The sequence below is a fragment of the Bacteroides sp. OM05-10AA genome (assembly GCF_003439055.1).
GTDB lineage: Bacteria > Bacteroidota > Bacteroidia > Bacteroidales > Bacteroidaceae > Bacteroides > Bacteroides intestinigallinarum.
Genome location: NZ_QSUR01000006.1, coordinates 115,343 through 173,013, shown reverse-complemented (window position 1 = coordinate 173,013; position 57,671 = coordinate 115,343). Strand labels below are relative to the sequence as shown.

The following is a 57,671-nucleotide window of genomic DNA, read 5'->3' as shown; positions in this document are numbered from 1 at the left end:
CTTCTAGAGTAGTTTTGTTAATAACAGGTTCTCCGGTCAGATTGGATTCGTTCACTTGCAGAGAGATAGCTTCCAGCAACTCTCCATCAGCGGGAATTTCTTCACCTGTTTCCAGAATGACGATATCACCTACCACTATGTCTTTACGAGGGATTTCCTGTACGCGTCCGTTCCGGACCACTTTTACCAGGGTTTCTTCATTGACCGCATTCAGCAGATCGAACTTCTTACTGGCATCATATTCGAAGAAGAAACCGATTCCGGTAGCCAATAAGATAGCGGCTATAATTCCGATTGTTTCGGCATATTCGTTTTCGATGATGGAGATGATTAACGAGAAAGCGGCTGCTACTAATAGTACACGGACAACCGGGTCTTCAAATTTTTCCAGATAAAGTTTCCAGAGAGAAGGGCGCTTGGGGGGCGTTAACAGGTTAATACCATTTTTCTCCCTGCTTTGTAGGACTTCGTCATCAGTAAGTCCTAAATGATAATAGTCATTTTTATTTGTACTCATGCAGATACATGCGTTTAGTTTGAACCGCAAAAATACAACATAAAATTGTGATAGAATGTTTAATTAAAACTTTTTATGAAGTCGAATTTGTTAGCGTGGTTTACCACATGACCGGTAAGGAATTGTAAACCAGAATGTAGAGCCTTCACCTTCTACGGAATCCGCCCCGATTTGACCGCCAAGTTTGGCGACAATAGTTTGAGATATGGAAAGTCCCAGTCCGGCTCCTTTTTTATCTTTATTCAGTTTCACAAAGCGCTCGAATACATCCGGTAATTTCTCTGCTGGAATTCCGGCTCCGGTATCCTTGACATAAAAGTAAAGCTCGGTGTCCCTAGCTTCATAGCCGAGGCGGATGCTACCTTCATGGGTGAACTTAATGGCGTTGCCGGCAAAGTTTGAAAGCACTTGTGCCACCCGGTTCCGATCTGTTTGAATCATGCAGGAAGAACAGGATGGTTCCGCTATAATTTGTATCTTTCCTCCGGCGTCATCGACTCTCATTTGAAAAAGTTGTTGTAAATCTGAAAGTAACTGGTTGACGTCAACCGTTGTCTGTACAAATTCCAATGTTCCGGCTTCGATTTTTGATATATCGAGAATGTCGTTGACCAGTTGCATCAGGAGGTCGGCATTCATTTTTATGATTTCTTGATATTGAGCCTTTTCCTCTTCTGTTGTTGCGCTGCCTAATACCTCTGCAAATCCGGTAATAGCATTGAGAGGGGTACGGATTTCATGGCTCATGTTGGCTAAAAAGGCAGATTTTGAAATATCGGCTTTTTCTGCTTTTTCTTTGGCTAGTTGTAGTTCCTTTTCAGCTTGTTTTCGGCGGGTAACATCATGTACGGTGATTACCATGTTCTCTTCTTCATTCAGAAGGAAGTAAGAACCGGATATGACTGCATCACATTCCACGGTAGTATTATCAGACGTAACTACGGATAAAGTGGCTTCAAGATCGGTGAAGTTTCGTCTCTGTTCGAAAGCCTGGCGTATGGCGGCACGTATCGGACAAGAGCCGCAGAAACTATGCGTGCCGCAACCTCCTTCGGCTGCCAAAGCATTGCGACATTGCAACAGGTCGCCTACTCTTTTCTCTTCTGTTCCTTTTTTAGTTCCGGTTTTTTGATAATAGTTGGTTTTTAGTACCTTGAAATCATTGTCTATTAATAGGATAAAAGCATGTACATTCTTTAAGATGGCACCGGCGATATGGCTGGTACGTTCCAACTTTCTGGATTCACGGAACAATCGTTGTTGCATCCGCAGGCATTTCCTACGTTCCCATAAAAAACTGATTAGTAGGATTGCGCATAAAATTATTAAGGTAGACAATAGTGCTATAAGCATAGTATAATATTGTTGTTTTAGCTTGATAATATGACTACAAAGATAGTTTTTTTCTTTAGTTTAAAAATAGTGTTGAACAAATATCTTGCTATTTGTGTTATATTATTTAGGAAACCAATTAAAAATACGAACGTTATGAAAAAGTACATTTGCACGGTCTGTGAATATATTTACGACCCCGAACAAGGAGATCCGGAAAGTGGAATCGAACCAGGAACAGCATTTGAAGATATTCCTGATGATTGGACTTGTCCATTATGTGGAGTCGGAAAAGAAGACTTTGAACCGTACGAAGGATAAAACCAAGAGAGAGAATTATTAAGAGGAGAATGACTGGGTGTATAAATATATACCCGGTCATTTTTTATTTTTATGGTAGGAAATTATTCTGCTGATTATAAATGTAATATCTTTGATGCAAAAATCGGAAGTTATGTATAATAGAGCAACTGTCATGACCGATCTAAGGTATCTATCATACCCTGTAATCTTTGTATTATTGATATTCAGTCTTCTGATGGCTGGTTGTAGCGACGATGAGAATGAAGAACAACCTCCTGCTCCGGATGTTCCGGATTATAGCACGATTGTAGTAAAAGATATACAGAATATACCTGCGGACTTCACATTTGACCGGGTTGAGGTGAAAATGACGGGTGTTGATTGGCAAGTGATTGAGACTCTTAGCTTTCCTTATGAGAACGGGCAGATAATAATGGCACTTCCCACTAGCTTTTCTTCGGAAAAGCTCCAGATAGTAGATCGGCGTAATGGTATGAGTGGTTATTGGACCGGAACTTCAGATGATGCGGATGCTCTTGTGGCGACATTAGGAGATTTCTTTGTTTTTAATGGAGATAAAAGAGTGGGGCGAATTGCTATTTCCAACTGGTCTGGTAAAGGGGCTTCTGCCGGGAAAGCTACACTGGTGAGTTATCAGTATGCCGACCGTCCTTTTACATTGACAGGCAGTGATAAATCATATTATTATAGTAACTGTTCTTTTAATAAGGGGTGGAATATTTTTGCCAATATAAATCCGGACTCGGAAGGCGGGACTGCAAAAGTGCTTCGTACAACTACTGTTCCGGAATCTACCTTATTCTGGCGTTTAGCTGAATCATACGTATATAATTGATTTTATAAAAGAGATTATTAGATATGAAAAGGAGAATCAGCTATGTATTGACACTACTGATCCTCCTTTTTTTATTCTTTATTTTATCTGTTAAGAAGCTCTTTTCTCTTTCACATCACTGCTGGCTTCCACTACATTCACTACATAGTCACCAAGTTTCTCGCATTCGGCGATAATATCCATGTAGTAAACTCCCATCTGATAATCATATTCTTTGTTGTTCACATCCAGAATATTCTGATTCTTCAGTTGGTTACGATAATTATTGATTTCGTTTTCGATGTTGAAGGACTTGTTGACATCAATGCTTTGATGCTCCGGCTTTTCTACTACTATAATCATTTGGGCAAGTGCATCGTTAGTCAGCTTCATCATGAAATGAATATGCTCATATTGTTTTTCGGTAAAGTCTTGATTAGTCTGACGTTTCCGGTTGATGGTACGTGCCAGATTATAGCAGCTGTCGCCAATGCTTTCAATTTCTGTCACTTCACGCAACATACCACGTATTTGTAATTTACTTTCAGAACTCAAACGGCCTTCGGATACCTGATTCAGGTAGTTGGCTATTTCAAGTTCCATATTGTCGCTGATATTTTCATATTTTTCTATCCGGCTGAACAGTTTATTGAAATCGTCATCCTTTTCCGTATGCAACAGATCCTGCACCATGCCGAACATCCGGTGCGTACGTTCTGCGAAAAGATGGATTTCCTTACGTGCCTGAAGGATAGAAAGTTCAGCAGTGGAAAGCATACCACCAGTGATAAACCGCAGGCGAGGTTCTTCGTCTTCTTCTTTCGGATGAATTAAAGCGCATACGGTACGCTCAATCAGTTTCACACCCCATATCAGGATACATACGTTGCAGATGTTGAAGATAGAGTGGAAAGCAGACAGCTTGTAAGAAATGGCAACTTCAGGGTTGTTTGTCTGGAAGAATGTATCTACTACCCAGTTCACAAACTCCATGAAAGGGTGGAAGATAACCAATACCCAGATGACACCGAACACATTAAAAACAAAATGGGCCAATGCTGCCCGCTTAGCCTGTGTGTTGGCTGTAAGTGCGGCAAGATTGGCCGTGATCGTAGTTCCGATGTTCTCTCCTAATACAAGTGCTGCTCCTAGTTCCAGACTAATCCAACCGTTGGCACACATAATTAATGTGATTGCCATGGTGGCTGCAGAGGCTTGCACAATCATGGTCAGTATAGTACCGATGAGCAAGAACAGAATAATGGAGAAGAATCCCATATCTGTGTAGTTCTGTACGAAGGCGAGCATTTCCGGGTTGGCATTCAGGTCGGGGGCGTTTGCTTTCAGATAAGAGAGCCCCATGAAAAGGAAAGAAAAACCGAAAATGAATTCACCGATGGACTTGCGGTTGCTTTTACCGGAGAAGATGAGCGGAAGAGCGATGGCTAGAAGTGGAAGAGCAAAGGCAGCCATGTCGACCTTAAATCCGAAAATTGAAATGATCCAGGCAGTTACAGTAGTACCGATATTGGCACCCATAATAACGCTGATGGATTCGGCAAGTGTAAGTAACCCGGCGTTCACGAAACTAACGACCATCACCGTCGTTGCTGAAGAAGACTGGATAAGGGCTGTAATCAACACTCCTGTTAGAACTCCCGTTACCCGATTGGTAGTCATTGCCGTTAGAATACTTCGCAATCTATCACCCGCGACCTTTTGTAAGCCCTCGCTCATGATTTTCATTCCGTAGAGGAAGAGTCCCAATGAGCCTATGAGCTTTAAAAAATCATAAAAAGAATATTCCATCTATAATATTTTTAATGGTTATTTGTTCTCAATCTGATTATAAGTATATTAGTCCCAAATTATTCACCTTTTAACGAACTCGATGAAACAGATGTTACAAATATGTTGCAAAAATAACAATAATTCCAAAGAATTCCCTATCGGAAGCTCACTTTTGGATATTTATTACGGTTTTAATCTTAATTTTCCTTATCAAGTAGTGAGTGCCAAGGTCAATAATCGCTCCGAGGGACTTAATTTCAGAGTATATAATAATAAGGATGTAGAGTTTCTGGATGTGAGAGATCAGTCCGGTATGCGTACTTATGTCCGTTCGCTTTGTTTTGTCTTGTTTAAGGCTGTCACGGAACTCTTTCCCGAGGGAAAATTGTTTGTGGAACATCCTGTTTCAAAAGGTTATTTCTGCAATTTGCGGATTGGACGCCCCATTGAACTCGAAGATGTGACGCGTATTAAGCAACGGATGCAGGAGATCATTGCGGAAAATATTCCTTATCACCGCATTGAATGTCATACGGCGGAAGCGGTACGGGTTTTCAGCGAGCGGGGGATGAATGATAAAGTGAGGTTACTTGAAACTTCCGGTTCTCTTTATACCTATTATTATACGTTGGGTGATACTATTGATTATTATTATGGTAATCTGCTGCCCAGCACCGGATATCTTAAATTGTTCGATATTGTGAAGTATTATGACGGGTTGCTACTCCGGATTCCGAGCCGGGAAAACCCGAATATGCTCGAAGAGGTCGTGAAGCAGGAAAAAATGCTGGATGTCTTTAAAGAATATCTGAACTGGAGTTATATCATGGGGCTTAATAATGCCGGAGATTTTAATCTTGCCTGTGAAGAAGGGCATGCCACTGACTTGATTAATGTGGCGGAAGCATTGCAGGAGAAAAAGATAGCGCAGATAGCCGACACTATCTTCCATCGTGGTGAAAACGGCAACCGGGTAAAACTGGTATTGATTGCCGGACCGTCTTCTTCGGGAAAGACAACATTCAGCAAACGGCTTTCTATTCAGCTGATGACAAATGGCTTGAAGCCATTCCCCATCTCTTTGGATAATTATTTCGTAGACCGTGAGGAAACCCCTTTGGATGAAAACGGAAACTATGATTATGAATCACTTTATGCGCTCGATCTGGAATTGTTTAATCAACAGCTGCAGGCGCTTCTTCGTGGAGAGGAGGTGGAATTGCCCCGTTTTAATTTCTCTCTTGGCAAAAAGGAATATAAAGGTGATAAACTGAAAATAGAAGATAATACCATTCTGATTCTGGAAGGTATTCATGCCTTAAATCCGGAACTGACACCGCATATACCAGCCGAACGGAAATTCAAGATTTACGTTTCAGCATTGACCACTATTTCGTTGGATGACCATAACTGGATTCCAACTACCGACAACCGTTTGTTGCGCCGTATCATCCGCGACTTTAATTATCGGGGATATTCTGCACGTGAAACCATATCACGCTGGCCTAGTGTACGTGCCGGTGAAGACAAATGGATATTCCCTTATCAGGAGAATGCTGATGTCATGTTTAATTCAGCGCTGCTTTTTGAGTTTGCCGTGCTTCGATTGCACGCCGAGCCTATTTTGATGGGTGTTCCGCGTAACTGTCCTGAATATTGTGAAGCCTACCGGTTGTTGAAGTTTATTAAATATTTTGTTCCGGTACAGGATAAGGAAATTCCGCCTACTTCTTTGTTGCGTGAATTTTTAGGAGGAAGCAGCTTTAAATATTAAGCAGAAAAATTAGGATATATTCGTGAATTGTGTTTCCTTTGCAGAAAATACAAATAAACCTTTTGTTGTAGTGAAGCAAGGGAACACAAAAATAAACAATATTTGAGTGATATTTAGGGAAAGAATGTTATGGTTGTTATGCAAAACTTTAAAATATTGAACCTTTGATTACTTTTGCTGTTAAGAAGGGACTACATGCAACAAAAAAAATGTGAATATGATTTTTTATAATAGTCTTTTAGCAAAGTGGTTCTTAGGAAAAGGGAAGAAACACTATTTTATGTTAGGCTGGTTTTTCTTTACCCGCTATAAATATCTGGAAGTCTGGGAAGATATGGAACTCCGAATTCATGCCAGACAGTATTGGGAATGTTTTTCTTTAACCCTGATACCAGCACTTATTTTATCATTACTTTTTTCATGGTGGTGGATGGTGCTGCCATTCGTGACTTATCACATACTTTATTGGTTTGAAAAGATCATCTGTCACCATTCTATCTTTAATTGGGAGGCAATGAAACATTGTGGCGATACGCTTTATCTCAGGAAGAGAAAAGCGTATGCCTGGAAAAAAGGTTATGGGAAAAAAGAATTGCCCGCATCCAGATGGAATGATTAAAACCTCACTTTAAATGCTTCTTTATCCAAAGCAGATGTCCATACTCGGTATCGTTGGAAGTCCAATGCTCATTAATGGGAGTAATCAGTGCTTCTTTCGGACAGTTTAGTACATTGTATACGATGTAGCTGGTTGTCGGAGGACATACATCATCGTTGAATCCCCATGTCATATAGGTATCTGCTTTGATTAATTTCGCAAAGTTCACAACATCATAATAGGCCATTGTCTTTATTTTTTCAGGAGTATCCATATCTACCGAATTCCTGAAGAAATGAGGATATCCGCCGGCACGTCCGGCTTTATAACCTGCCATGTCACTTAATGCAGGATGATTGGCGACACAGGCTGTCACCCGTTGATCCAGTCCCGCAGTGATTAATGCCAAGGCTCCTCCCTGGCTACCTCCTTGTGCTATTACATTTTTACCATCCCACTCCGGTAGGGAAGTCAGGAAATCAATAGCGCGTACACAGGCCAGATATACTCGTTTCATATAATAATTGTCGCGGCTATCGAGTCCATTGGTTAAGTAGCCGTTCTCTCTGCCATTAAAAGCATTGCTGATTTCTTTGAATGCTTCGTCACTCATTTCCGGATGAAGGCCGTGTATCTCGATCTCAAAACGGATGCAGCCTTGCTCTGCATAATATTTGTGTCGCAGTGGTTCTTTGATTGTTTTGATTCCTGCTCCCGGAGGGCATAATACAACGGGAAATTTACCCTCTTTCTTTGGATAGAACAAATATCCGTAGACGCATTGCCCACGTTTGTTCAATTGCAGCTTTACGAGATAACAATCTATTTTATCGGTTGAGTACTTTTCTACATGTTCTTTGGTGTACGTTAGAGGAAATTCTTTTTGTTCCGCTTTCGCTTTTTCCCAGAATTCTTTGAAGTCGGAAGGCATGGTAGTGTACGGAAGAAGCTTTTCCGGTGAAAAACCAACTTTAACATGATGTGAATAAGTCTTTCCATCTACGGTGGCTTTCAGTCGACAATCACGGAAGCCGGGTTCTTTCATTGTGCCGAGAGAAATTACGGCTTTGCCGTTTTTCAAAGTTACACTTCCCTTGGTGTCAGCGGTAGGCATCATATCTCCTCCTATTTCATAGGTGACGGTTACGTTATCCCTGGGAATACCATATTTATAGAATTGTACTTCCACAGTTGCTTTTTCTCCCGTTTTATAGAGCCAGTCGGCATGGTTGGGAACTGTGACCCAAAGTACATCACTTTTATAAGGGTAGTTTTCGGCTACGGCGGATAATAAAGTTAGTGACAATAGCCATACGGATAAAAGTAGTCTCTTCATGGTGTTATTCATTGTTTTTATCTTAAAGCTTCCACTTCTTCCGGTGTCAAAGGAATCTTCTTGCCTAATCGGCGGGCACCGGTTTCTGTAATCAGATAATCTTCTTCATTGCGGATACCGCCGAAGTTCTTATAAGTTTCCACTACATCATAGTTGATGAAATCAGTGAATTTCTTTTCTGCTTTCCACATATCGATCAGTTCCGGAATAAAGTAAATACCCGGTTCTACCGTATGTACGAATCCCGGTTCCAATGGGATGGCGAGGCGTTGCGATTTGCGACCGAACTGTGTGCTTTTCGGCTGGCCGTTGTAACCTACCCATATCTCTCCCAGATTCTCCATATCATGTACATCCAATCCCATCATGTGACCTAATCCGTGCGGATAAAACAACGCATGGGCTCCTTCGCGTACAGCATCCTCGGTATTCCCTTTCATCAATCCGAGCGCCTTCATGCCGTCCACCATGACGCGGGCCGACAGCTCATATACGTCCATATAAGGAATACCCGGACGGAGAGCCTTTACGGATTCCAGGTGCATGGCGTTCTGAATCTCGTATACTTCACGCTGACGGGTGGTGAACTTCTTATCGGCGGGAATGGTAGACGACATATCACCCGCATAACCTGATTCTACTTCTGCACCGGCATCGATTAAGAACAAATCACCCGGTTTCACTTTATTTCCGTGATAATGATTGTGCAGAGTCTGTCCGTTGATAGTGGCAATTGTAGCGAATGAGAGCTGGCAGTTATTAGATTCGGCCACCCGGTTCATTTCAGCTACCACTTCATATTCGTACATACCCGGACGAAGTACCTTCATGGCTGTAATATGCATATCGGCAGTAACATCGCAAGCCTTTTCTATTTCTACGATTTCTTCTGCAGATTTATAGTTGCGTTGAGCAATCACGGCACGGATGAATGGAACAGAACCTTCCTGATGTGCGGGAGGGATACCCAGCCAGTCCATCAGTTTCAGTTTATGTTCGGGGCGGTAAGGAGGCAGATAGTGAACTGCTTTCCCTTTCTGTACACACTGATGGAGATAGCTTACAATGTCAGCAGACGGCATCAGATTTTTTACGCCTACACGTTCGCATTTTTCGTGTAATGTCGGCTGTGATCCCATCCATACGATTGCGTCGATAGACAACTCATCACCAAAGATAATTTCTTTGTCTTCATCTATATCGATAATAGCCGAAAGTCCGGCACATGAAAGTCCGAAATAATAAAGGAAAGTGGAATCCTGACGATAACGGAATGTGTTATCTTCGTAATTCAGTCCGCACTCGTCATTTCCGAGAAATAACAACACTCCGGAGCCTAAGTTCTTTTTTAGCAGGGCTCTCCGCTGCATATACGTTTCTTTGGCAAACATATTGTCCTAGTTTTTAAGTTCGTGCAACAAAGATAACGAATTTTGTGTTATAGGATTAAAAATTATCTCCCTAATCTGTGTAATCTCTCGTTAAAAAGTTACTTTTGTAGCGAGAAACAGTAGAAAGCAAAAACGAATATGGCACAAGGTTCCCGTCAAATACAATCTCAGGCGCAACAGCAGGTACAAACGCTCTCGCCCCAGCAGATTCTGGTCGTGAAACTGTTGGAGCTTCCCGCAGTAGAGTTGGAAGACCGTATCCATGCTGAACTGCTTGAAAATCCGGCACTTGAAGAAGGTAAGGAAGAGAATGCTGCGGATGATGAATATTCTGATACCGACAATGCAGAAGATGGCATGGATAGCGATGCCAATGACTATGATTCTTTAAGTGACTATCTGACAGAAGACGATATCCCTGATTATAAATTGCAAGAGAACAACCGTTCGAAAGATGAACAGGCGGAGGATATTCCATTTTCCGACTCCACCTCTTTTTATGAAATCCTGAAAGAACAGTTGCGTGAACGCAACCTGACAGAGCACCAGTGTGACTTGGTGGAATACCTGATCGGTTCATTGGATGATGACGGATTGCTTCGCAAATCTTTGGAAAGTATCTGCGACGAACTGGCGATTTATGCCGGTATCGAATCGACCGAGGAGGAACTGGAAGAAGCATTGAGCATCTTACAGGACTTCGATCCGGCAGGTATCGGTGCGCGTAGTCTTCAGGAATGTTTGTTGATACAGATTTGCCGGAAAAAAGAAGAAGAGAAAACTCCCAGTCCTATCTTGAATCTGGAAGAACGGATTATCAGGGAATGTTACGAAGAATTCACCCGTAAACATTGGGAGAAGATTATAAAGAAACTGGATATTGATGAAGAGACTTTCCAGGAAACCATTACTGAAATAACCAAACTGAATCCACGTCCGGGTGCTTCTTTAGGAGAAGCAATCGGCAGGAATCTCCAGCAAATAGTTCCCGACTTTATGGTGGAAACGTATGATGACGGAACCATTAATGTAAGCCTCAATAACCGCAATGTTCCCGAACTCCGTATGAGTCGTGACTTCACGGAAATGGTGGAGGAGCATACAAAAAACAGGGCTAACCAGTCTAAGGAATCTAAAGAAGCGATGATGTTTCTGAAACAGAAAATGGATGCGGCACAAGGATTTATCGATGCTGTCCGTCAGCGTCAGAATACCTTGATGACTACCATGCAGGCGATTATCGACCTGCAACGTCCTTTCTTCCTGGAAGGAGATGAATCGCTATTGAAACCGATGATTCTGAAAGATGTAGCCGAACGTACTGGATTGGATATTTCGACAATCTCCCGTGTGAGTAACAGTAAATATGTACAGACGAATTATGGTATCTATCCGCTCAAATACTTTTTCAGCGACGGATATACTACAGAGGATGGCGAAGAGATGTCTGTCCGTGAGATTCGTAAGATCCTGAAAGAGTGTATTGAGGGCGAGGACAAGAAGAAACCTCTGACCGATGATGAATTGGCGGATATATTAAAGGAGAAAGGTTATCCCATTGCCCGCAGGACAGTAGCCAAATACCGTCAACAACTGAATATCCCCGTGGCGAGACTACGGAAATGAGAGTATAAAGTATTAAGTATAAAGTATTAAGTATTAGTGCTGATGGACAGAGAGAGAGAACATATCATAGCGGATAAGACGATGTTGCAGGTGGCGAGAGTCACTTCGATGGTCTTTACTCCATTTTCTATTCCGTTTTTATCGTTTCTGGTGTTATTCCTGTTTTCTTATCTTCGTATCATGCCGATACAATATAAGTTGATAGTGTTGGGAATCGTTTACTGTTTCACCATACTGACACCTACTATTACCATTTTCCTGTTTCGTAAAATCAATGGATTTGCCCGTCAGGAGTTGAGTGAACGTAAGAAACGTTATGTGCCTATTCTACTGACCATCATCTCGTATGTGTTCTGTCTGCTGATGATGCGTAAGCTGAATATCCCGTGGTATATGACTGGTATCATTCTTGCTTCTCTGGTAGTGTCTATCATTTGCATTGCAGTAAACCTCAAATGGAAGTTGAGCGAGCACATGGCAGGAATGGGCGGGGTGATCGGAGGCTTGATTTCTTTCAGCGCCTTGTTCGGTTACAATCCGGTCGTATGGCTATGCCTGTTTATTTTGATTGCCGGTATATTGGGCTCTGCACGCATTGTTCTGGGGCATCACACGCTGGGTGAGGTGCTTTCCGGTTTTGCTGTCGGTCTGATATGTGCCCTTTTGGTACTTCATCCGGTGAGTAACATCTTATTTCGAGTATTTTTATTTTAAAACAGTATAAATCCTAAAAACTAATCATTATGAACTTTCCACAGAATTTAAAGTACACGAACGAACACGAATGGATTCGCGTTGAAGGAGACATTGCATACGTTGGTATCACCGATTATGCACAGGAACAATTGGGCGATATTGTGTTCGTCGATATCCCGACTGTTGGTGAAACGTTGGAAGCCGGTGAAACTTTCGGAACGATTGAAGTAGTGAAAACTATTTCCGATCTTTTCCTGCCGATAGCAGGTGAGGTGCTCGAACAAAATGAAGCATTGGAAGAAAACCCGGAACTGGTTAATAAAGATCCCTATGGCGAAGGTTGGTTGATTAAAGTGAAGCCGGCTGATGTGAAAGCGGTAGAAGATCTGCTGGATGCCGAAGCCTATAAAGCCGTGGTAAACGGATAGTGCAAACAGAAATATAACTAATATAAGTTGAATGTAGCTGAACCCCCTCTCTTCGTGAAAGGGCTGTGAAGAGGCTTTTAATTTTTATTCTATGACTCCAATTGTAAGTATTATCATGGGCAGCACGTCCGACCTTCCTGTTATGGAGAAGGCTGCACAGCTGCTGAATGATATGCATGTACCGTTCGAAATGAACGCTCTTTCTGCTCACCGCACGCCCGAAGCTGTGGAAGAGTTTGCGAAGAATGCCCGCAACCGTGGCATTAAAGTAATTATCGCTGCTGCCGGAATGGCTGCCGCCCTTCCCGGTGTAATTGCGGCTAACACTACATTGCCGGTAATCGGAGTACCTGTAAAAGGTTCCGTGCTCGATGGTGTGGACGCACTTTATTCTATCATTCAGATGCCTCCGGGCATTCCTGTAGCAACGGTTGCCATCAACGGAGCGATGAATGCCGCTATCCTTGCCATCCAGATGCTGGCATTGAGCGATGAGAAACTGGCAGAAGCTTTTGCTGCTTACAAGGAAGGACTGAAAAAGAAAATCGTAAAAGCAAACGAAGAACTGAAAGAAGTGAAGTTTGAATATAAAACGAACTAATGGATCTATTCAATTATTTTCGAAGAGAAACCACAGAAGTAAATATTGGGGCTGTGCCGTTGGGCGGCCCCAATTCTATTCGTGTCCAGTCGATGACAAACACGTCTACGCAGGATACACAGGCTTGTGTGGAACAGGCGAAACGTATTGTTGATGCAGGTGGAGAGTATGTCCGCCTCACAACCCAGGGCATCAAAGAAGCTGAAAACCTGATGAACATTAATATCGGACTACGTAGCCAGGGATATATGGTTCCGTTGGTTGCCGATGTGCATTTCAATCCGAAAGTGGCAGACGTGGCTGCTCAATACGCCGAAAAGGTGCGAATCAATCCGGGAAATTATGTAGATGCTGCGCGTACTTTTAAAAAACTGGAATATACAGACGAGGAGTATGCGCAGGAAATACAGAAAATCCATGACCGGTTTGTCCCGTTCCTGAATATCTGTAAAGAGAATCACACGGCTATCCGGATTGGAGTAAATCATGGCTCTCTGTCCGATCGTATCATGTCCCGTTATGGTGATACGCCCGCAGGGATGGTAGAGTCCTGTATGGAGTTTCTCCGTATCTGTGTAGAGGAAAACTTCACAGATGTGGTGATTTCCATCAAAGCCTCCAATACGGTGGTTATGGTAAAAACCGTCCGCTTGTTGGTAGACGTCATGGAGAAAGAAGGGATGGCTTTCCCATTACACCTCGGGGTGACAGAAGCCGGAGATGGAGAAGACGGACGTATCAAGTCCGCCCTTGGCATCGGTGCGCTGTTGAGTGACGGATTGGGAGATACCATTCGAGTATCTTTGAGCGAAGCTCCTGAAGCTGAAATCCCGGTGGCCCGTAAACTGGTGGATTATGTTCTGTTGAGGCAGGATCATCCTTATATCCCGGGATTGGAAGCACCGGAATTCAATTATCTGTCTCCCGAACGTCGCAAGACAAAAGCCGTCCGTAATATCGGAGGTGAACATGTACCTGTGGTTATTGCCGACCGCATGGACGGGAAGACAGAGGTAAATCCGCAATTCACACCGGACTATATTTATGCCGGAAGAACCTTGCCCGATCAACGGGAAGACGGAGTAGAATATATTCTTGATGCGGATATATGGCAGGGAGAAGACGGAACCTGGCCTGCATTCAATCATGCACAGCTGCCTTTAATGGGAGAATGTAATGCAGAACTTAAATTTCTGTTTATGCCCTACATGGCACAAACAGACGAAGTGATAGCCTGCCTGAAGCATCATCCGGAAGTAGTGATTGTTTCCCAAAGCAATCATCCGAACCGTTTGGGTGAGCACCGTGCACTGGTACATCAACTAATGACGGAAGGCTTACAAAATCCGGTTGTCTTCTTCCAGCATTATTCGGAAGATGATGCGGAGAATTTGCAGATAAAGTCCGCAGCCGATATGGGAGCCTTGATTTTTGACGGTCTTTGTGATGGCATTTTCCTGTTCAATCAGGGTAACTTGAGCCATGCCGTCGTTGATGCTACTGCTTTCGGAATCTTGCAGGCCGGACGTACCCGCACCTCCAAAACAGAGTATATATCTTGTCCTGGTTGCGGCCGTACACTTTACGACTTGGAAAAGACCATTGCCCGTATCAAGGCAGCCACTTCGCATTTGAAAGGGCTGAAGATCGGCATCATGGGATGCATCGTGAATGGTCCCGGTGAGATGGCAGATGCAGACTACGGCTATGTAGGAGCAGGACGGGGGAAAATCAGTCTCTATAAAGGCAAGGTGTGCGTAGAGAAAAATATTCCTGAAGAAGAAGCGGTAGAACGACTTCTGGAGTTTATCCGGACAGACCGGGAAGAAAACCAACAATGATATTGATTAGATATGGATTACACGGATGAATACGGATTTAGTTAAAATCAGGAGTAGGAATCCGCATAGTCCATATCTAAATAAAAGCCATTTTAGAAGGTAATATTTATATCTTTCCCATTCTCTGTGTGATATGTTTTCACGGGCTTTCCATTACGTAACACACAGGTCTTTATTTTATTTCCTTGTCGTTCAACGATAATATCAAACGGCGAAAATGCAAATGCCGAAACATTATTCAATCTCATCGAATTCCATTTATCAGGTAGTTGTGGACAGAGTGAGAATGAATTGGATCCTGTCGGACGAATACCAAAAATACCTTCGGTTACTATACGGCAATACAAAGCACTTTCGGCTGACAAATGCCGTTGGTTTCCTTCGGGCCAGGCCTCGATAGGATATGGAACATGTTCCCCAAGCAGGCGTTGCTGTGAGTAATATGCCATGTGTTCCATTGCCCTTTCCCTTGCTCCTGCGCTATACACTCCTCGTAGAGCGTAAAGAGTAGACCTGTCCCAGAAAGTATCTGTTCCGGCTTGCGTCAATAAGCCGTCTTTGCTCCACAAACGGGGAGAAAACAATGCTTCGACGGTTCCTGTCTTCTTTTCAAAGATCCCGACTGTCAGAGGGATAGCTATCCATGAACGTAAAATATCATTGCCTTCATAATAGCGGTAACTGTCGAAACCTTCTATATGGCTACCAAAATAATTGTTTATATTATTTCTTAATACTTTCGCCTGCCGGGCATATTCTTTTGAAACAGAAGACTGCTTGCCAAGTTCTTTGGCAAGATAGTTTGCCGATACCAGAGCGTCATAATACAAACTTGATGTACAAAGGTTTGCGTTACCTGCAGGAAAGCGTCCTTCAAGTTCATCAGCATCTGAAGTCACAACTCCGGAAGCATTTATTTTTCTTTTGCAGTATTCCAGACACCACTCAATCAAGGGCCATAACTCTTGTGCTTCCTTTTTATCTGCTTTGGCTAGTGCATAACGGGCGGCCCCATAAGCTATCATCGCTGCATCGCCACGATCGCCAGCCCCGTTCCAGATGTCCTTCCCTTCGGCAATGATAGAGCTGGGTATGGGTTTGTAATCAGGATTCATGAAGCGGGCAAACAGCCTGAATGAGTTTAATGCGGACGCGTTTCCGGTATCATAACCCAGAAAGGGAAAGAAAGGATTGGCATACTCCGCTTGGTCATTCGCCCAAACAGCTGCATAATATGATTCTCCTCCGGGGCTGTGCATAAATCCTCCTCCGGTAGCAAAAATACTCTCTGCTGCTCTTACTTTAGCAAAAGCAAATGCAGTATTTACTACCGGATCAGGGGAGACAAAGCTAAGATTGTTCCATATCTTGTCGACAAAAGCCATTCGTTTATGTTCTTCGTCTGCTATATCGACTATCAATTCTTTCTCTCCTTTTTTATAAGCCTGAACAGAAGCATCGAAAGTCAATGATTCTTTAGGAGCAATAGTATATAAACAGTCTTCCTTATTTTGTATAGACGTAACTATAGTGTATGATCCATCCACTCCTTTTGCAGAATCGGTTTTGTAAACGGCTTTTTGAAAAGGTACAATGACAGAAATCGGTTTCGATGAGATATTCTTGACCGTATAACGTTCACAAAGCATCGGTTTGTCTGTTGAAGGAAAGAATGATCTCGTAAGTTCGACTACAGGTACTGGCTCTCTACTGCGTGCCGTACCTGTATTCTGGTATCCAATAGCGAAAAGGCTTACTACCGTGAGTCGTCCGTCGATACATATCGATTTCACTTTTTCATTGTTGAGAGCCATACCATTAACCAACAACAAAGAGGCGTAATCAATTGCAAATCGTTGCATCAGGCTTGCATGTGTATTGTTGGGTATCGTCCGCAACATAGGCCATATCATTGAACGTTCCATCACAAATTGCCCATCGCCGTTTACGCCATAACGTAATACTGCTGAAACCTTTAAACCGCTCATTTCAATATGGTCATAATGGGGGAGCCGACTGTCTATCTGCCATTCTATCGCCCCACTATCCAGGATACGCCAGCGGGGTGTAGCATTAGCATAATCTGCAAGGCAGAACAATACAAAAAGCAATAAAACGATTTTCATCTTTGGGGTAAACATACTATTAGTCTATTTCTATATAATCGAGATAAAACTGTCCGTTATCACCAGCGTCCCGTTGAAAGGCTATTTGATTTATGCCGGCTGCCAACGATACCTGAACCATTTTTTCGCTCCAGTTGGATTGTTCCTGAAATCCTAGTTGAGATTGTTTTTGACCGTTGACATATAAGCTACACGTAGCTGTCCCTTTGGAATAGTTGTAGCCCATGACATGCAATGTATATGTACCGGCGGCATCAACCTCTACATCAAACTCAACACGTGCATTTACGTTTTCAAGTCCTTTGACATAAAAGCCTTCGACTTTAACATTCTGGTTGTTATCGTCTTCTGTCTCACCCTCATTGCTACAACCTGTGCAAACCAGTAATAGGGCGAGAACTACAAACCATAAATATTGAGGGTATCTTTTCATAATCATTATCTATTTATAACTGCACCATTTCTAAGTGAGGCAACAGCCGCTTTGTATCTCTTTGAATTGGTTTTAATACGTAAAACCTTACATGAATGTGGTTCAAGTCTCACAGAGTACCGACCCGACATTGCACCTAAATCCTGATGCAGCCACAAATCACGTACATTCTTCACCTTTCCACCTTTAATTCCCAGTTCTTTTTCAAAATCAATACCATATTCAAGTGCTGTTGCTTCTCTATTAAACAGTCCGACAATCCAATCTCCATCAGGAAGTTGTCCTATCCATCTCGAACTGTTTTGTTTATCCCATATACTGGTACTAAGTGGCTTACCTACAAAACCGACTTTATTTAATTCCAGCATCTCTGTGTTTTTGTAGAATTTGGCGCAATCACCAATCGTATTATACTGATCGGTGATACCAATTGGAGAACCGCTAACCAGCAACATTGAGATATGAAACTCTCTTTCGGCATCGCTTGCCAATGTGTTGAGTTGAACAAAATCGGGATCCATTATAGTTTGTCCTTTCACCCCGATAATATCAGCCCATCCGATTAATCCATCAAAAGCACTCCGGTATTTATCACCTTGTCCGCTTTCGTTAACCTGTCCGCGCTCTTTGTCGCTGATAAACCACCATCCGCCACCGTCACAGTCAGTACTTATGCGAATCATATCCGCATAAATAATCTCGTTGCGGGCATCGTTGCGACAATTAGGAACAGAGTAACTAAGCAACATTTCATCTCCGGCTTCTTCAGCCATCCATTTCAATGCCTTGATGTATCTATTGGTTCCGTAATCCCGTTCATAGTAACCAAGAAAGTCTATCTTCAGCAACTCTATTCCCTGATCTATCATTGTTCTGATACAGCCTTTCACCCACTGTTCCGCTCCTGGTTTGTCAGTATCTATCCAGTACAGATGATCTTCAAACTTTGTAGTGCCCACCACATCAGTTATCGGAATGGAAGTTCCTTTGATATTATTATTCTGCACATAGGCAGCTTTAGGTACCCATAATGGGTTGAAATAGAATCCGAATCTCATGCCTTTACTTTTGAGATAATCGCCCCAATACTTCAGTCCGTATGTCCACGAACTGTCATATTTGGTCAGATAACCATATTGATCTATAGAATTGAGGTTAAATAACCAACCGTCAGTAGCTGCCATATCATATCCATAAGGTAAAAACTCCTCGGCAAGCCAGTCGATATTCTTTTTCCAAACATCTTCAGGCATTGATGTTCCATACCGGAAATTGTATTGGTACATATTCCAAAACAATGGTCCGCTGCCTCGCTTCGTAAATTTGCTTTCTCTGGCAAAGATACCTGCTGGTATTGTAAGCAATACCAGCAAAAGTGTTAAAAATTTAAATCTGTGTTTCATCTTATTGAATTATTTTTCCAATCATTGTAGAAAGTTGTTTTACTTGCAATTCGGCCATACCGACAACGATGTAATCCACACCGTTGAGGCCATAGGGAGCGTTGTATGCACTGGAAATTACAATTTTCAGGAATCGTCCCTTTTGTGGCGTTATCGTCTCACTGTCACCGAACCAGATGGTTTCATTCTGTCGTGGAGTGTTCTCTTTAGAAAATAGAAGCGTCCAGTTATTCAGTGCCACAGCCGAGTAATCAGCAGATGTTCCTCCATCGGCAATCGTTTTGAATAAAAATTGAGGATCGTCCGAAACATAGAAATCTATCTTCTTAATGTTCGCGTTATCTCTTCGTTGAGTCAGTCCGATATCGCTTACTTCTATTGAATTCTTCATATCTATGACAATTGTGATAGGTGTTCTCATTCCATCAAAACAATGATAATCAGTGAAGCCATAGTGATAGTCGTCTTTATTATTGAATCCATTGACATCTTTTCCCCAATAACTCGAATGCCAGTGATTGTCGAAAATTCCATCTATGATGGCTCCGGCCCCGATATTATCCCCATCCGTTGATGATGGGTTCTCCATCTTCTGGTCGCTGTTACATAGCAATATCTTCCATTCCCTGTTGTCGGGAATAACTTGCGGATCAGCAGGTACCACAACAGTCAGGTAATAAATCTCGTCCGATACCTCTATTTGTGGGGACGAGGGGGCTGCAAACTTCAACGGAAGAAGATATTGTTTATCTTTTTGCAATGTTGAACTTGCTACTGTCAATGTCGTTGTCGCATCATCATTGCCATTTGCAAAAGAAAAATCATTCACATGGTAGGCACCTGCGGGAAGTGCTTCATAATTGGTTGAATGAAAATCATTATATGCAGACACCAGTTGCGCGTTTTGTGAGAAATCGAGTCCGCAAGAGAAATTGGATATATTATCTGCAATTTCGGCTTTGAGTTTTACACTCATTGAACTATATGTCGCACTTTCAATCTGTATATCCTTTTTTCCCCATTCCACTTGCTGCCCGTTTATATCAAAAACATATAAGACCCGGTTCATTTCAACATTCACAATACCCTCTTCTGTACTTTCCAACTGGAGTGCCAAAACAAGTTTGGATTCAGGTGCCGATTTGATTAACTGATATATTTTAGCTACATCAAAATTCAGATAAAGATATTTCGACGTCTCGTTAGTTGCAAATGTTAGTTCGTGAACTCCATCTTTAAATGAATATGCATCAGGCGTTATTGTCTTGTAACTTTGATTTTCGGGCTGGCTATAATTTTCATCGATTTCCTGCTGCGTCAATGCACGGACGTTAACCGTTGCAGTCAAAGACGGGTCACTTCCTGCCTTAATGACCAGAAGAGGCTCTTCGACCGTATTTTCAGAAGCCTGCCAACTAAAAATATGCTTGCCCTCGTTCTTGAAATACAATATTTTGTGATATTCTTCAGGGAATAACTTATCATTCGAATATTCGTTGCTACATGAATATACAATCTGACATACACCAAGTATTAAAATTAATTTCAATAATATCGTTTTCATAATTCTGGTAATTCTAAATTAATATTCGGGCGACTGTACTAGTTGGGGATTGCTGTATATCTCCGAGTCATTGATCGGAAGAAGATACATTTTGTTGGTCCACATAAAAGGTTGGTCTACCTTTACTCTTTGGTTAAACTCACGGAACGATGGATCTTTTTTGGCGATGGCATTAAGACCTTCACGGACACCGGCTTTGAATACCTCCGGAGCAATTGTCCAACGCCGGGCATCAAAATAGCGGTGTCCTTCAAACCATAGTTCGGCATAACGTTCACTGCGCACCCAATCCATTAAACTCATATCAGAGTTTATGTCAGATAATTCTAAATCGGGAATACCTGCACGATTACGAACAATGTTCAGGTTGTCCAAGACATCTTGTTTGCTGTTCAATGCAGCATGACATTCCGCCAGATTGAGGTATAATTCCGCCAAACGTATGACTGCCAGTGGAGTATGAGCATAATTATTGCCATTATCTTGAGAACGCCATTGGAAGTTAGGTTGTATTCTTTTTTTGGAGAAATATCCGGTTGCATTATTATCTCTATTATATCTGTCAGGGTTGTACCCATGTTTTTGCGAGTTACGCGCTTCAAGTATCAGTGGTGAGCCATCGGCTATGAACGAACTATATTCACCTCCATCGTAACAAACCCATGCATAAAAACGCGGTTCACGATTGACATTCAGTTTTATGATATCCGGATTGGACAAACCAGCCGATTCAAACCAGTCCGATTTATCGGGAAAAGTATGATCGTATTGGGGCAATTTTCCATTCTTTGTATAAAATCTCTCAACAGAATTCAAGAAAACAGCAATACCTCCCCATCCTCCTACAGGAGAGCCGTTGTAAGTGGTGATGCCATGAGGTATTTGTGAATAGATGCCATAGTTGTCACCGCTTCCGATGGCAAAGATTACTTCTTTATTGCCATCAGTCTCACGTGTCGTATTGAGGTAACGCATGAGCATTACCGACTCTTTAAACTGGTCATCAACCCCCTCTATGTTAGGTAATGGAACTCCTTGGTTTATTCTGATACTGGTGGAAGTGGCAAGGTCGAACAGTTTGCGGTTACCTTGAGTCAGTGCCCAATCAAGAGCCTCGTTGCAAGCTGTCAGGGCACGTTTCCATTTGTTTTCATCGTATGTTCTGCTGACTAATTCCTTTCCATATCCCGGAGTCTCAAAGTTAGTGTTCTTCCAATTTGAATAAGGGAACGAGCCATTCCACAGGGGGGAGGCGGCATAAACCAACAATCGCGCTTTTAAGGCTTTGCAAGCTGTTGAAGTAGCACGTCCCAGTTCGCTGTTCTGTACTGTTGGCGGTAATTCGAAGGCAGCCCGGTCAAACCATTCGGCTATGGAGTCTACACATACGTCGAAATGCGATCTGCCCGGAAAATCCTTTTTGTCAAGGTTTTGATTGTAATGTTCAGTCACTAACGGTATAGGTCCGTATGACTCTAGTAACATAAAATGGTAGAGTGCCCGACAGAACAAAGCTTCGGCTTTCCAGCGTCTTTTATCGCTCTCGGTTACTCCCGTCGGATTGCTCTTGTCAAGCTGATCCATGAATAGATGACATCGTCCTATTCCATCGTAACAACTATTCCACGGGGCGGTTTGACTGGAAGGAGAAAGCTGGTTCCATGCCGCTTTCTGTCCGTCGTCAGCCCATAGTAAGGGGCGGGCATATTCATCGGTCGAGTTGATGAATGAGTTTTCGACTGTGTAAAACCACTCGAAATAAGTATAGCATGAATGAAGGAAACCCAATGTGGAAGCTCTGTCTTTCATTGCGTCGGGCAAGTCGGCTGTTTCATCCGGGACAACGTCCAGATAGTTGCAAGAAGCCATGCAACATGCGACAGTCACACTTAGTATGAATCGTGATATGATCTTAATGGTTTTCATATTTTATATTTTGGTTATATAGAACTTAGAATTTTAGCTGCACTCCAATATTGATAGTCCGTTGAAGGGGATACGCATTCCATGACAATTCCGGGTCCCATTCTTTAAAAGGACTCCACACAGCCAGGTTATCCCCATTGATATAAACACGGCAGTACGGAAAACTATATCCGAGTTCAAGGGTCTTGAAACGGATAAAACGTCCGTTGTGCATCCAGTAGGTGCTGTTGACAGAGTTGTTTGCCACTTGACTGTCAGTAATACCTAATCGTGGAAATTTCGCATCCGGATTCGGATTGGCTTCGCTCCAGTAGTCGTTGGCGATAAACTGCATCACGTTTCGATCACCGGTCGAAGCATCACCGCGAAATGGCATAATGCCTGATACCATGATTGTCCGTTGGGCAGAACCATTGAAAAACATTCCGAAATCGAAAGATTTATATGTCACGTCTAGCCCGATTCCATACTGAATGCGCGGCACGTTGCCATATTGCGAAATCATAACCTGATCTTTTGAATTTATTTTGCCATCACCGTTCACATCGCGATATTTGATATCACCTGGCATTACCGTACTTCCCAATTCATCCTGCGAAGGGCTCATTTCTATATCCGCCTGGTCTTTGAATAACCCTTCGGCAATGTATCCTATCGTATTACTCAAGGGTTTACCAGTTTCCGACTGCCACACGTAAGGGTAATCCGGTTCATCTTTGTAGATGTATTTATTCTTGTTGTATGTCAAATTGAAACGCAGGTCCATATTTAAATCATTGGTGATTTTCTTTCGCCAATTGACAGCCAGCTCGATGCCTCGATTGTCTACTTTACCAATGTTACTCCATGGCACAGCATTAGCGTATCCCAGTAGTCTTGGAAAAGAACCTCGTTTGAGAAGGATGCGATCTCGTTTGTCATGAAAATAGTCGAAAACAATATTAAGCTGGTTGAATAGATTCATGTCTATACCGATATCGAACTTTTTCACTCTTTCCCAATGTGCATTTCTGACAGCATAATATGAAACGCTGGGTCCTTTGGCGACAACACTTCCATCAGGTCCGGTTCCATAACTCAAATCGTCGAGCTTTATATCATTTATATAGAGAAAGTGGGCAGCTCCCGCACTTTTTCCCGTATCATCGCTGCCTACCAGTCCATAAGATCCCCGGAGCTTGAGGAAAGACACAATTGAACGCAGTGGAGTCCAGAAATCCTCGTTACTGATAACCCAGCCTAAAGATATGGCGGGAAATAGCTCGAACCGTTCTCCTTCTGCCAGACGTTCCGTTCCGTTATAACCGCAATTTATTTCGGCCAGATATTTCTGGTCGTAATCGTAGGTGATACGGGCAGATAATCCTTGGTTACGGTTGGGTAATACGCTGGATCTGTATTCACGCATCATATACATCAACATTCCCGATACGGCATGTCGGCCAAACTGCCTGCTGTAATTGATGCGTCCGTCCATATAAAAGGTATTGTCCTGGTAGCGCTCTATATCCGACTGGGATATATATTCAGATCCCGAAGTCAGTTGCTCCAATGCATAAAGGTCGGGCGAATCGACATTCCAACTACCATCCTGTACGCGATAGTAATAGGGAGCAAGTGATTTGGTATAAGATGAGTTTGAATAGTTTTTCCAGTTGACCAGAATAGAGGCGGAAAGTCCCTTTGTCACAAAATCAAAGTTCTGATTAATACGGACAGAGGTGTTGATGGTATTATGATTGGATCCTCTGAAATTATTTATCATATATGCATAAGGGTTGTTATACATCGAATTTCCACTAAGCATTGCCCCTCCGAAACGTATATGCTTGTCACCTTCTTCTGCCGGAAAAGATGCCGGAAATGCCACCGGATTGGTGTTGTAGGTAAGATAGAACAGGTCGGAAGTCGAAAAAGACGGTCCTTTGGCATATCCTATCTGGTCGTTCATGCGTAGCTCGACAGTGGTTGTCGGAGTCATTTTATAGGATATGTTACTTTGGAAAATGTACTCCCATCTGTTGATGTTCGTATCAAAAGAGTAACGCTTGGGGGAGTTGAGCATGCCGCTATCATGATTTGCTTGCAAACTCATGTAATAGGTAACCTTCGAACTACCTCCCTGTACATTAATGTTTGCCCGTTGATTCATGGTCGAGTTTTTGAAAAGCAGGTCATACCAATCCACGTTCGGATAAACATACGGATTGATTCCGCTCCTTGTATATTCTATGACGTCATCCGAATATTTGGGTGTTGCGCTTGGAGTACGAGTCACCAAGGCTTCATTGTACATATTCATAAACGTAGGGCCATCGACGAATTTCAACGTGTTTGCCGGCCTTAGAAAAGAGTTTTCGAACGTGATATTTATTTGTGCCCGCGTGTTTTCCATACCGTCTTTCGTTTTGATAAGCAGCACTCCATTAGCACCGCGAGCGCCATAAATAGCAGTTGCCGATGCATCCTTCAGGATTGAAAAGCTGGCGATCGATTCGGTAGGGATATTATTAAGGTCGCCACTCGAAATTTCGATATCATCCATCAGAATTAAAGGTGTTGCACGTCCCCCGAATGTTCCGATTCCCCTGATATAGAAATCGGATACGGAACCCGGTTCTCCACTGGTGGTCATCGATACCACCCCTGCCAGCTTTCCCGTAAGATTATTGGTCAGTGAAGAACTCGGTGCACGCAATTCTACACCTTTTACAGTAGAAATAGCACCGGTTACGGATACTTTTTTCTGTGTGCCGGCTCCTACCACCACCACTTCATCCAGCACCTCGTTGTCCGATTGCATTTTCACTTTCAAAACTCCCAAATCGCCTACACTCAATACCTGCTGTTTGTATCCGATATAAGAAAATGTTAACTCTGTATTATTTGAAACCTCTATTGAAAACTTACCATCTAAATCTGTAATTGTTCCTGTTCCCGGAGAATCTTTTACAGAAATACTGACCCCCACCAAAGGATCGCTGGAAGAAGCATCCGTAACGGTTCCTACCAATTTGCGCTTTTGTTGTTTTGAATCCTGCGGACGTTGCTGTGTAGGCAACTCTTCTCTTTTCAGAGAAATCTGCCGGTCTTTAATTTCATACCGGACATCTGTATTCTTAAATAACTGATCGAGAATAACGGTTATCGGTTGGTCCTTTACAGACAAACTGACTATACGTTTCGTATCAATCGCTTTGCTATAATAGAAAAAGATAAATTCACTGTTTTTTTCTATATAATCAAGCACTTCCTTAACGGTTTTATTCCGCATTTCAATCGTTAAATTTTTCTGTTGAGCATACGCTCCTATGTTCACCGCATAAGAGTGTAAAGAAAGAAAACAAACACTAAAAAGAAATAATATGCGAGCCATTCTCACCCTTGTAAGAAATATGCTACTGGTATTTTTCATATATTTACAACGTTTTTAAGAAATTAAACAATAAAATGTTGTTTGATTTTTCGGCTGGATGATACTGCAATTATCATTCAGCCTTCTTTTTAAGGACTTTTGTTTCTCATAATATTACGTATAAAGGTTTAACAATAAATGAACTATACTTATTTCTTCCTCACATATATTTTATCACCCACTTCTTTATATTCTATGGGGGCAGAATAAGATATAGTATGTAAGACGTCTTCAAGTTTATCTTTTAAATCCAGCTTTCCGGAAACCTGCATTCTCTCCACCTCCGTATCCAATACGAATTCTTTGCCGTAGTATAGATTTAATTTTCTAAAGACCTTATCCAAAGAATCGTCCGTGTACATTAGAATATTCTTTATCCAACAGATATAAGGCTCAACATCTACATTTTGAGGAGTGTCCAGTTGGTCGCTATGAATGTTAACCAGTTGTCCCGGAGCGAGTTTGACCTGTTGCCGATTGTGGCTTTTTATATTCACACTTCCTTCCACCAACACCACGGAAGACGTTTTCTCCGATGAATATGCCGATATATTGAATGAAGTACCTAATACCTGTACTTGAAAATCTTTAGTTCTCACTATGAAGGGGGCCTTCTCATTGCGGCGTACATCGAGGAACACTTCTCCTTCAACATAAATTTCACGCTGGTCTCTTTCAAAATGAGTTGGATAAATCACCCGTGTTCCTGAATTTACCCATAGATGAGTTCCGTCTGATAAAGTCAATTGAGTCCTTTTCCCTTTAGGAGTTATCAGCTGGTTGAATTCGGGCTTCTTCTTTTGTGGCTGAATCTGGTTGACTGTATCAGAGTTGACCACCACCAAACCATTCTGCGAATAAATGATATTTGCATCGGTATCACTCACCTCTATATTCTTTTCTCCCGGTATCAACAATAGAATATCTTCTTGTAATGGAGCTGCCTGCATTTTCAATGCGAAATCGGCTAAGGCGCTGTCGTCTGCATGGTAATAAGAGATGAACTGTTTACCCAGCCAAAACATACATAGCAGGATTGCGGCAGCTGATGAGTAAGTTGCCGCATAAAGTAATCGTCGATGCAACTTTTTCTTTTTGGTTGCATGGATTTGTTTTTCGATAAGTCTCCATGATTCATCCAGTTCGGTCGTTGAGACATTTCTCTCCTGTTTCCGAACATGTAGAATTACTTTGCGTATTACCTGATGTATATTTGCTTTCTTGCCTTCCATTTTTTTGCTTTTATATTTAAAACGGGAGAAAAGAAAAAGTCTACTCACTTTTCTTTCATTTTTTTGCAGAAAAAGAATTCTTCAGTAAATTGAGGGAACCGGACAAAGGAAATAGTAGCGTTTAAGAAAGAAAAAAAGGAAGGAAAAAGAGATATTCTTTTAAGGTCATTTTAGAGCGAAGGCTGGTCAGTGTGCGGGATACTAAATTCATGGCAGATTGAGGATTAATCTCCAGGACGGCTGCAACTTCTCTATAGGATAAGCCTTTAATGTAACGAAGATAAATCGCCATCCGTTGATTCTCGGACAGTTGTTTATAAGCCTCTTGCAGATTTTTAATCATTTGTATATCTTCATCATTATCCTTAAATAAAACTTCCAGTGAGGTGTCTTCTATCGTTAAGTCGAAGGGAAGCGCATTGATATCTTCGGTGGATTTTAAAGATGAAAGTTTATCGAATATAAGGTTTTTCAAAGAAGTCAGCAGATAGGAACGTACATAATCGGTGGGAGACAAACGGGTGCTGCTGCAAAGTTTCACGAAAAGATCCTGAATGCAGTCTTTAACAAATTCTTCATCTGAAACATATTTGAGTCCAAAATTCAATAGAAGCTCGTAATGTCTCTTATACAATACCTCTAATGGCTTCGTGTCACCTTTCAACATGATGTTCCATAAGGTGATGTCTTTCATATTATAATAAGATTCCCGTTGCACTGAAATATATTAGTTTGCGGCAAAAGTAACAAAAAAACTTCTCGAAACAAGGTTTATCCGGAGATTTTCCCGTAACCTAACTCTATGATAGTAAAAGAATTGTAAAAGGGTTTCATTGCAGTATGCTTTCTTTGTTACGATCATGTTTGTTCTTTGAAAAATGATAAAACTTAATCTTTTATATTAGTAACTGTGGTTACTGTAACCACAGTTACAAAGATGTTTATTCTGAAGGGAACAGTAAACTTTTTCTTTCTTTTATAAATTCTTTACCCTCCCCAATTAAAAAAATTATGATCGTTCTTATTGATTTATACCTGTTTTATTGTCAAACTGTCAGGATTATATTTAAGTGTGTGAATATCAATATTATATCACCTGATAATAGATGCTGATAATAGGCTGACAATAAAATATATCTACTTTTACTGTCAGCCTTATTTTTATCTCTTATGATACCTTTAATAACTTGATAGACAATAACTTTATGGGTGTATTCCGAAATAATACTGCATTTTTCTAATAGCTTTCCAAAGTGATATCCTTTCATTAATATACCTATATAGTTTCGCTAACATGCCTGTATAGTTCCTCTAGAGTGTCGGTATTGTTCCACTAAAGTACCGGTATCTTTAGTTCGTCACAGCCGTGGTAACTTCTTCTCACAGCCGTGACGAATTCCTACCACGGCCGTGGGAAGAAGTTACCACGGCCGTGGGGAGTTAACAATACCTACACTTTAATGAAACAATACCTGCTTGGTAAGTGAAAGATACCGGCTATGTAGCATTCATTTAATAAGGGCGTATTCATTTTATAAAGCGTATGTGTTCCTTATGCCGATGATATTGTTACTGTAGACAATGATAGTCTTCAGTAGTTTATAAAATGGATCAAGCTGGGAATTAAGTCAGAGTATATCGACACATTGGAACGAATCTTATAATCTTGCTCCAAAGGGATCAAAGAACAGGCTGACAATAGAAGTTCTAATTTTTTATTGTCAGCCTATTGTCATGGCTTATTGTCAGCATGTAAACCGATGATAATCATTATACTATCGGGAAAAAACTTTAGCTGACAATAAGAATCATTAAATTTATATGTAATCTTCTTCTGTCCTGTCTATAAATGCCATGGGAAGAATAAAAAGCTCTAATGGGCGGATAATTGGGAAATTATTCTGGGCTAAGCACCTGCTACTGATAATTAGTGTTAAAATCAGTATTGAAAGTTGATGCAAATAGTTTGAAAGTTGTATAAAATGTGTATTTTTACAAAAGTTATATACGGGTTGAAAAAATAAACGTGTATAGTTAGCAAACAAGCAATCCATAATAATAAAATAGCGATGAAGAAAATCTGTTTTTATTCTTTTATCTTGGGAGCTTTACTAATAAGTAGCTGTTCCAATGATTCTATGAGTGAGCAACCATCCGGCAACGGAGAAGAACTTCCTACCGTATCGAAAATCACATCAGTTTTCAGCAATGGTACCAATATGAGTGTTGGAAATAATCAAAGTGGTACACGTGGAGGAGGTACTTTGACTGTAGGTGAAGAGGAAACACTTTGTGCCAAATACGATGTGGCAGCCGGATTCCAATCGAATGGTACGGTACCCTATATTAAAGTGTCAGTACACGTTTATGAAGAATGTGCCAGTGAGTGTGAAAAACTACGTCTGACATTTAAGGGGGTAGAAGACCTTGTATGCAAAACCGATGATTTTGCTATCCGTTCTACAGATGGAACTTTTCTTGACGGTTGCTTTGGTGTCGATGATGAAGGCAACAAAATTAACGAATATAAATACGGCAACTTGTCGGTTTCCGGTAATCTTGATATCATTATCGGTGGTCTTGACAACCTTTATGGAGGTAATAAGCAGGGGGGGAGTGAAGAACCTGTGATTAATACTTTCGAAGTATGGATTTGGCCACAGAACACTGTGGGGCATACATGGACCGAAGTGGAGCTTAAAGCTTTGGCTGACAGTCACGACCCGTTGATGTGTGTGAAACCCAGTACTCCTGAAGATTCTCATCCGGGCAAAGATATGGGAGAAATTATTTGGGCTGAAGAGAACATCGATGGTTATTATGCTTGGGGTGAGATTTTTACAGGAAAAACCATTGACCATCCGGGAGACGATGAGAATACTTCATTTACGTATAATGGCGTAACTTATAAGAACGATGCTTCTTATTATCCATACGCTAACAAATCCTGCAAGAACTACTATAATTATAATGATTACCGTTATTTTGCCGGTACGCTTAAATTGACAAAATATCAGTGGACGGAAGGCAAAGTATCGCAGGACGGAAAGACGCGTCTTGACCCTGCAGATGATGTAGCTGTAATGCGTTGGGGAAATGGATGGCGTATGCCGACCAGTGCCGAAATGGATGACTTGTTTAATGGTCCGAATACAATGTGTGTACAGGGTAAAACTAAAGTTCGCCGGTATAATCATGAAACAGGTGAATCTTATGATGTAGAGGATGTGGATGCGTGGATGGTGACTTCAACAATTACCAATAATACTATCATACTTCCTAAAACCGGATATTATGGTAGCAATGAAAAAACGGATTCGGATAAAAGTACCACTATCAAAGAACTTGATGATAATTGGTGGCCTTATTCAGGATTATATTATTGGACAAGTGATTTATCTACGCAAATTCAACAATCTTCTAGTAATAAGGACAAGCGTTATGGAGGTTTTCTCTTTGGTGCCGGTGAGAAGCTCGGATGGTGTGATGAAAGTCTTGCTACAATGGGCTTCGACTACGCTCAATTGAATGGCTATGATCGTTGCTTTGGATTTAAAATTCGTCCTGTGAAGGACAAGTAGAAGTTTATAACTAATTAATGAGAAAGGGGTGTGTCAATGCGGCACACCTTTTTTTGTAGTTCACCCGGTATGGATATGGCTTCATTCCACGACCATATCAAGTATAATTGGATTTCAGCTCGGAAATGAATTTGAACAGGAACTTATCTATGTATTTGGAATATTTTCGACTTTTCTCTGGCACAGAAATCGGCTAAATGCTTTTTCGTAAAAACAGATAATACAGCCGCGTGTATGACTATACCTTAATAAGGTTCATATCGTTTATCTTTTATATTTTTACCAAATCTCTCGAAGTTGTGCGAATTATTATTATTTTTGCCTCACATAATTTCTAAACAATAATTAAATTATTTATTCGTATGAAAAAGGCCTTATTATTATTCGCTTTAGTAGCGATAAGTGCGGTGAGTATCAATGCTCAAGACAATCTGAAATGGGGTGTGATGGCAGGTATGAATGTTAGTAAATACACCATTACAGGTTTTGACAGTAGGATAGGCTTTCACGCAGGTGTTAAAGCAGAGTTGGGATTGTCGCAGGATGCGAATGGTAGTGGTGCCTATATGGACTTCGCTGCATTGCTTACATTGAAAGGTGCTAAAATTGATGGAGGATCAGTTGCGAGCATAAAATTTAATCCGTACTATTTAGAAGTACCGATACGTGTCGGGTATAAATATGCCGTCAATGATGATTTTTCGTTATTTGGTAGTGTAGGTCCTTATATGGCTGTCGGGCTGTTTGGAAAAGCAAAATTGAAAGTGGACGGTGATATTGCAGATATTGCGGAATTAGGAGATAACTCCATGTCCGAAGATATATTTGGAGACGATGGTCTAAAACGATTCGACTTCGGTCTTGGACTGAAAGCCGGAGTTGAGTTCAGTAAGAAATATCAAGTTGCCATCAGTTATGATTTTGGACTCGTTGAAGTGGCAAAAGATTTAGGAATGAAGAATAGGAACCTGATGATCTCATTAGGATATATGTTCTAAAACCGATTCAGATGGAAGGTTCGTCCTGTAAAGGATAAGTAGCAGTTGACAACTAAGGAAAATAGTAGCTACGGTTGGAAAGAAAAGGGAGCCTTGCTTACTATATTAAGCATGTTTTTGCTATATTTGTGCAATATAAAGAGCATATTTTATGGAAAAACGAATAATAAAGGCAATTATAGCCGAGCGTCAGCAAGAAATTAGTAAGATTCAGCTGGTTGAAAGACCGATATATTTTGAGGAGCAGGCGAATTATGTTCTGGTTGGTATTCGTCGTGCGGGTAAGTCTTATCAAATGTATCAGGATATACAGAATCTTGTAAGATTGGGTAAAGTGACTTTTGAAGACTGTCTTTATGTTAATTTTGAGGATGAGCGTATCTCTTCTATTGAGGCTTCAGAGCTAGGACTTCTGTTGGAGTGTTATGCTGAAATGTATGATAACCGTAAGCCTTTGGTATACCTTGATGAGATTCAGAATATTGACGGATGGGAAAAGTTTGCTCGTAGACTGGCTGATTCTAAATATAGGGTTTTCATTACCGGAAGTAATGCGCGAATGCTTAGTAGGGATATTGCCACTACTTTAGGCGGACGATATATCATACGGGAAGTATTTCCCTTTTCATTTGCAGAGTATCTAACTTTTCATCAGATTCACTTGAAGACAAACTGGGAATTTGAACCGGAACAACGGTTGGAAGTCATTAAGCAGTTCAATACCTATTTTCATTTCGGTGGATTTGCCGAAACGTTCTCTTTGATAGATAAACGGGAATGGATTAATTCACTATATCAAAAGATTTTGCTGGGAGATATTATAGCACGCAACGAAATTCGCAATAGCGGCGCTATCCGGCTATTGGCAAAGAAGCTTGCCGAAAGTGTCATGCAGCCAACCACGCAGACACGACTATTGCATATTGTAAAATCTTCTGGTAGTGGTATCAGCCGTAATACATTGGCAGATTATCTCACTTATATGAATGATGTTTATTTGACTTTTAACATCCCCAATTTTACAGATTCAGTAGCTGAACGTATGTCTAGCTGTAAAAGGTATTTTTATGATAACGGGTTGCTTAGTAATTTTCTGATAAATGCCGAAACTAAACTATTGGAGAATATCGTTGCTGTAAATTTAATAGAGCGATATGGAAAAGAAGAAGATAGAGTGTTCTTTTATAATAAGGGTATTGAGGTGGACTTTTATATTCCTGATGAAGGAATGGCCATACAAGTATCATATAGCATTGATGATCCGATGACCCGGGAACGGGAGGTCAGGGCTTTATATAAAATGTCGGAAGTTTTTGGCTTAAAAAAGATTTTTATCATTACTTGGGATGAAGAAAGGACCATTTCAGGGAATGGGTTGGATATAGAAGTCGTGCCGGTTTGGAAATGGCTGTTGCGGTATTGCTGACATTGAAAGGTGCTGAAACTGATTTTGCAACTTTGTTGCATGAATCATTTGCTACCTTTGCATCAACTAAATGATGAATGTTATGGGACATTGTAGTTGTGGCGCTCATTCATGCGCAGCAGAAAAAAAGGTTGATGCAAAGGTTTCGGTATTCCATGAATATGGGAAAGTGATATTTTCTCTCCTGCTTCTGGCAGGTGGAATAATTATGAATGCTCTCGATTTAGCATTCTTCCGTGAAGGATCTGTTGCCTTGATATGGTATATCGTGGCCTATCTTCCGGTAGGAATTCCAGTGATGAAAGAAGCCTGGGAAAGTATCAGGGAAAAAGACTATTTCAGTGAGTTCACTCTAATGATTATAGCTACTTTGGGAGCTTTCTATATTGGTGAATATCCGGAAGGAGTAGCCGTGATGTTATTCTATACAATAGGAGAACTGTTTCAAGATAAAGCGGTAGATAAAGCCAAACGTAATATCGGAGCCTTATTGGATGTAAGACCCGAAAAAGCATTAGTGCTCCGGGAAGGCAATCTTGTTATTGAAAGCCCTAAAAAGATAAAAGTCGGTGAAGTTATAGAAATAAAGGCAGGTGAACGGGTACCATTGGATGGAACCATGCTGAATGAAGTGGCTGCCTTCAATACAGCCGCATTAACGGGGGAAAGCGTTCCTCGTAATATTCGGAAAGGTGAAGAAGTACTTGCCGGAATGATTGTAACCGATAAGGTTATCCGGCTCGAGGTAACGAGACCTTTTGATAAGAGCGCACTTGCCCGAATATTGGAACTTGTTCAGAATGCTTCCGAACGTAAGGCTCCGGCTGAATTGTTTATTCGTAAGTTTGCGCGCATTTATACACCTATAGTTATAGCGCTTGCAGTATTAATTGTTTTGTGTCCGTTTGTCTATTCACTTATTAATCCTCCATTTGTATTTGCATTTAATGATTGGCTATACAGGGCTTTGGTCTTTCTGGTGATTTCGTGTCCCTGTGCATTGGTGGTTAGTATTCCGTTGGGCTACTTTGGGGGAATTGGAGCGGCATCCCGGTTGGGAATTTTATTCAAGGGTGGTAATTATCTGGATGCTATCACTAAGATCAATACAGTGGTATTCGATAAAACAGGAACCCTGACAAAAGGAACCTTTGAGGTACAGGCCTGTAAAAGTGCAGGTGAGGTTTCGGAAGAAGAATTAGTGAAACTGGTTGCTTCGGTAGAAAGTGATAGTACTCATCCGATTGCCAAGGCTGTTGTGAATTATGCGAAAGAACAAAATATTGAACGTGTAGCTGTTACCGGTACAAAAGAATTTGCCGGCTATGGTTTGGAAGCAACGATAGACGGGACTACGGTTCTGGTCGGTAATTGCCGGTTACTGTCTAAGTTTGATATATCCTATCCGGAAGAACTGTTGGAAATAACGGATACCATCGTAGTCTGTGCTGTTGGAAACCGTTATGCAGGTTATCTGCTGCTGGCTGATGCCTTGAAAGAGGACGCAAAGGTAGCTATTGACAATTTAAAAGCTTTAAATATTGAAAACATCCAGATACTATCCGGTGATAAACAGAGTATTGTTACTAACTTTGCAGAAAAGCTCGGTATATCGAAAGCTTATGGTGACCTGTTGCCGGAAGGAAAAGTGAATCATCTGGAAGAGTTGCGGCAGGATGAGGCAAACCGGATTGCATTTGTCGGTGATGGAATGAATGATGCGCCGGTGCTCGCTCTAAGTCATGTTGGCATTGCTATGGGCGGACTGGGTAGTGATGCGGCTATTGAAACAGCCGATGTCGTGATACAGACAGACCAGCCGTCAAAGGTAGCCGAAGCTATAAAGGTAGGTAAACTGACACGAAGAATCATCTGGCAGAACGTGTCACTGGCATTTGGAGTGAAATTACTTGTATTGATTCTGGGAGCCGGTGGAATTGCTACTCTTTGGGAAGCTGTCTTTGCAGATGTGGGTGTTGCGCTACTTGCCATTATGAATGCTGTCAGAATACAGAAAATGATAAAATAGGAGAAAGATGGAAGAAGATATTTATTTGGATAAGTTGGACAGAAGAGGTATCAAGCCAACTGCCATAAGACTTCTGGTGATAAAAGCGATGATGCAGGCAGAGCGTGCGGTGTCGTTGCTTGATTTGGAAACACTGCTCGATACAGTCGATAAATCGACTATATCCCGAACAATCGCTCTTTTCTTGTCTCATCATCTTATACATAGCATAGATGATGGAAGCGGCTCTTTGAAGTATGCTGTTTGCGACAATTCTTGCAATTGTGTGGTGCAGGATTTACATTCGCATTTTTATTGTGAGAAATGTCATCGCACCTTCTGCCTGGAAGGTACACATATCCCGGTGATTGATTTGCCTAAAGGATTTACTTTGCATAGCATTAATTATGTTCTCAAAGGAATTTGTCAGGAATGTTCTTCTCCAAAATAAGAAATCGACAGTGGTTATATAGTAGAGAGTCTGAATCTGTTTGTTAATTTTGGACATAATAATCACTATTTTTTATGACTTAAGCGCCTAAAATCCCAGTTTAGGCGCTTTCTTTATTTTAATCATTTTTTTATTCTATAAAATATCCTCACCTTTGTGGGGTAATTGGGGTTTGGCAGTATTTTATGGGAAATATATGAATAGTGAAAGGCGATAGTAAAAACACGCTAATAAAACATTTTAAATACATTAAGATATGACTAGAAAATTATTCTATTTAATTCCTTGCCTGATGATGGCAATGGTGACATTTACAGGGTGTGGTGATGACAATAATGACAATGATGGCCCGACAGGTGGTGTATTATCCGCTGAAAAGAGCAAAGAAAAATTGAGTGAAATCGGACAGAATTTGATTAATTTGGTGAACGCTGACGATCATAAACAGTTGGCACAAGTGGGAGATTACTTCTCTGAAATAGTCGGCTCATTGGAAATCCGGGAGAAAGCAAATGTACAGCAAATGGTGCACTCCTTAGTGGCTGCTTCACAGGGTGATATGGCTAAGGTGTATGCGATGGCGGCTGTTAATAATGAAATGTATCAGGCTAGTGATTATTATGGTATTTATACTTATAATAAAAGCACTGATGAGTGGGGGTATGCCGCATCTAGCACAGAACTTGCATTGAAGTTTGATTATAAAAATCAAGCGGCTGAAATAAAAATTGCAGCTACCGGTAGCACAACAGATTTTACTTATGACGATGTTACTGTGAAAATTCCTGCTAAACTTACTGCTACCATCAAACTGGGATCAACTACTTTGACTTCTTTTGAAATTACTACGGCAAATGTAAGCAGCTCTCCAAGAAAGGCTGATATTACAGTAAATATAGATGCTAGCGGTTACAAGATATCTACTTCGGTAAGTGCAACACCGCAGGCTGTGAAAGCTAACTATTCGATCAATATAAAAGGAACAGAAGCCATCAAAGGCGAAGCTTATCTGAATGGCAGCAATATGACAGCGGACGAAGGTTCGAATGAGAATATAGGAGATCGTTTTAAAGATGCGCGTGCAGTGATGAATATAATGGGCGAAGCTGCTATCGTTATGCAATGCAGCAGTTATAAGGAATTGGCTCATGAACTTGAACAAGTTGAAGACCAGTATGATAATCCTACCGAAATGTGGGGCCAATCTCATGGAGCTGCACAAGCTACTGCAAATGTATATAAGAAGTATCTTAATGGAAGCCTGACATTTGGAGGAAGCGATGAGGCTTCTGCCACTCTGGCATTCCAGCCTTATATTGACTACTCATATACAGATGGTCAAGGGGTGAAACATGAATACTGGGATACAGAACCTCTGTTGCAGTTTGAAGATGAATCCCTGATTAGTTTTGAAGATTATTTTGATGCTGCTTCCGGACCGTTTAAATCGTTGGCTGACAGCTTCGATGCATTGGTTAGAAGTTTTGAAGGATTCGTAGAATAAGAATGGGGTATAGATTAGATAGATGCGAATAAATTGACGAGGACCGAGGAGGGGAATAATTCTCTTCTTCGGCCTTTTTTTATAAGTAAAGTGAGTTGAGTGCGATAAGAAATATATTGCTATTGTTTGCGGCGATGGGGAGTATAAGTGTATATGCCCAAGCGGACGTGCGTGGTGATGATACGATTCGAACCGATTCTATTTGGAGAATTCAGGAAGTGGAAGTGGTAGCTTCCAAGAAATCACCTGCATTGCAACGTAGTGCAAAGGGAGATTGGAAGCTTGATCCGAATGCGGTAAACTTCATGCCTCGTATGCTGGGAGACAGCGACCCGATAAAAGCTTTTCAGCTGTTACCGGGAGTGACTACTGCCGGCGAACTGAATGGCGGACTTTATGTGCATGGCAGCGAACCGGGACATAATCTGATATGTATAGACGGTGTGCCTGTGTATAACTCTTCGCATCTGCTAGGCTTCTTCTCTATATTCAATAATGACCATTTTTCTTCTTTCTCACTGAATAAGTCTTACCAACCGGCAGACCGTGGTGGAAGATTAGCGGCAGTAGTAGAGATGACTCCCCGTGATTCGGTGGTGCAGCGGGCAAGCGTGTCCGGTAATGTCGGTATATTGGCTTCGAGAATCACCGGTGGAATACCGGTAACTCCCAATAGTGCTATTTATCTATCTGCGAGAGTCACTTATGTAAATCCGATTATCTCTTTGATAGAGGGAGGTTTTGAGGATAACACAAGACTGCGTTATGGCTTTCAGGATTATAATCTTACTTATGTGTGGAAACTGAATCCTAAAAACAAAATAGTACTGAACAGCTATGTCGGCAATGATTTGTTGAAACTGAAAGAACATCAGTATCAGGTAGATTTCAATATGCAGTGGCTCAACGGAATTGCTTCTTTGAAGTGGGAACGTAGCTGCAACGAAAAGACGTTGTTGACACAAAGAATCTATATGACGCATTACCGTACCAATCTGCGAGCAAACCAGAATACACTACGTATGAAAATGCCTTCCCGATTGACCGATTTCGGATATATGGGAAATGTAGACTGGCGGTTGGGGACATGGAAAATGAAGTCAGGCGGAAATTTCATACATCATATACTTCATCCGCAATACCCTGAATCGGTGAATATATTCGAAGGTATCAATGCCGGAAATCCCGGTAGATACGAAATGGAAGAGTTTGCTGTGTATACCGAAGCGGAGAAAAAATGGGGGAAATTGACGATGAATATGGGATTGCGTTATAGTGGCAGCATACAGGGTGATTATTATAATGGAGGAGCCGAACCACGTATTCGTCTGGAATACGAATTGCCGGGGAACAGAGTATTGAGCTTTTCCTACCAATTGAACAGGCAATATATGAATCAGATTACGGTATCGAGTGCCGGATTGCCTATTGATTTTTGGATGCCTTCGACGAAAGATATATCAGGGCAGAAAGTTCATTCATTAGATGTCTCTTTCTCACAGCCGCTTCGGAATGGAGATTATGAATTGTTGGTGGAAGGGTACTATCGGAAACTGTCTCATCAAACGATATTCAACGGTGGATTGTTAGATATGTTTAATCAGACATACCGGATAGAAGACCATGTACTGACGGGAAAAGGGCGGAATTACGGAGTAGAACTGATGTTGCGGAAAAGCAGGGGACGATGGAATGGCTGGATTGGTTATACGCTTGCCTGGGCTGATCGGCAATTTCCGGAATTGAGAGAAGGAAATATATTTCCTGCCAAATATGACCGTAGGCATAATTTGAACGCGATGATTCATTACACGTTGGATAATCATTGGGATTTTGCGATGACATTTGTGTATGCTTCGGGTAATGCGGTAACATATCCGAGGGCCATGTATATGATAGGCGAGAATGCAGTTTGTGTATACGATGAGTATAACAGCAGCCGCATGCCGGCTTATCACAGAATGGACTTGTCGGTGAACTACTGGTTGGGGCATACAAAAAAGAATTGCATCAATTTGTCGCTTTATAATGCTTATATGAGACATAATCCGGTTTTTGTGCAAGTAGGCGTCAAGCCTTCAGAAGATAAATCCGGTTTGCTGATTAAGAAAAAAAATATGTCTCTTTATAGCTTATTGCCTTCAGTCAGTTATATATTTAAATTTTGAAGATGTTGAAAGCTTTTTTATATGGTTGGATAATAATTCTGGTTGCAGTCTTTACGTCATGTGATCCTGACTGGGACTTTGACAGTGACTATGAATCGGAGGTTGTGGTGGAAGGTGGTATCACAGCGGACGGATTTGCAAAAGTGTATCTGTCACAAAGTAAAATCCTGAATAGTACATGGGATAGTATAGCGCTTTCCAAATTGCCTATAATGAGCGCTAAAGTAACTGTTAGCGATGGAAGTCGGACTGAAATTCTGGTGGGAAGGGTAGATAAGGGCAGGTTGCCATATTTTGTCTATACAGGTTCGCAAATCAGAGGGGAAGTGGGAAAGCTGTATACGCTGACTATTATATACCGGGGAAAAGAAATAACAGCGCGTACTACCATTCCTAAACCAATTTTGCTGGATAGCATACGCTTGCAGCCTACAGAGGGATGTGATACGCTTTATCAGGCTACTGCATACTTCAATGACCCGGCTGGTGAAGCCAACTATTATAAAATCTTCACTCAGGTAGAAGAGAAAGATGAGGATTATTATAATGCATTTATGGGTACGTTTTCGGATGAAATATTAGTGCCTCCTGTTGCAAAGGCGGAGGTTTACCGGGGATTCCGGCATACGGAACTCAACAAGTATACTCCTTTCTTTACTCCTGGTGAAAAGGTGGGTATTTGTTTTTCCCAGATAACGGAAGAAGGCTTCCGCTTTTGGAGTCAATATGAGAATGAGGTAATCAATAGTGCTAATCCAGTGTTTCCCAATACTACCAATTTGCCCGGTAATATAGATGGAGGACTGGGTATCTGGATGGGGTATGGAACTGCGGTTTATCATGTTGAAGTGAAGAATACCTGTTATTATTATAAGCATTGATGAATTGTTTTATTTTCCCTGAAATGGAATAAAGAAAGGCCGAAACCCGAGACGATGAAAAGATCGTCAGGTTTCGGCCTTCTGCTTTCGCTAATATTGTTTGATTAGTCAATATTGGGATTCAATGCGTGCCAGTCTTTAATGGCTGGGATGATCCCCATTTCAATCACTTCATCACGAAGTTTGCATAAATGCTCGTAGCTCTTTTCCAATTCTTCCTGTTCGGCAGGAGTTCCGGCTACTTCTTTATAAGTGACGCCGTCTTTAGTTATTGAAGTTTCCATCGCCATCATGATATGGTCGAACTTACCGTTAGAAACATACGTTCCGGCAGGCCAGCGGAAAGGTTGTCCACCCATAGCAGCGGCAATCATTTCGATAGAAAGATAAGCCGGGCTTTGGAAAGAAGAACGACCGCGCAGGTCGATAATATGCTTACCACCTTGGATGACACGTACTTTCAGTGCTTCCCAATCTGCTAATGGAAGGCGGGTAGTGCCGATGAAATCGGTCAAAGGTTCTCCTTTTATTTTGGTTGTAGATGCGAATACAGCCATTTGTTCACCATGACCACCATACGTACGGCAATTCTGAATGTCGGAAGCCGGGATATGGAAGAATTTCACCAGTTCGTTTTGCAGACGGGTGCTGTCTAGGGCAGCCAGTGTAGAAACTTGAGAGGGTTTCAAACCTGAATACAACAAAGTAATCAGTCCGGTGATGTCTGCAGGATTAAAGATCACAACGATATGTTTTACGTTCGGGCAATATTGATGAACATCTTTACCGAATTGAGCGGCAATTTCTGCATTTCCCTTCAGCAAATCTTCACGGGTCATACCTGCTTTACGGGCAGCTCCACCGGAAGAGACAATGTAAGAAGCTCCTGTCAGTGCTTCTTTGATATCGGAAGTAAATGTAAGGTTGACACCTTCAAAACCGCAGTGATACAATTCTTCAGCTACTCCTTCCAGAGCCGGAGCAAATGGATCATACAGGCAAATATTCGGAGTGAGTCTCATCATCATGGCTGTTTGTGCCATATTGGAGCCGATCATTCCGGCAGCTCCTACAATCGTAAGTTTCTCGTTGGTTAGAAATTCCATAAGTTTATATGTTTAAAGGTGAATAATCTACTTTTTCTTTTTGTCGCTACAAAGTTAACATATTAGAAAGCAGATTGTTCATTGCAAATAGTTTTGCCTGATAACGAAAAGTTATGGCTGACTGTTTGAGGGATCTATTCAAAATAGATTATCTTTGTGTCTTATTACAATAAATAGATAAGAATATGAGCATCGAATTAGGTAAGTTCAATCAGCTTGAAGTCGTGAAAGAAGTAGATTTCGGCGTATATCTCGATGGTGAGGAAGAAGGTGAGATTTTGTTGCCTACCCGCTATGTGCCCGAGGACTGTAAGATAGGAGATTTTTTGAACGTGTTTCTTTATCTGGATATGGATGAGAGACTGATTGCTACGACGCTGACTCCGTTGGTGCAGGTAGGTCAGTTTGCCTGTCTGGAAGTCTCCTGGGTGAATCAATATGGAGCTTTCCTGAACTGGGGATTGATGAAAGACCTGTTCGTTCCGTTCAGTGAGCAGAAGATGAAAATGCAGGTTGGACGGAAATATGTGGTTCATACGCATTTGGATGAAGAGAGTTATCGTATTGTGGCTTCAGCAAAGGTGGAACGTTATCTGTCGAAAGAAAAGCCGGAATATGCTCCGGAAGCAGAAGTGAATATCCTTATCTGGCAGAAGACGGACTTGGGCTTTAAAGCGATTATAGATAATAAGTATAGCGGTTTGTTGTATGAAAATGAAATATTCTGTCCGTTGGAGACAGGGATGGAGATGAAAGCTTTTGTGAAACAGGTGCGTGAAGATGGTAAGGTAGACCTGATTCTTCAGAAACCCGGTTTTGAAAAGATTGACGATTTTTCGAAAACGCTGTTCGACTATATCAAAGCGCATGGAGGACGAATCTACTTGAATGATAAAAGTCCTGCGGAAGATATTTATGACACATTTGGCGTCAGCAAGAAAACCTTTAAGAAAGGAGTGGGCGACTTATATAAGAAACGTCTGATTACCCTGCATGAGGATGGAATTGCTTTGGCGGATTCCTAAACAGAATAGGGATTTCCCTACATACGAATAGAGAGAATCATTGGGGTGGGGAGTTTCCTCACCCTATTTTTGTGGTATCAGATTAAAGATATAAATAATAAAAACTAGATAAGCTATGCGTAAGATTATAATAAGTTTCTGCATCCTGTTCGCTGCCCTTTCCTTACAAGCGCAGTCTGTTAACGGAATCCGTATCGATGGTGGGAATACTCCGATTCTTGTTTACCTGGGAGGGAACCAGATATGTTTACCCACTACTACCTGCTTTATAGCCAATTTAAATCCCGGACATTATACTGTTGAAGTGTATGCCACCCGCTTTACCCGTGCGGGAGAGCGAGTATGGAAAGGAGAAAAATTATATAAAGATTTCGTTTATTTTGATGGGAGAGGAGTGAAAGAAATATGGGTAGACGGACGTGATAACATACGCCCGGAAAGACCCGGCCGTCCCGAACAGGGAGAACATCGTCCAGGATATGGTTACAACAGGGTGATGAACGATCAGCTCTTCCAAACGTTTTATAAAGAGATGAAGAATGAGCCTTTTAAAGATGACCGTATGAAGTTGCTCAATGCTGCATTGGCTGGATCTGATTTCACATCTGCCCAATGTCTCCAACTGACCAAACTATATACATTCGATGATGATCGGATGGAGATTATGAAGATCATGTATCCCCGGATTGTAGATAAGGAAGCTTTCTTTACGGTGATTAATACCCTGACATTTAGCTCCAGCAAGGAAAAGATGAAGGATTTTATGATAGGGTACGGTAAACGTTGATACTATTAACTAAAAACGATACGGTTATGAAAAAGATACATATTATGCTGTGTTTGGCGTTGGGAATATTGGTCAGTGGCTGTTTTACCAGCTATGTATCTACCAAACAGATGATGGGTATATATCAGGGAATGACTCAATCGCAGGTAGAGTCCGTTTTAGGAAAACCTGATTTCCGGCGTTTTGACGGTGATATGGAAGAATGGGAATTCCATCGTGATAACGGTACGCCTGTACTTACTTCGGAACCTGTGACGATAATCGTTCAGTTTGTAAATAGAAAGGTGGTTAGTATGGATACGTTCAAAGGTTATGGCAGACCTGCACCGATGCATTCCGTTGTAGTACCGCCTGCAGTGAACACTACCGTTGAAGTCTTTCCTAATCATGAACAGGTGGAAGAAGCTCGTTTGATGACTGATAGTGAGTTTAAAAGCTTCATAGATAAGCTAAAATTTACGATTCCGAGGGATGACCAAAAGGCGTTGATTAATAGTATGCTGGGAAACCATGATGTCAATTCAACTCAATGTGTGGCGATAGTAAAAGAATTTTCTTATACTCCCGATCAAGTGGAGGTGATGAAGAAGTTGTATCCGTATGTTAGAGATAAGCAGAATTTTAACAAGGTGATTGATATCTTATTCACTAACATATATAAAGACGAGGTGCACAAGTTTATCAGAGAATATCATCAGAATAATAAATGATAGGAGATTGAATTATGAAACGAATACTGTTTTTACTCTTTGCGGTCGGTCTGACTGCCAATATGACCGTAATGGCTGGAATGAGCACTAGCAAGGTACGTAAGGAGACGCGTTTTCTTACCGATAAGATGGCATATGAATTGAGCTTGAGTACACAGCAATATAATGATGCGTATGAAATTAATTACGACTTTATTTATTCTGTCCGTAATATCATGGATTACGTAGCACGTGGTTACGAATGGGCATTGGATGATTATTATGAAGCGTTGGATATCCGTAACGACGATCTTCGCTGGGTATTGAGTGATGCACAGTATCACCGGTTCCTCGGTGCCGAGTATTTCTATCGGCCAATCTATGTAACCGGAGGGAAATGGAGTTTCAGGGTTTATGTTAATTACCCGAATCGTAGTTTGTTTTATTTTGGTGTGCCTTACCATTACCGTACTTATTGTGGAGCACATTATCGTCCACACTTTCACCATGTGAGTTATTATCGGGGCAGATATACTAATTTCAACCATTATTCTGCACCGCATCGGGTGAGAGATCAGCGAGTATTCCACTCTTATCGTCGTTCGGATTTCGGTTCTGTCCGGTTCCGTCCGAATACTTCCACTCGTCCGCATAATGCACCGACACGTCCGGGTAATTCTTCCCGTCCGGGTTCATCGACAACGCGTCCTGGTACGTCTCGCCCAAGTACCTCTACTCGTCCTGATACTTCTACTCGTCCCGGAACGACAACAAGACCTGGTACGTCAACACGTCCCCGTCCGGAATCTGGAGGAGATCGGCCTTCGACTTCTGTCAGACCATCTACACCGTCCGGAAGTGGAAGACCTGGTAACAATGTTGCTCCTGATAAAAATGGGAATACGAATAGAGTAGAAAGTGATCGTAATTCTGGTCGTCGTCCGGAAACAGGTTCCGGTTCTTCAAGCTCTAATCGCAGACCAACAAGCGGAAGTTCAACTGGTTCCAGTTCCTCCAATCGTGAAAGTGGAAAAACAAGTAGCAGTTCGAGAGAAAGTTCAAGCAAACGAAACGATAGTAGTTCCTATAATAGAAATAACAGTTCCGAGAGAAATAACAGCTCTTCCAGTTCCAGTCGTAGTAGCTCCAGTCGCAGTGATTCTGGTCGCAGTAGCGGTAGTACGACCAGTCGTAGCAGCAGTACCACTTCTAACCGGAGTAGCGGTAACTCGAGTTCTACTCGAAGCAGCGGCGGCTCTACCCGGAGCAATGTTTCTAGTGGACAAACAGAAAGACGCTCTTCTTCCGGAAGTACGAGAAGCAATAGCACTCAAAGTTCTTCCCGTTCCTCTGAAAGAAACAGCAACAGTTCAAGAAGATAACCTATTCCTTTATTATTTATATCAATCTCATTACTCCTCAGCGGAAGGAGAACTAGACTCCGGGTTTTCACCGGCTAGACTATTCCGGGCAGCGCCCGTAACTTGGATATCGGGGCGGATACTATCCGCCTCGATTTCACTTATTACTCCTTTCTGTGCAAGCCGCTTGGCAATCAACTTATAATAGCCTTCCATATTCTCCTTTAACTGTCCGCCTTCTGCAAAAGAGCTGCGGAAATGCTTGGGCTTCGGGATAATGGAAGCCAGGAAAATACTTTCTTCCGTGTTCAGTTGTGAAGGGCGTTTATTGAAATAATAAGCAGAAGCTTCCTGAATACCATAAACGAGCGGTCCCCATTCAACAATGTTCAGATATACTTCGTACATGCGTTCTTTAGAAGTTAATCTTTCATTTTCTATTAGCCATACAATCAATGCCTCTTCCAATTTACGTGCAAAGTTCTTATTACGGTTCAGGAATACATTCTTTACGAGTTGCATGGTGATCGTGCTTCCTCCACGTGCAAAGCGTTTCACTTGCAGGTCGTAAATCAATGCTTCCCGTAGGGCGTCGGGCAGGAAACCGTGATGGTAAAAGAATGCTCCGTCTTCACTTTGCATAACGGACATTCTTAGGATGGGTGAAATGCTATCCAATGGTGTAAAGTGTGCGCACGAAGGGCCAATGGGAAAAGTCCGTACCGGTATTCCGTTCTCATAAGCTGTATAAATGAACTCGCCGGACATTTTGGAGAGTGAAGTGGCCCCATAGCTTGTGATGCGGAAGTCTTTCTCTTTCAGCTCGGATTCCAGTTTGAGACTATCCAGTTGTGCAAAATCAATATCTAATAGAAAATGATAGGCCAACTCGCCACTTGTCTTGATGCCTTCCAAGTTGCTGAATAATCCTTTGGGGAGAGAGCTGAACAGATCATCTGCCGGAAACCAGGATTTGTTGACTGCAGCAGTGAAATGCCAGTTTCCTTTCTCTTTCTCGGCTCGCAAATAAGGATGAAACTGGAGTTTGTTGAAATCAACAATGGTCGTACTATCCAGCTCGAGTGAGTGCCCGCTAATGTTCATCTCGTAACAGAGTTGTCCACGATCGAGATGAATTACTTCAGGAGAGAGGGCTTTATGAAATACGTCAAGTCCGTTCACTCTCGCTTTTCCTTTGAGGAGCAGTTGATTGGATGCACGCTTATCTTTAGTCATATTATAAGATAGGGTGTCGAAAGTGACTTCTGCTCCAAAACGGCGGGTAATATAAGGTAGTGAGATTTTTCTTTTTTCCGGGGCAAAGAGAGATGCTTTTAATGTATAGTCTCTTCTGTTTAGTTCGCCGGTCGCTTCCCATAGTTGTTGAGGAAGTGTATCTTCTTTTATCTGAATGGTTGATTGGAAATGATTGTTCTCAATAATAAAAGAAGGAATGTTGACTGCAACGAAATTACTATCTTTACGTTCGGTTATATTGATTTGACTGAGTTGCCCGTTTTCAGGCAGGAAACCGTAAATGAGGTTTAATATCCGGTCAATACGGTTGGCATAGTCACTTTCTATGACAGGTTGGGGTTCTGCTTCTTGTTGCCGTTTAAAGAACAGGAAATCGTAGTTAGCTATGCTATCATGCTTGATGAAGTTGATTGCCAGGCCATTCATAAGCACATTCCGTACTTCGATTTCTCCTTTTAGTAATTCCCAAAAACTTAGTTTTACATTGACGGATTGTAATGTCAGGAGGGTATCCCGTTGGTTGGGAACAATAGAAAGTCCTTGTAAAGCCACTTCATTGCAGCCTTTCATTCGTAACTCCTGATAATGAATTTGTAGACCGTATGTTTGTTCGGCACGTGTAGTTCGTTTGTCAACGATATGGCATAAAATGACATTGCGGAATGCAAAGAGACAAATAAGGCTGGTAAGCAAGATACCGATAGCCGATAGAATGATAATTCTTTTTTTGCTGGACGTTTCCATCTTCTTTTTCTTGATATGATAATCGCTGCAAAGGTAGATAATAATTCGGGCAACAAGCGGAGTATTTTCCCATTTTTAGAGTTATATTCATCAGTAGAAAGAAGAAAATACAAAAAAAGGCGCTTTATTTGCAATATTAATCTTTTGTTAAGGTCTGTATTAATCTTTTCGTTTACTCGTTAATGTTACTTTTACGCTCAAAACCAATACTTTTGAAATTATGATGCGAATGAACAAACCGATGACTACTGCAATGTTTTGCATGGCATTATTGCTTGGAGGACTCTCATCTTGTACCACAAATGATGTGGAAGATATACAGGGAGATGGTGAACAAGACCTTTATGAAATTAAGGATCGTGCGTTGGGAGAATACCTTGTTTATAACTGTAGCCGTACAGACGAAAACAAACTTCCTTATGAAATGGCTGTTGCGGAAAATGGCAAATTCTATCTGAACACCCAAAAAGCCGCTACCGTGGAAAACCTCTATCTGGTAAAAAACGATGCGCAGATATCTAAATTGGAGAGTGCAGGGTTGGCTACGGCTGCAGTGAAAATTGTAGATATGGACGGTTTGCAGTTCTTTACCGCTCTAAAGACATTGAAGATCACCTCCAATTCAGTGGAACGTATGGACCTGACCGCATTGACCCAACTTGAAACGGTTGAGATGAATAACAACTGCGTTGCAACACTGGACTTATCACAGAACGCTAAACTCGTTCGCTTTCGTTATGGTGGGAACACTACTACCGATACGTCTACCAAACTTTCGACAATTAGCTTCGCAAATAATAATGTGATAGAACATATTTATTTAAAGAACCAGAATCTTCAGGAGAATGGGTTTACTCTTCCTTCAAATTATTCAGCATTGAAAGAACTTGATTTGAGTAATAACCCGGCTGCTCCTTTTGCTATTCCGGAGGATTTAATGAACCAATTGACTACTGCTGTCGGAGTGGTGGCTGACTCTGAAGGAGGAGGCGACGAAGACGGTGAATTGTTCACGATCCCGGATCAAGCTTTTGGAGAGTACCTTTATTATCTATCGACAACAGCTGGCAAGTTGCCACAAGGACTTGTTGTGAAAGAGGGAAATGAATATCAATTGGATAAGACAATTGCAGCTACTGTCACTTCTGTGAATGTCAATAAAATGAAGGACACGATTACTGAATTACAAGCTGCTGGTTTAACAACTGCGGAAACTTTGATAAGTTCTGCAGATGGATTACAGTTCTTTACAGGATTGGTTGAATTTACAGCTACCTCAAATAAGTTTACCGAGGCACTTCCGATTACTGGACTTAGCAATTTGGAAGTCTTGCAAGTGAACACAGCAGGAGTTAGTTCATTGGATTTGAGTGGTAATCCCAAATTGCGTATTCTGAACTGTAATGGTAGTACGAAAAGTGGATATGGTACGTTGTCGTCTATTAATCTTTCATATACGTCCAATCTGGAGACTCTTAATTTGAAAAATAATAAACTGGAGGCAATCAATGTGACGAATCTGGTTAAGCTAACAGAACTCGACTTAAGTGGTAATCCTGGTGCAAATTTCAAGATTCCGGCAGGAATATTTAATAATTTGACTACTACTAAAAATAAAGGCGTAGAAGCTGAATAATTCAAATAAAGGATACTATGATGATATATATAGGTGCATTTATAGCCTTACAGGTAATTGTATTGGTGGCTTATTGGCTAATGAAAAAGAATAATCCGCAGGGAGTATTGATGGTAGCCGGAATTCTGATGTTGGCACTTAGTATGCTGCTTGGTATGCATTCGCTAAGTCTGACTGAAACAACGGGGACGCCCGTTTTCGATCTCTTCCGGATTATCAAAGAAACTTTTTCATCGAATATGCTTCGTGTCGGTTTGATGATTATGACTATTGGAGGTTATGTAGCTTACATGAAAAAGATAAAGGCTAGTGATGCATTGGTATATGTGTCTATGCAACCGCTGGCCATATTCAAGAAATTTCCTTATATCGCTGCTTCCATTGTCATTCCTATCGGGCAAATGCTTTTCATTTGCACACCGAGCGCAACGGGACTTGGACTGTTGCTGGTCGCTTCTATCTTTCCTATTTTGGTAGGCTTGGGAGTGAGTCGTTTGACGGCAGTATCTGTTATTTCTGCTTGTACCATTTTTGATATGGGCCCCGGTTCGGCCAATACTGCCCGGGCGGCGGAACTTGTCGGTCAAAATAATATGCTGTACTTTGTTGAACACCAGCTTCCGCTGGCCATTCCGCTTACTATTTTGCTAATGATTGTTTACTATCTCACCAATCGTTATTTTGACCGCAAGGATCGCCAGTCTGGACGTACACAGCCTGAAATGGTGGATACGAAAGATTTCAAGGTAGATATTCCTTTGATTTATGCGATTTTGCCAGTGTTGCCATTGTTCCTGTTAATCATATTCTCGAAGTATGTACACTTGTTCGATCCTCCGATCGAGTTGGATACCACTACGGCAATGTTCGTCTCTCTGGCAGTTTCCATGTTGTTCGAGTTGATACGGCTTCGTTCCTTTAAAGCGGTTTTTGTGACTATGAAATCATTCTGGGAAGGGATGGGTAAGGTATTTACCAATGTGGTGACACTGATTGTTGCAGCAGAAATCTTCTCTAAGGGATTAATTAGTCTTGGCTTCATTGATGCGTTGGTTGAAGGATGCACCAGTCTGGGATTCTCTGGAACTTTGGTTTCTATTGTCATTATACTGATTCTTTTCCTGGCTGCTATCCTGATGGGAAGTGGCAATGCTTCTTTTTTCTCGTTTGGCCCGCTGGTTCCGTCAATCGCTACCAAAGTCGGTATGGCACCCGTAGATATGATATTGCCTATGCAATTAGCATCAAGCATGGGACGGGCGGCGTCACCTATTGCCGGTGTGATTATTGCTATCTCGGAGATCGCTGGTGTATCGGCTACCGATTTGGCCAAACGCAATATCATTCCGCTGACAATCACACTGATTGCCATGCTAGTTATTCACTTTTTTATTTAACAAGTAATACTGATTATGATGTTCAAACTGATTCAAAATATACATCTTTATGCTCCTGAAGACAAGGGGATGAACGACCTGCTTATTTGTGGTGAAAAAATTGCTTGTATCGCACCCCATATCGATATTCGCGGAATAGAAGTAGAAGTGATCGATGGAGCAGGCATGAATGCTGCCCCCGGCTGTATCGACCAACACGTACATATCATTGGCGGAGGCGGACAAACCGGATATTTCTCTCTGGCTCCTGAAGTGCCGCTTAGCCGTTTACTGGCTTGTGGAACGACTACGGTAGTCGGACTATTGGGAACCGATGGCTTCGTGAAGCAATTACCGGCACTTTATGCTAAAACAAAAGCACTATGCATGGACGGTATATCAGCTTATATGCTTACCGGCTACTATGGACTTCCCACTCCTACATTGACAGATTGTGTTGCCAATGATTTGATTTTCATTGATAAAGTGATCGGCTGTAAGATAGCTATAAGCGATGACCGTAGTTCCTATCCTACCAAAAGTGAGCTGATGCGTATCATTCAGCAAGTACGTCTGGGGGGCTTTACTTCTGCCAAGGGCGGAGTGATGCATGTGCATTTGGGAGCTTTATCCGGAGGCATTGATCTGTTACTTGAGATAGCGCGGGAATATCCTTCATTAATCAGCTATATTTCTCCTACCCACATGGGACGTACGCACGATCTGTTCTTGCAAGGAATTGAATTTGCCCGTATGGGGGGAATGATCGATATTTCCACAGGCGGAACGAAATATTGCGAACCCTATGAAAGTGTATTGGAGGGATTGAATGCCGGAGTATCTATTGATCGTATGACTTTCTCATCGGATGGTAATGCCGGTGTACGTCGTAAAGATCCGGTTACCGGGGAAGACAGTTATACTGTGGCACCCTTACATCGAAATCTGGAACAGGTAATCCGGTTGATAGTGGATGGAGGTATTGCCCCTTCGGATGCTTTCCGCCTGATAACAACGAATCCTGCCCGTACAATGAAACTGAAAGGAAAAGGAGAACTCCGGGAAGGATGGGATGCGGATATAACGCTGTTTGATGATAAATGGAAATTGCAGGGTGTCTACGCCCGTGGTGCGGAAATGATGCATGAAGGCATCGTGATACGTAAGGGAAATTTTGAAATGTAATACTAAAACAACATGGATATGAAAAAATATCTATTATTCCTGATAGGGCTATTCTTGTTCCTTCCGGTAATCGCGCAGACAGACGAAGGTAGTGATGACGCCGAAATAGTGGAAGCCAGCGATGAAAGTTTATCAGATATCGACAACAAGGTAGTTCTCCATCGCTATAAAATGGGGGATGGCTTAAGACTCACAACACAGGGCGGCAATAAGCTGGTTATTAGCGGAATGGTACAAACCTCGGTAGAAAGCCGTCGCTTTGAAGATGTGGATCAGATGTACAACCGCTTCCGTGTGCGACGTGCCCGTGTGCGTTTTGATGGAAGTGTCTATCATGATAAATTGCGTTTCCGCTTGGGACTCGACTTGGTGAAAGGTAGTGAGACGGACGATGATTCCGGTTCCTTATTGATGGATGCTTATGCAGCCTATCGCCCTTGGGGTTCTAAACTGGTCGTTTCGTTTGGGCAGCGTTCCACTCCTACGGATAACTACGAATTACAGATGAGTTCCCACACTTTACAGTTTGGCGAACGTAGTAAGATCACTTCTGCATTTAGCACGATTCGTGAACTGGGAGTCTTTGCCGAAAGTTCTTTCCGGGTAGGCAGCAAAGGTCTTCTACGTCCTGCTATTGCCATCACTGACGGTTCCGGTCCAATTTCGGAAGGAAAACGTTATGGTGGATTAAAGTATGGCGGCCGACTGAATTATCTTCCTTTTGGAGCTTTCCGTTCGATGGGAGGCAGCAGAGAAGGGGATATGGCTTACGAACTGACTCCGAAGTTAAGTGTGGGTGTTGCTTATAGCTATGCGGACGGCACATCCGATCGTCGTGGCGGCCGTAGTAACGGGGATATTCTTTATATGAATGACCGTGATGAAATAGATCTTCCCGACTATGCTAAATTGGTGGCAGACTTTGCCTTTAAGTATCGCGGATTTTCCATGTTGGGCGAATATGCGAAGACTTGGGGATATGTTCCTTCTTCTATTACGAAACGGGTAAGAAACGATGGTTCCACTGCTACTACCTTTGATGTGAACGGAGAGCAGAACGTAGAAGCTTATATCAAAAATAGAATGATGTTGGGGCAAGGGTTTAATATTCAGGCAGGATATATGCTTCGCAGTCTTTGGAGTTTTGACTTGCGTTATACATACCTTAAGCCGGACGAATATTCATATATGAATAATAATCTGTATTTCAACAGACATAACTTTTATGATTTTAGTGTCTCCAAATATCTGACACGTAATTATGCTGCTAAAATACAATTAACTGTCGGACTAGCCCGTAGCAATGGTGAAAACCGTACTCCCGACAGTACATACACCTATAATGGTAATGAGTGGATAGGAAACCTATTGTTCCAATTTAAATTCTGACGAAGCTATGAAACGAATATTATTAATACTCTGTCTTTTATTATCCGGTCTTCCATTCTATGCTCAACAGACCGGAAAGGTGACGGCGAAGTTCTTCCCCGATCCACAGATCGACATGGATACACCGGCATTTGCCAAGAAGCATGGTTTCACCACTTATCGTGAGTTGATGACGTTCTTGCATGATTTGGCTACCGCTCATCCGGAATGGGTGAAACTTCAAATTGTAGGTCGTACTCAGCGTGGACGTGAAATACCTATGATAAAGGTGAGCAAAGGAGGAAGTGATAAGTTACGTGTCCTCTATACAGGATGTGTACATGGAAATGAACCGGCTGGTACGGAAGGACTTCTATATTTTATGAAGCAACTGACCCGTGATCCTCAACTGTCTGCCCTGCTTGATAAGATGGATTTCTATATCCTGCCTTCGGTAAATATTGACGGAAGCGAACAGGGAGAACGGCTCACTGCCAATGGTATAGACCTGAACCGTGACCAGACTCTTTTGTCAACCCCGGAAGCACGCACTTTACAACGGGTTGCTCTGACAGTCAAACCTCATTTGTTTATCGATTTCCATGAATACAAACCGCTTCGTGCCTCTTACGAAGAAGTGACCGACGGGCTTCTGGTTACCAATCCTAACGACTTTATGTTTTTGTGGAGTAGCAACCCGAATGTATCTCCCGCATTACGTACTGTTGTAGACGATTTTTATGTGCCTGAAGCTAGTCGTATGGCTGATGCGGAAGGACTGACACATCATACCTATTTTACTACTAAAAGTAATCGTGGAGAAATTATATTCAATATCGGCGGTTCCTCTCCTCGTTCTTCCACTAATATCATGGCATTGCGTGGAGCTATTTCAATGTTGATGGAAGTACGTGGTGTCGGCTTGGGACGCACTTCTTATAAACGTAGGGTATATACTGTTTATAAATTGGCAGAGTCATTTGCCCGTACTACTTTTGAGCATGAAGATCAAATACGAAAAGCTGTAGATGAATCTGCTCATTATAATGGTGATATTGCCGTGACTTTCCGTTCGAAACCCGCTTCCGACTATCCGTTGAATTTTATCGATATCCTTGCTTGTAAAGAGATAACTGTGCCTGTTGAGGCCCGTATCGCTCCCGAATCGGAAGTCGTACTGACCCGCGAACGCCCTGTTGCCTATTATCTGGACGCCAACCAAAATCGTGCAGTGGAAATATTGCAGCATTATGGGGTTGAACTGGAACGGCTGGAATCTCCTGAAACGGTTGAACTGGAGTGTTACACTGTTACAAAAGCAGTAGAAAGCCATGATTTGGTAGCCGGTATTTTACCGTTGAATGTGGCAACAAATACCAGTAACCGTACGATTACTCTTCCGGCCGGCAGCTATCGTATTCCCATGTCCCAACCTTTGGCCACCCTTGTGACAGTATTGCTGGAACCGGAATCAGCCAATGGTTTCGTCAACTACCGCGTGATTGATGCTGCAGTAAACAATACGCTGGGCGTCTATCGTAAAATGAAATAGATTAATTAATGACGATAAATAGAATACAAGATATGAAAAAGATAATAATAGGAGTTTTCTCCTTGATTTTGGCTACAGGTATGTATGCTCAGACAATTGGAAACGAGGCATTTCCGCAACTGAAAGATGGTTTGCTTGACTTGAACTTGAGAACACCCGGTCAGAAACTGCGTTTTGGCGGTTATCTCCAGGGATCAGGTTATTATACGGACATAAAGAACGCAGAGTCGGAATATGGATTTGATATTGAACATGCTTATTTAAGTCTGGAAGGTTCGTTCCTGAATGAGAAACTGGGATTCTTTTTACAGGCAGATTTTGCAGATTCCTACCCTTTGTTGGATGCATGGGTTTCGTATGCTCCCTGGAAACAGTTGAAAATCAGTGCCGGACAGAAACAGACTTTTACCAATACCCGGCAGATGATGATGCTCGATCAGGGACTTGCTTTTGGTGAACATTCATTGATGGATCGTACTTTCTCCCGTACAGGCCGTGAGTTGGGATTATTTGTTGAAAGCCGCTTGTCACTTGGCAAACTCGGATTCGATTTGGGCGCTGCTGTTACTTCCGGTGACGGACGCAATTCATTTGGTTCATCAAGCACTGACCCTGATTTGGGTGGGTTGAAATATGGCGGACGTGTCACTGTTTATCCGTTGGGCTTCTTTACGAGCGGTAATGAAATGGTCTTTAATGATTTTATTCGTGAGAAATCTCCCAAATTGGCTATCGGTGCGGCCTATAGTTATAATGTCGGTGCCAGTAATATGGTAGGTGAGGGACATAATGATTTTCAGATGTATGATAAAGAAGGTGCTGCGGATTATCCCGACTATCGTAAGTTGTCTGCCGATTTACTCTTCAAGTGGAATGGTTTCTCCTTGTTGGCAGAGTATGTCAATGCAACAGCGAACGGTTTGAACGGGCTTTATGTAGAAAAGGATGAGGGTGCAAAATTGAAACCGCATCAGATAGCTAATTATCTGGCTTTGGGAAATGGATTCAATGTGCAGGCTGGGTATCTTTTCCGTAAATTATGGGCACTTGATGTTGCTTACAGTAAAGTGAAACCCGAGTGGAAGGAGACTGAACAGAGTGTTTTGCGCGAGGCGGATAACATTACTTTCGGAGCATCGAAATATTTCAATAATAATACGTTCAAGCTACAGCTGGCAGGTTCATATACCTCATACAATCAGTTAGTGGGGGCAGGATCTAAGGAATTTCAGGTTAAGTTGAATCTTCATATTCTCTTTTGATAATGATGCGTGTAGCAAACTTATTGATTTTAATCATTGCCGTATTGATGACGAGTTGTTTTAAAGACGACGAATCGGAATCTTTGGGAGAAACCTCCGGGTTTCTTCCGGGAGACGGTATCGTGACATATTCCGGATATGCGCCTTTGGCCGACCGGCCTGTCCGCATACATTTTCATATCCCTGTCAACGGGGATATGAAAAAAATGCCGGTGTTGTTTGTATTTCCCGGATTAGAAAGAAATGCCGATGATTATTTGAATGCATGGCGTGCAGAAGCATCCAATAGGGAGGTAATGGTCTTTGTGTTTGAGTTTCCTACGGAGACTTACTCTACTGCACAGTATATCGAAGGAGGTATGTTTCAGGGAAATACGTTGCTCGATCGTTCAGAATGGACATTCTCACTTATTGAGTCCGTTTTTGATACTGTCCGGAAAGATACCGGTTCTTCGCGGAATAAGTATGATATGTGGGGACATTCTGCCGGAGCGCAGTTCGTGCACCGGTATGTGACGTTTATGCCTGATACCCGTGTTGATAGGGCGGTAAGTGCCAATGCGGGTTGGTATACATTGCCCGATGTGGATGTTGCTTATCCTTATGGCTTGAAAAATACGGATGTCGCAACTACTTCCCGGGTGGCATCGTTGTTTGCCCGTAAACTGATTGTTCATTTGGGCACGGCAGATACGGATCGTAACGGACTGAACACTTCAGCAGGTGCCGAAGCACAAGGGGCAAACAGGTATCAGCGTGGTAAGTATTATTTTTCAGAAGCGAAGCGTATCAGTACCAAAGACGGTTGTTCATTGAACTGGGACAAGTATGAGGTGGCAGGTGTTGCACATGAGTATGCTAAGATGGCGGCAGCCGGAGCAAAAATACTCTATTAAGTAAGACTAAAATTTTGAGCCATCGGTTAAATAGCTTATTTTTGTTGACCTATTTATCAGACAGGTATTTAAAATGTTTTTATCGGCATCGTACATACAAGGATTGTATTCTTTAGGGCAAAAGATTATGCTATTGATATTCTGCCTCTCTTTTACTGTATCCGTACGTGCTATACGTCCCGCAGAAGAGGTTAAGAGAGTGAAGGCAGATCAGATACTTGATACCAAACAGTTTAATTATCTGGATAAAGGGAGCATTATCACATTGCAGATTGTGCTTCCCGAGCAGGATAAAGTGGTGTTTGAGTCGCTGATGCGCATTGAAAGTACAGATAAAGAATTATATAATCTGATTCTTTCCCGTTCTCCGCAGGCAGGTACTGAACTTCTGTGGGTGTGTAATTCAGAGGTTGAGAAAGTGCGGATAGGCTCTCCAAAAGATTCAATCCGGACTGATACCATGTCAGTAGGCTTTTCGGTTCGTTTCCCGGCAGATTCGGTTTATATATCCGCAAATGAACATTCTTATGCATTTTCGTCGCATGGCATTCGCTCGGACCGGGGGTATCGATTTCATATTCTGGGTGATAAACGTTCCCATTTGAAGTTGGTGGAGGGGCATGCTGAATTGTTGTCGATTGGAAAGGAGGAGCAACATCTATCCGCCTGGTACTGGATTTTATTGATTATTGTGGTGGATATGATTGTGTTCCTGGGAATGCATTGGCGGCGTAGGCGTCAGAAGAGATTGAAGGCAAGTAACCGGATTGAGATACTCACCTCATTTGGCGATGAAGGAGAAAGGGTTAAGTTACCCCGGTATAATGCCGTTTACCTGTTTGGCGGATTGCAGGTTTTTGACCGTAATGGTGAGGAAGTCTCGCAACGCTTTTCTCCACTTCTGCGTGAGCTGTTTATTTTGTTGATTTTGCGGTCGGCGGAGAATGGAATATCGTCGGAAGAACTCACGACCATGTTGTGGTTTGATAAAGATGATGTAAGTGCCAAAAATAACCGGGCAGTAAATCTTTCCAAGTTGCGTGTGTTGGTAGAATCTGTTGGTGGTTGCACTATCTCCAAGATTTCGGGTAACTGGCGGGTGCAATTTGATAAAACAGCTTTTGTGGATTACTATGAATGTCTTCCGGAACGGATTCGTCCCGATAGCCTGACAACCGAACGAATTAAAATCATAGCAGCACTAACAGCTAAAGGCGGCTTGCTGAATGAGTGTGACTATCT

44 protein-coding genes (2 of these 44 running past the window's edge) are annotated in these 57,671 nt (G+C 41.9%); 29 read left to right on the top strand and 15 right to left on the bottom strand.

Annotated features, from left to right (window positions below; genetic code table 11):
• Together DXB58_RS06670 and DXB58_RS06665 are read right to left on the bottom strand one after the other, a co-directional pair.
• Positions 1–517: the beginning of a calcium-translocating P-type ATPase, PMCA-type gene (locus DXB58_RS06670; protein WP_122136300.1), read on the bottom strand. The gene continues 2,189 nt to the left of window position 1, outside the view; the window shows 517 of its 2,706 coding nt (coding positions 1–517); it begins with the start codon at positions 515–517; the stop codon falls past the left edge of the window.
• Between the two features lie 90 nt (positions 518–607).
• A complete protein-coding gene (locus DXB58_RS06665) occupies positions 608–1,783 on the bottom strand; it encodes a cell wall metabolism sensor histidine kinase WalK (RefSeq protein WP_122136299.1) in 1,176 nt (391 codons plus the stop codon).
• Between the two features lie 222 nt (positions 1,784–2,005).
• On the opposite strand from DXB58_RS06665, the gene rd reads away from it, so the two are divergent.
• Both rd and DXB58_RS06655 read left to right on the top strand, forming a co-directional pair.
• Positions 2,006–2,170: a rubredoxin gene (rd, locus tag DXB58_RS06660; RefSeq protein ID WP_004306971.1), complete on the top strand. Its 165-nt coding sequence runs from the start codon at positions 2,006–2,008 to the stop codon at positions 2,168–2,170.
• A gap of 133 nt (positions 2,171–2,303) precedes the next feature.
• The gene (locus DXB58_RS06655; protein WP_233527251.1) at positions 2,304–3,008 is read left to right on the top strand and encodes a hypothetical protein; all 705 of its coding nucleotides are present in this window, start codon (positions 2,304–2,306) and stop codon (positions 3,006–3,008) included.
• Positions 3,009–3,098: 90 nt separating this feature from the next.
• On the opposite strand, the gene DXB58_RS06650 is transcribed toward DXB58_RS06655, so the two are convergent.
• Entirely contained in the window at positions 3,099–4,796 is a 1,698-nt protein-coding gene (locus DXB58_RS06650) for a Na/Pi cotransporter family protein (protein ID WP_122136297.1), read from the bottom strand.
• 82 nt (positions 4,797–4,878) lie between these two features.
• Between DXB58_RS06650 and DXB58_RS06645 the strand changes: the two genes are divergently transcribed.
• Positions 4,879–6,552 (top strand): nucleoside kinase, encoded by a 1,674-nt coding sequence (locus tag DXB58_RS06645; protein ID WP_009000201.1) that lies wholly within the window; start codon positions 4,879–4,881, stop codon positions 6,550–6,552.
• Between the two features lie 217 nt (positions 6,553–6,769).
• Positions 6,770–7,171 carry a hypothetical protein gene (locus DXB58_RS06640; protein ID WP_004306977.1) on the top strand — a complete coding sequence of 134 codons (402 nt, stop codon included), beginning with the start codon at positions 6,770–6,772 and terminating at the stop codon, positions 7,169–7,171.
• A gap of 4 nt (positions 7,172–7,175) precedes the next feature.
• Here the strand turns inward: DXB58_RS06640 and DXB58_RS06635 are convergent, their stop codons facing one another.
• Both DXB58_RS06635 and DXB58_RS06630 read right to left on the bottom strand, forming a co-directional pair.
• A complete protein-coding gene (locus DXB58_RS06635) occupies positions 7,176–8,486 on the bottom strand; it encodes an acetylxylan esterase (protein ID WP_122136327.1) in 1,311 nt (436 codons plus the stop codon).
• 17 nt (positions 8,487–8,503) lie between these two features.
• Positions 8,504–9,877, bottom strand: a complete 1,374-nt coding sequence (locus DXB58_RS06630) for an aminopeptidase P family protein (protein WP_122136296.1) — start codon at positions 9,875–9,877, stop codon at positions 8,504–8,506.
• A 138-nt stretch (positions 9,878–10,015) separates the two neighbouring features.
• Between DXB58_RS06630 and rpoN the strand changes: the two genes are divergently transcribed.
• The 5 genes from rpoN (at position 10,016) to DXB58_RS06605 (ending at position 15,069) form a co-directional block, all read left to right on the top strand.
• Entirely contained in the window at positions 10,016–11,503 is a 1,488-nt protein-coding gene (gene rpoN, locus DXB58_RS06625) for an RNA polymerase factor sigma-54 (RefSeq protein ID WP_117937156.1), read from the top strand.
• 42 nt (positions 11,504–11,545) lie between these two features.
• A complete protein-coding gene (locus DXB58_RS06620; RefSeq protein ID WP_009000196.1) occupies positions 11,546–12,217 on the top strand; it encodes a phosphatase PAP2 family protein in 672 nt (223 codons plus the stop codon).
• A gap of 29 nt (positions 12,218–12,246) precedes the next feature.
• Positions 12,247–12,627, top strand: a complete 381-nt coding sequence (gene gcvH / locus DXB58_RS06615) for a glycine cleavage system protein GcvH (protein WP_009000195.1) — start codon at positions 12,247–12,249, stop codon at positions 12,625–12,627.
• A gap of 91 nt (positions 12,628–12,718) precedes the next feature.
• On the top strand, positions 12,719–13,228 hold the full coding sequence (gene purE, locus DXB58_RS06610; protein ID WP_004296231.1) for a 5-(carboxyamino)imidazole ribonucleotide mutase: 510 nt from the start codon (positions 12,719–12,721) through the stop codon (positions 13,226–13,228).
• A complete protein-coding gene (locus DXB58_RS06605; RefSeq protein ID WP_122136295.1) occupies positions 13,228–15,069 on the top strand; it encodes a 4-hydroxy-3-methylbut-2-en-1-yl diphosphate synthase in 1,842 nt (613 codons plus the stop codon). The genes purE and DXB58_RS06605 overlap by 1 nt, the downstream gene beginning before the upstream one ends.
• Before the next feature lie 92 nt (positions 15,070–15,161).
• On the opposite strand, the gene DXB58_RS06600 is transcribed toward DXB58_RS06605, so the two are convergent.
• The 8 genes from DXB58_RS06600 to DXB58_RS06565 all read right to left on the bottom strand — a co-directional run bounded on the left by DXB58_RS06600 (position 15,162) and on the right by DXB58_RS06565 (position 27,862).
• Positions 15,162–17,210, bottom strand: a complete 2,049-nt coding sequence (locus DXB58_RS06600) for a hypothetical protein (RefSeq protein WP_122136294.1) — start codon at positions 17,208–17,210, stop codon at positions 15,162–15,164.
• A 4-nt stretch (positions 17,211–17,214) separates the two neighbouring features.
• On the bottom strand, positions 17,215–17,628 hold the full coding sequence (locus DXB58_RS06595) for a CBM35 domain-containing protein (RefSeq protein WP_032853769.1): 414 nt from the start codon (positions 17,626–17,628) through the stop codon (positions 17,215–17,217).
• Positions 17,629–17,633: 5 nt separating this feature from the next.
• Positions 17,634–19,031 (bottom strand): hypothetical protein, encoded by a 1,398-nt coding sequence (locus tag DXB58_RS06590; protein WP_122136293.1) that lies wholly within the window; start codon positions 19,029–19,031, stop codon positions 17,634–17,636.
• Between the two features lies 1 nt (position 19,032).
• A complete protein-coding gene (locus DXB58_RS06585; protein ID WP_122136292.1) occupies positions 19,033–20,595 on the bottom strand; it encodes a BT_3987 domain-containing protein in 1,563 nt (520 codons plus the stop codon).
• Between the two features lie 18 nt (positions 20,596–20,613).
• A complete protein-coding gene (locus DXB58_RS06580; protein WP_122136291.1) occupies positions 20,614–22,521 on the bottom strand; it encodes a RagB/SusD family nutrient uptake outer membrane protein in 1,908 nt (635 codons plus the stop codon).
• 25 nt (positions 22,522–22,546) lie between these two features.
• Positions 22,547–25,936, bottom strand: coding sequence for a TonB-dependent receptor (locus tag DXB58_RS06575; RefSeq protein ID WP_122136290.1), 3,390 nt, complete (start codon positions 25,934–25,936; stop codon positions 22,547–22,549).
• 149 nt (positions 25,937–26,085) lie between these two features.
• On the bottom strand, positions 26,086–27,168 hold the full coding sequence (locus DXB58_RS06570; protein ID WP_122136289.1) for a FecR family protein: 1,083 nt from the start codon (positions 27,166–27,168) through the stop codon (positions 26,086–26,088).
• Positions 27,169–27,289: 121 nt separating this feature from the next.
• Complete coding sequence (locus tag DXB58_RS06565; protein WP_004296222.1) at positions 27,290–27,862, bottom strand: RNA polymerase sigma factor; 573 nt, start codon at positions 27,860–27,862, stop codon at positions 27,290–27,292.
• 1,375 nt (positions 27,863–29,237) lie between these two features.
• Between DXB58_RS06565 and DXB58_RS06555 the strand changes: the two genes are divergently transcribed.
• From DXB58_RS06555 to DXB58_RS06520, 8 genes are all read left to right on the top strand, one after another.
• Positions 29,238–30,749, top strand: coding sequence for a hypothetical protein (locus tag DXB58_RS06555; RefSeq protein ID WP_122136287.1), 1,512 nt, complete (start codon positions 29,238–29,240; stop codon positions 30,747–30,749).
• A 362-nt stretch (positions 30,750–31,111) separates the two neighbouring features.
• Positions 31,112–31,747, top strand: a complete 636-nt coding sequence (locus DXB58_RS06550) for a porin family protein (protein ID WP_122136286.1) — start codon at positions 31,112–31,114, stop codon at positions 31,745–31,747.
• Positions 31,748–31,898: 151 nt separating this feature from the next.
• Positions 31,899–33,173 carry an ATP-binding protein gene (locus DXB58_RS06545; RefSeq protein ID WP_122136285.1) on the top strand — a complete coding sequence of 425 codons (1,275 nt, stop codon included), beginning with the start codon at positions 31,899–31,901 and terminating at the stop codon, positions 33,171–33,173.
• 82 nt (positions 33,174–33,255) lie between these two features.
• A complete protein-coding gene (locus DXB58_RS06540) occupies positions 33,256–35,202 on the top strand; it encodes a heavy metal translocating P-type ATPase (RefSeq protein ID WP_199487929.1) in 1,947 nt (648 codons plus the stop codon).
• Between the two features lie 7 nt (positions 35,203–35,209).
• On the top strand, positions 35,210–35,632 hold the full coding sequence (locus tag DXB58_RS06535) for a Fur family transcriptional regulator (RefSeq protein ID WP_122136283.1): 423 nt from the start codon (positions 35,210–35,212) through the stop codon (positions 35,630–35,632).
• Between the two features lie 256 nt (positions 35,633–35,888).
• Entirely contained in the window at positions 35,889–37,136 is a 1,248-nt protein-coding gene (locus DXB58_RS06530; RefSeq protein WP_122136282.1) for a hypothetical protein, read from the top strand.
• Between the two features lie 134 nt (positions 37,137–37,270).
• A complete protein-coding gene (locus DXB58_RS06525; protein ID WP_122136281.1) occupies positions 37,271–39,304 on the top strand; it encodes a TonB-dependent siderophore receptor in 2,034 nt (677 codons plus the stop codon).
• A gap of 2 nt (positions 39,305–39,306) precedes the next feature.
• On the top strand, positions 39,307–40,185 hold the full coding sequence (locus tag DXB58_RS06520; protein ID WP_122136280.1) for a DUF4249 family protein: 879 nt from the start codon (positions 39,307–39,309) through the stop codon (positions 40,183–40,185).
• Between the two features lie 104 nt (positions 40,186–40,289).
• Here the strand turns inward: DXB58_RS06520 and DXB58_RS06515 are convergent, their stop codons facing one another.
• Complete coding sequence (locus DXB58_RS06515; protein ID WP_117936764.1) at positions 40,290–41,291, bottom strand: malate dehydrogenase; 1,002 nt, start codon at positions 41,289–41,291, stop codon at positions 40,290–40,292.
• 185 nt (positions 41,292–41,476) lie between these two features.
• Between DXB58_RS06515 and DXB58_RS06510 the strand changes: the two genes are divergently transcribed.
• From DXB58_RS06510 to DXB58_RS06495, 4 genes are all read left to right on the top strand, one after another.
• On the top strand, positions 41,477–42,316 hold the full coding sequence (locus DXB58_RS06510) for a S1 RNA-binding domain-containing protein (RefSeq protein WP_122136279.1): 840 nt from the start codon (positions 41,477–41,479) through the stop codon (positions 42,314–42,316).
• 115 nt (positions 42,317–42,431) lie between these two features.
• A complete protein-coding gene (locus tag DXB58_RS06505; RefSeq protein WP_122136278.1) occupies positions 42,432–43,103 on the top strand; it encodes a DUF4476 domain-containing protein in 672 nt (223 codons plus the stop codon).
• A gap of 26 nt (positions 43,104–43,129) precedes the next feature.
• Complete coding sequence (locus tag DXB58_RS06500; RefSeq protein ID WP_122136277.1) at positions 43,130–43,813, top strand: DUF4476 domain-containing protein; 684 nt, start codon at positions 43,130–43,132, stop codon at positions 43,811–43,813.
• A gap of 14 nt (positions 43,814–43,827) precedes the next feature.
• Entirely contained in the window at positions 43,828–45,174 is a 1,347-nt protein-coding gene (locus DXB58_RS06495; RefSeq protein ID WP_122136276.1) for a hypothetical protein, read from the top strand.
• A gap of 30 nt (positions 45,175–45,204) precedes the next feature.
• On the opposite strand, the gene DXB58_RS06490 is transcribed toward DXB58_RS06495, so the two are convergent.
• Positions 45,205–47,154: a transglycosylase domain-containing protein gene (locus DXB58_RS06490; RefSeq protein ID WP_122136275.1), complete on the bottom strand. Its 1,950-nt coding sequence runs from the start codon at positions 47,152–47,154 to the stop codon at positions 45,205–45,207.
• A gap of 220 nt (positions 47,155–47,374) precedes the next feature.
• On the opposite strand from DXB58_RS06490, the gene DXB58_RS06485 reads away from it, so the two are divergent.
• The 8 genes from DXB58_RS06485 to DXB58_RS06450 form a co-directional block, all read left to right on the top strand.
• Entirely contained in the window at positions 47,375–48,790 is a 1,416-nt protein-coding gene (locus DXB58_RS06485) for a leucine Rich Repeat (protein WP_122136274.1), read from the top strand.
• 20 nt (positions 48,791–48,810) lie between these two features.
• Positions 48,811–50,187: a C4-dicarboxylate transporter DcuC gene (gene dcuC / locus DXB58_RS06480; RefSeq protein WP_122136326.1), complete on the top strand. Its 1,377-nt coding sequence runs from the start codon at positions 48,811–48,813 to the stop codon at positions 50,185–50,187.
• Between the two features lie 18 nt (positions 50,188–50,205).
• Complete coding sequence (iadA, locus tag DXB58_RS06475) at positions 50,206–51,351, top strand: beta-aspartyl-peptidase (protein ID WP_122136325.1); 1,146 nt, start codon at positions 50,206–50,208, stop codon at positions 51,349–51,351.
• Between the two features lie 18 nt (positions 51,352–51,369).
• Positions 51,370–52,740 (top strand): porin, encoded by a 1,371-nt coding sequence (locus DXB58_RS06470; protein WP_122136324.1) that lies wholly within the window; start codon positions 51,370–51,372, stop codon positions 52,738–52,740.
• A 7-nt stretch (positions 52,741–52,747) separates the two neighbouring features.
• Positions 52,748–54,271 (top strand): M14 family metallocarboxypeptidase, encoded by a 1,524-nt coding sequence (locus DXB58_RS06465; protein ID WP_122136273.1) that lies wholly within the window; start codon positions 52,748–52,750, stop codon positions 54,269–54,271.
• A 32-nt stretch (positions 54,272–54,303) separates the two neighbouring features.
• The gene (locus DXB58_RS06460) at positions 54,304–55,533 is read left to right on the top strand and encodes a porin (protein ID WP_122136272.1); all 1,230 of its coding nucleotides are present in this window, start codon (positions 54,304–54,306) and stop codon (positions 55,531–55,533) included.
• A 2-nt stretch (positions 55,534–55,535) separates the two neighbouring features.
• Positions 55,536–56,429, top strand: a complete 894-nt coding sequence (locus DXB58_RS06455) for a hypothetical protein (RefSeq protein WP_122136271.1) — start codon at positions 55,536–55,538, stop codon at positions 56,427–56,429.
• Between the two features lie 127 nt (positions 56,430–56,556).
• On the top strand, positions 56,557–57,671 hold the 5' portion of the coding sequence (locus DXB58_RS06450) for a hypothetical protein (protein ID WP_233527249.1). It continues 292 nt past the right edge of the window; 1,115 of the gene's 1,407 nt are visible here — the first part of the coding sequence; it begins with the start codon at positions 56,557–56,559; its stop codon lies beyond the right edge, outside the window.

Coding starts and splice junctions, on each gene's coding strand:
- DXB58_RS06665 (WP_122136299.1), bottom strand. CDS start 1,783: ATGCAACAACGATTGTTCCGTGAATCCAGAAAGTTGGAACGTACCAGC.
- rd (WP_004306971.1), top strand. CDS start 2,006: ATGAAAAAGTACATTTGCACGGTCTGTGAATATATTTACGACCCCGAA.
- DXB58_RS06655 (WP_233527251.1), top strand. CDS start 2,304: ATGTATAATAGAGCAACTGTCATGACCGATCTAAGGTATCTATCATAC.
- DXB58_RS06650 (WP_122136297.1), bottom strand. CDS start 4,796: ATGGAATATTCTTTTTATGATTTTTTAAAGCTCATAGGCTCATTGGGA.
- DXB58_RS06645 (WP_009000201.1), top strand. CDS start 4,879: ATGAAACAGATGTTACAAATATGTTGCAAAAATAACAATAATTCCAAA.
- DXB58_RS06640 (WP_004306977.1), top strand. CDS start 6,770: ATGATTTTTTATAATAGTCTTTTAGCAAAGTGGTTCTTAGGAAAAGGG.
- DXB58_RS06635 (WP_122136327.1), bottom strand. CDS start 8,486: ATGAAGAGACTACTTTTATCCGTATGGCTATTGTCACTAACTTTATTA.
- DXB58_RS06630 (WP_122136296.1), bottom strand. CDS start 9,877: ATGTTTGCCAAAGAAACGTATATGCAGCGGAGAGCCCTGCTAAAAAAG.
- rpoN (WP_117937156.1), top strand. CDS start 10,016: ATGGCACAAGGTTCCCGTCAAATACAATCTCAGGCGCAACAGCAGGTA.
- DXB58_RS06620 (WP_009000196.1), top strand. CDS start 11,546: ATGGACAGAGAGAGAGAACATATCATAGCGGATAAGACGATGTTGCAG.
- gcvH (WP_009000195.1), top strand. CDS start 12,247: ATGAACTTTCCACAGAATTTAAAGTACACGAACGAACACGAATGGATT.
- purE (WP_004296231.1), top strand. CDS start 12,719: ATGACTCCAATTGTAAGTATTATCATGGGCAGCACGTCCGACCTTCCT.
- DXB58_RS06605 (WP_122136295.1), top strand. CDS start 13,228: ATGGATCTATTCAATTATTTTCGAAGAGAAACCACAGAAGTAAATATT.
- DXB58_RS06600 (WP_122136294.1), bottom strand. CDS start 17,210: ATGTTTACCCCAAAGATGAAAATCGTTTTATTGCTTTTTGTATTGTTC.
- DXB58_RS06595 (WP_032853769.1), bottom strand. CDS start 17,628: ATGAAAAGATACCCTCAATATTTATGGTTTGTAGTTCTCGCCCTATTA.
- DXB58_RS06590 (WP_122136293.1), bottom strand. CDS start 19,031: ATGAAACACAGATTTAAATTTTTAACACTTTTGCTGGTATTGCTTACA.
- DXB58_RS06585 (WP_122136292.1), bottom strand. CDS start 20,595: ATGAAAACGATATTATTGAAATTAATTTTAATACTTGGTGTATGTCAG.
- DXB58_RS06580 (WP_122136291.1), bottom strand. CDS start 22,521: ATGAAAACCATTAAGATCATATCACGATTCATACTAAGTGTGACTGTC.
- DXB58_RS06575 (WP_122136290.1), bottom strand. CDS start 25,936: ATGAAAAATACCAGTAGCATATTTCTTACAAGGGTGAGAATGGCTCGC.
- DXB58_RS06570 (WP_122136289.1), bottom strand. CDS start 27,168: ATGGAAGGCAAGAAAGCAAATATACATCAGGTAATACGCAAAGTAATT.
- DXB58_RS06565 (WP_004296222.1), bottom strand. CDS start 27,862: ATGAAAGACATCACCTTATGGAACATCATGTTGAAAGGTGACACGAAG.
- DXB58_RS06555 (WP_122136287.1), top strand. CDS start 29,238: ATGAAGAAAATCTGTTTTTATTCTTTTATCTTGGGAGCTTTACTAATA.
- DXB58_RS06550 (WP_122136286.1), top strand. CDS start 31,112: ATGAAAAAGGCCTTATTATTATTCGCTTTAGTAGCGATAAGTGCGGTG.
- DXB58_RS06545 (WP_122136285.1), top strand. CDS start 31,899: ATGGAAAAACGAATAATAAAGGCAATTATAGCCGAGCGTCAGCAAGAA.
- DXB58_RS06540 (WP_199487929.1), top strand. CDS start 33,256: ATGGGACATTGTAGTTGTGGCGCTCATTCATGCGCAGCAGAAAAAAAG.
- DXB58_RS06535 (WP_122136283.1), top strand. CDS start 35,210: ATGGAAGAAGATATTTATTTGGATAAGTTGGACAGAAGAGGTATCAAG.
- DXB58_RS06530 (WP_122136282.1), top strand. CDS start 35,889: ATGACTAGAAAATTATTCTATTTAATTCCTTGCCTGATGATGGCAATG.
- DXB58_RS06525 (WP_122136281.1), top strand. CDS start 37,271: ATGGGGAGTATAAGTGTATATGCCCAAGCGGACGTGCGTGGTGATGAT.
- DXB58_RS06520 (WP_122136280.1), top strand. CDS start 39,307: ATGTTGAAAGCTTTTTTATATGGTTGGATAATAATTCTGGTTGCAGTC.
- DXB58_RS06515 (WP_117936764.1), bottom strand. CDS start 41,291: ATGGAATTTCTAACCAACGAGAAACTTACGATTGTAGGAGCTGCCGGA.
- DXB58_RS06510 (WP_122136279.1), top strand. CDS start 41,477: ATGAGCATCGAATTAGGTAAGTTCAATCAGCTTGAAGTCGTGAAAGAA.
- DXB58_RS06505 (WP_122136278.1), top strand. CDS start 42,432: ATGCGTAAGATTATAATAAGTTTCTGCATCCTGTTCGCTGCCCTTTCC.
- DXB58_RS06500 (WP_122136277.1), top strand. CDS start 43,130: ATGAAAAAGATACATATTATGCTGTGTTTGGCGTTGGGAATATTGGTC.
- DXB58_RS06495 (WP_122136276.1), top strand. CDS start 43,828: ATGAAACGAATACTGTTTTTACTCTTTGCGGTCGGTCTGACTGCCAAT.
- DXB58_RS06490 (WP_122136275.1), bottom strand. CDS start 47,154: ATGGAAACGTCCAGCAAAAAAAGAATTATCATTCTATCGGCTATCGGT.
- DXB58_RS06485 (WP_122136274.1), top strand. CDS start 47,375: ATGATGCGAATGAACAAACCGATGACTACTGCAATGTTTTGCATGGCA.
- dcuC (WP_122136326.1), top strand. CDS start 48,811: ATGATATATATAGGTGCATTTATAGCCTTACAGGTAATTGTATTGGTG.
- iadA (WP_122136325.1), top strand. CDS start 50,206: ATGTTCAAACTGATTCAAAATATACATCTTTATGCTCCTGAAGACAAG.
- DXB58_RS06470 (WP_122136324.1), top strand. CDS start 51,370: ATGAAAAAATATCTATTATTCCTGATAGGGCTATTCTTGTTCCTTCCG.
- DXB58_RS06465 (WP_122136273.1), top strand. CDS start 52,748: ATGAAACGAATATTATTAATACTCTGTCTTTTATTATCCGGTCTTCCA.
- DXB58_RS06460 (WP_122136272.1), top strand. CDS start 54,304: ATGAAAAAGATAATAATAGGAGTTTTCTCCTTGATTTTGGCTACAGGT.
- DXB58_RS06455 (WP_122136271.1), top strand. CDS start 55,536: ATGATGCGTGTAGCAAACTTATTGATTTTAATCATTGCCGTATTGATG.